Source organism: Micromonospora sp. NPDC047644, assembly GCF_040704315.1.
In the GTDB taxonomy this organism is placed as follows: Bacteria; Actinomycetota; Actinomycetes; order Mycobacteriales; family Micromonosporaceae; genus Micromonospora.
The window spans coordinates 217,228-274,236 of record NZ_JBEYSY010000012.1; the positions used below are offsets into that span (position 1 = coordinate 217,228).

General features: G+C 71.8%; 54 protein-coding genes and 1 tRNA gene (1 of these 55 only partly in view). 16 read left to right on the forward strand and 39 right to left on the reverse strand.

Features of this window, described 5'->3' with window-relative positions:
• The 3 genes from AB0877_RS21330 to AB0877_RS21340 all read right to left on the reverse strand — a co-directional run.
• A partial coding sequence (locus AB0877_RS21330; RefSeq protein ID WP_366610876.1) for a serine/threonine-protein kinase occupies window positions 1–909 on the reverse strand: 909 nt, incomplete at its 3' end.
• Window positions 910–987: 78 nt separating this feature from the next.
• Complete coding sequence (locus AB0877_RS21335; protein ID WP_366610878.1) at window positions 988–1,503, reverse strand: hypothetical protein; 516 nt, start codon at window positions 1,501–1,503, stop codon at window positions 988–990.
• A gap of 129 nt (window positions 1,504–1,632) precedes the next feature.
• Window positions 1,633–2,406 carry an enoyl-CoA hydratase/isomerase family protein gene (locus AB0877_RS21340; protein ID WP_366610987.1) on the reverse strand — a complete coding sequence of 258 codons (774 nt, stop codon included), beginning with the start codon at window positions 2,404–2,406 and terminating at the stop codon, window positions 1,633–1,635.
• Between the two features lie 144 nt (window positions 2,407–2,550).
• On the opposite strand from AB0877_RS21340, the gene AB0877_RS21345 reads away from it, so the two are divergent.
• Window positions 2,551–3,102, forward strand: coding sequence for a hypothetical protein (locus AB0877_RS21345; RefSeq protein ID WP_366610879.1), 552 nt, complete (start codon window positions 2,551–2,553; stop codon window positions 3,100–3,102).
• Here AB0877_RS21345 and AB0877_RS21350 read toward each other — a convergent pair.
• From AB0877_RS21350 to AB0877_RS21365, 4 genes are all read right to left on the reverse strand, one after another.
• Window positions 3,090–3,734 (reverse strand): histidine phosphatase family protein, encoded by a 645-nt coding sequence (locus tag AB0877_RS21350; protein WP_366610881.1) that lies wholly within the window; start codon window positions 3,732–3,734, stop codon window positions 3,090–3,092. The genes AB0877_RS21345 and AB0877_RS21350 overlap by 13 nt on opposite strands.
• Window positions 3,735–3,820: 86 nt before the next feature.
• Window positions 3,821–4,240 (reverse strand): VOC family protein, encoded by a 420-nt coding sequence (locus AB0877_RS21355; protein WP_088952055.1) that lies wholly within the window; start codon window positions 4,238–4,240, stop codon window positions 3,821–3,823.
• 35 nt (window positions 4,241–4,275) lie between these two features.
• Window positions 4,276–4,677 (reverse strand): AraC family transcriptional regulator, encoded by a 402-nt coding sequence (locus AB0877_RS21360; protein ID WP_366610882.1) that lies wholly within the window; start codon window positions 4,675–4,677, stop codon window positions 4,276–4,278.
• A gap of 123 nt (window positions 4,678–4,800) precedes the next feature.
• Window positions 4,801–4,877: transfer RNA gene (locus AB0877_RS21365), tRNA-Thr, on the reverse strand.
• Between the two features lie 337 nt (window positions 4,878–5,214).
• On the opposite strand from AB0877_RS21365, the gene ugpC reads away from it, so the two are divergent.
• Window positions 5,215–6,306, forward strand: coding sequence for a sn-glycerol-3-phosphate ABC transporter ATP-binding protein UgpC (ugpC, locus tag AB0877_RS21370; protein WP_366610883.1), 1,092 nt, complete (start codon window positions 5,215–5,217; stop codon window positions 6,304–6,306).
• A 143-nt stretch (window positions 6,307–6,449) separates the two neighbouring features.
• Here the strand turns inward: ugpC and rlmB are convergent, their stop codons facing one another.
• Window positions 6,450–7,583: a 23S rRNA (guanosine(2251)-2'-O)-methyltransferase RlmB gene (rlmB, locus tag AB0877_RS21375; RefSeq protein WP_366610884.1), complete on the reverse strand. Its 1,134-nt coding sequence runs from the start codon at window positions 7,581–7,583 to the stop codon at window positions 6,450–6,452.
• The gene (cysS, locus tag AB0877_RS21380) at window positions 7,583–8,998 is read right to left on the reverse strand and encodes a cysteine--tRNA ligase (RefSeq protein WP_366610886.1); all 1,416 of its coding nucleotides are present in this window, start codon (window positions 8,996–8,998) and stop codon (window positions 7,583–7,585) included. The genes rlmB and cysS overlap by 1 nt, the downstream gene beginning before the upstream one ends.
• Window positions 8,999–9,229: 231 nt before the next feature.
• On the opposite strand from cysS, the gene AB0877_RS21385 reads away from it, so the two are divergent.
• Complete coding sequence (locus tag AB0877_RS21385) at window positions 9,230–9,889, forward strand: helix-turn-helix domain-containing protein (RefSeq protein ID WP_366610988.1); 660 nt, start codon at window positions 9,230–9,232, stop codon at window positions 9,887–9,889.
• Window positions 9,890–11,211: 1,322 nt separating this feature from the next.
• Window positions 11,212–11,622, forward strand: coding sequence for a DUF559 domain-containing protein (locus tag AB0877_RS21390; protein WP_366610888.1), 411 nt, complete (start codon window positions 11,212–11,214; stop codon window positions 11,620–11,622).
• 199 nt (window positions 11,623–11,821) lie between these two features.
• On the opposite strand, the gene AB0877_RS21395 is transcribed toward AB0877_RS21390, so the two are convergent.
• From AB0877_RS21395 to AB0877_RS21405, 3 genes are all read right to left on the reverse strand, one after another.
• Entirely contained in the window at window positions 11,822–13,516 is a 1,695-nt protein-coding gene (locus AB0877_RS21395; RefSeq protein WP_366610890.1) for a S8 family serine peptidase, read from the reverse strand.
• A gap of 198 nt (window positions 13,517–13,714) precedes the next feature.
• Entirely contained in the window at window positions 13,715–14,410 is a 696-nt protein-coding gene (locus tag AB0877_RS21400; RefSeq protein ID WP_366610891.1) for an HAD family hydrolase, read from the reverse strand.
• A 180-nt stretch (window positions 14,411–14,590) separates the two neighbouring features.
• On the reverse strand, window positions 14,591–15,556 hold the full coding sequence (locus AB0877_RS21405) for a DMT family transporter (RefSeq protein WP_366610893.1): 966 nt from the start codon (window positions 15,554–15,556) through the stop codon (window positions 14,591–14,593).
• Between the two features lie 86 nt (window positions 15,557–15,642).
• Between AB0877_RS21405 and AB0877_RS21410 the strand changes: the two genes are divergently transcribed.
• Window positions 15,643–16,188: a CGNR zinc finger domain-containing protein gene (locus AB0877_RS21410; protein WP_112732758.1), complete on the forward strand. Its 546-nt coding sequence runs from the start codon at window positions 15,643–15,645 to the stop codon at window positions 16,186–16,188.
• On the opposite strand, the gene AB0877_RS21415 is transcribed toward AB0877_RS21410, so the two are convergent.
• The 4 genes from AB0877_RS21415 to AB0877_RS21430 form a co-directional block, all read right to left on the reverse strand.
• Window positions 16,155–16,754 (reverse strand): GNAT family N-acetyltransferase, encoded by a 600-nt coding sequence (locus tag AB0877_RS21415; protein WP_366610895.1) that lies wholly within the window; start codon window positions 16,752–16,754, stop codon window positions 16,155–16,157. The genes AB0877_RS21410 and AB0877_RS21415 overlap by 34 nt on opposite strands.
• Window positions 16,755–16,877: 123 nt before the next feature.
• Window positions 16,878–17,060, reverse strand: a complete 183-nt coding sequence (locus AB0877_RS21420; RefSeq protein ID WP_366610897.1) for a DUF397 domain-containing protein — start codon at window positions 17,058–17,060, stop codon at window positions 16,878–16,880.
• Window positions 17,051–17,863: a helix-turn-helix transcriptional regulator gene (locus tag AB0877_RS21425; RefSeq protein WP_366610899.1), complete on the reverse strand. Its 813-nt coding sequence runs from the start codon at window positions 17,861–17,863 to the stop codon at window positions 17,051–17,053. The genes AB0877_RS21420 and AB0877_RS21425 overlap by 10 nt, the downstream gene beginning before the upstream one ends.
• Before the next feature lie 347 nt (window positions 17,864–18,210).
• Entirely contained in the window at window positions 18,211–18,381 is a 171-nt protein-coding gene (locus AB0877_RS21430; protein WP_366610900.1) for a hypothetical protein, read from the reverse strand.
• 31 nt (window positions 18,382–18,412) lie between these two features.
• Between AB0877_RS21430 and AB0877_RS21435 the strand changes: the two genes are divergently transcribed.
• The gene (locus tag AB0877_RS21435; RefSeq protein ID WP_366610901.1) at window positions 18,413–18,703 is read left to right on the forward strand and encodes a hypothetical protein; all 291 of its coding nucleotides are present in this window, start codon (window positions 18,413–18,415) and stop codon (window positions 18,701–18,703) included.
• Between the two features lie 35 nt (window positions 18,704–18,738).
• On the opposite strand, the gene AB0877_RS21440 is transcribed toward AB0877_RS21435, so the two are convergent.
• From AB0877_RS21440 to AB0877_RS21465, 6 genes are all read right to left on the reverse strand, one after another.
• Window positions 18,739–20,148 carry a class II fumarate hydratase gene (locus tag AB0877_RS21440; RefSeq protein WP_366610903.1) on the reverse strand — a complete coding sequence of 470 codons (1,410 nt, stop codon included), beginning with the start codon at window positions 20,146–20,148 and terminating at the stop codon, window positions 18,739–18,741.
• A gap of 35 nt (window positions 20,149–20,183) precedes the next feature.
• On the reverse strand, window positions 20,184–23,165 hold the full coding sequence (locus tag AB0877_RS21445) for a BTAD domain-containing putative transcriptional regulator (protein ID WP_366610904.1): 2,982 nt from the start codon (window positions 23,163–23,165) through the stop codon (window positions 20,184–20,186).
• Between the two features lie 267 nt (window positions 23,166–23,432).
• A complete protein-coding gene (locus AB0877_RS21450; RefSeq protein WP_366610906.1) occupies window positions 23,433–26,414 on the reverse strand; it encodes a BTAD domain-containing putative transcriptional regulator in 2,982 nt (993 codons plus the stop codon).
• 257 nt (window positions 26,415–26,671) lie between these two features.
• Window positions 26,672–28,339 carry a fumarate hydratase gene (locus tag AB0877_RS21455; RefSeq protein WP_366610908.1) on the reverse strand — a complete coding sequence of 556 codons (1,668 nt, stop codon included), beginning with the start codon at window positions 28,337–28,339 and terminating at the stop codon, window positions 26,672–26,674.
• Window positions 28,340–28,464: 125 nt separating this feature from the next.
• Entirely contained in the window at window positions 28,465–29,874 is a 1,410-nt protein-coding gene (locus tag AB0877_RS21460; protein ID WP_366610990.1) for a PQQ-binding-like beta-propeller repeat protein, read from the reverse strand.
• A gap of 105 nt (window positions 29,875–29,979) precedes the next feature.
• Window positions 29,980–30,483, reverse strand: a complete 504-nt coding sequence (locus AB0877_RS21465; protein WP_366610909.1) for an Lrp/AsnC family transcriptional regulator — start codon at window positions 30,481–30,483, stop codon at window positions 29,980–29,982.
• Window positions 30,484–30,622: 139 nt separating this feature from the next.
• Here AB0877_RS21465 and hppD point away from each other — a divergent pair, with 139 nt between their 5' ends.
• The 4 genes from hppD to hisC all read left to right on the forward strand — a co-directional run bounded on the left by hppD (window position 30,623) and on the right by hisC (window position 34,276).
• Window positions 30,623–31,828 carry a 4-hydroxyphenylpyruvate dioxygenase gene (gene hppD / locus AB0877_RS21470; RefSeq protein ID WP_366610910.1) on the forward strand — a complete coding sequence of 402 codons (1,206 nt, stop codon included), beginning with the start codon at window positions 30,623–30,625 and terminating at the stop codon, window positions 31,826–31,828.
• An 11-nt stretch (window positions 31,829–31,839) separates the two neighbouring features.
• Window positions 31,840–31,998, forward strand: a complete 159-nt coding sequence (locus AB0877_RS21475; protein WP_366610912.1) for a hypothetical protein — start codon at window positions 31,840–31,842, stop codon at window positions 31,996–31,998.
• 185 nt (window positions 31,999–32,183) lie between these two features.
• A complete protein-coding gene (locus AB0877_RS21480) occupies window positions 32,184–33,176 on the forward strand; it encodes an RDD family protein (RefSeq protein WP_366610914.1) in 993 nt (330 codons plus the stop codon).
• Complete coding sequence (gene hisC, locus AB0877_RS21485; protein WP_366610915.1) at window positions 33,173–34,276, forward strand: histidinol-phosphate transaminase; 1,104 nt, start codon at window positions 33,173–33,175, stop codon at window positions 34,274–34,276. The genes AB0877_RS21480 and hisC overlap by 4 nt, the downstream gene beginning before the upstream one ends.
• Before the next feature lie 72 nt (window positions 34,277–34,348).
• Here hisC and AB0877_RS21490 read toward each other — a convergent pair whose 3' ends face one another.
• The 9 genes from AB0877_RS21490 to AB0877_RS21530 all read right to left on the reverse strand — a co-directional run bounded on the left by AB0877_RS21490 (window position 34,349) and on the right by AB0877_RS21530 (window position 43,558).
• Window positions 34,349–35,341, reverse strand: coding sequence for a hypothetical protein (locus AB0877_RS21490; RefSeq protein WP_366610917.1), 993 nt, complete (start codon window positions 35,339–35,341; stop codon window positions 34,349–34,351).
• Window positions 35,342–35,363: 22 nt separating this feature from the next.
• Window positions 35,364–35,918 carry a hypothetical protein gene (locus AB0877_RS21495; RefSeq protein WP_366610918.1) on the reverse strand — a complete coding sequence of 185 codons (555 nt, stop codon included), beginning with the start codon at window positions 35,916–35,918 and terminating at the stop codon, window positions 35,364–35,366.
• 112 nt (window positions 35,919–36,030) lie between these two features.
• A complete protein-coding gene (locus AB0877_RS21500; RefSeq protein ID WP_366610920.1) occupies window positions 36,031–38,523 on the reverse strand; it encodes an Ig-like domain-containing protein in 2,493 nt (830 codons plus the stop codon).
• Between the two features lie 76 nt (window positions 38,524–38,599).
• Window positions 38,600–38,986, reverse strand: a complete 387-nt coding sequence (locus tag AB0877_RS21505) for an LPXTG cell wall anchor domain-containing protein (protein WP_366610921.1) — start codon at window positions 38,984–38,986, stop codon at window positions 38,600–38,602.
• Window positions 38,987–39,073: 87 nt separating this feature from the next.
• A complete protein-coding gene (locus tag AB0877_RS21510; protein ID WP_366610922.1) occupies window positions 39,074–40,330 on the reverse strand; it encodes a PQQ-binding-like beta-propeller repeat protein in 1,257 nt (418 codons plus the stop codon).
• 81 nt (window positions 40,331–40,411) lie between these two features.
• The gene (locus tag AB0877_RS21515; protein ID WP_366610923.1) at window positions 40,412–40,894 is read right to left on the reverse strand and encodes an SRPBCC family protein; all 483 of its coding nucleotides are present in this window, start codon (window positions 40,892–40,894) and stop codon (window positions 40,412–40,414) included.
• A gap of 144 nt (window positions 40,895–41,038) precedes the next feature.
• A complete protein-coding gene (locus AB0877_RS21520) occupies window positions 41,039–41,248 on the reverse strand; it encodes a DUF397 domain-containing protein (protein ID WP_354940223.1) in 210 nt (69 codons plus the stop codon).
• A gap of 247 nt (window positions 41,249–41,495) precedes the next feature.
• A complete protein-coding gene (gene fahA / locus AB0877_RS21525; RefSeq protein WP_366610924.1) occupies window positions 41,496–42,692 on the reverse strand; it encodes a fumarylacetoacetase in 1,197 nt (398 codons plus the stop codon).
• Window positions 42,689–43,558 (reverse strand): hypothetical protein, encoded by an 870-nt coding sequence (locus tag AB0877_RS21530; protein ID WP_366610926.1) that lies wholly within the window; start codon window positions 43,556–43,558, stop codon window positions 42,689–42,691. Before AB0877_RS21530 ends, fahA begins: the two co-directional genes overlap by 4 nt.
• A 95-nt stretch (window positions 43,559–43,653) precedes the next feature.
• On the opposite strand from AB0877_RS21530, the gene AB0877_RS21535 reads away from it, so the two are divergent.
• Window positions 43,654–44,820 (forward strand): cupin domain-containing protein, encoded by a 1,167-nt coding sequence (locus tag AB0877_RS21535; RefSeq protein WP_366610928.1) that lies wholly within the window; start codon window positions 43,654–43,656, stop codon window positions 44,818–44,820.
• 145 nt (window positions 44,821–44,965) lie between these two features.
• On the opposite strand, the gene AB0877_RS21540 is transcribed toward AB0877_RS21535, so the two are convergent.
• Genes AB0877_RS21540 through AB0877_RS21555 form a run of 4 tightly spaced genes read right to left on the reverse strand, consistent with a single transcriptional unit; the run spans window position 44,966 to window position 47,741 of the window.
• The gene (locus AB0877_RS21540) at window positions 44,966–45,994 is read right to left on the reverse strand and encodes a tetratricopeptide repeat protein (protein WP_366610929.1); all 1,029 of its coding nucleotides are present in this window, start codon (window positions 45,992–45,994) and stop codon (window positions 44,966–44,968) included.
• A 10-nt stretch (window positions 45,995–46,004) separates the two neighbouring features.
• Window positions 46,005–46,490, reverse strand: coding sequence for a 2-C-methyl-D-erythritol 2,4-cyclodiphosphate synthase (gene ispF / locus AB0877_RS21545; RefSeq protein ID WP_196924679.1), 486 nt, complete (start codon window positions 46,488–46,490; stop codon window positions 46,005–46,007).
• Window positions 46,491–46,503: 13 nt separating this feature from the next.
• Window positions 46,504–47,199, reverse strand: coding sequence for a 2-C-methyl-D-erythritol 4-phosphate cytidylyltransferase (gene ispD / locus AB0877_RS21550; RefSeq protein WP_366610931.1), 696 nt, complete (start codon window positions 47,197–47,199; stop codon window positions 46,504–46,506).
• Between the two features lie 56 nt (window positions 47,200–47,255).
• A complete protein-coding gene (locus AB0877_RS21555) occupies window positions 47,256–47,741 on the reverse strand; it encodes a CarD family transcriptional regulator (protein ID WP_007073334.1) in 486 nt (161 codons plus the stop codon).
• A gap of 328 nt (window positions 47,742–48,069) precedes the next feature.
• Here AB0877_RS21555 and AB0877_RS21560 point away from each other — a divergent pair, with 328 nt between their 5' ends.
• Complete coding sequence (locus tag AB0877_RS21560) at window positions 48,070–48,762, forward strand: hypothetical protein (RefSeq protein ID WP_366610932.1); 693 nt, start codon at window positions 48,070–48,072, stop codon at window positions 48,760–48,762.
• Between the two features lie 11 nt (window positions 48,763–48,773).
• On the opposite strand, the gene AB0877_RS21565 is transcribed toward AB0877_RS21560, so the two are convergent.
• The 4 genes from AB0877_RS21565 to AB0877_RS21580 form a co-directional block, all read right to left on the reverse strand.
• A complete protein-coding gene (locus AB0877_RS21565) occupies window positions 48,774–49,406 on the reverse strand; it encodes a hypothetical protein (protein ID WP_366610934.1) in 633 nt (210 codons plus the stop codon).
• Between the two features lie 31 nt (window positions 49,407–49,437).
• Entirely contained in the window at window positions 49,438–50,487 is a 1,050-nt protein-coding gene (locus tag AB0877_RS21570; protein WP_366610935.1) for a type III polyketide synthase, read from the reverse strand.
• A gap of 94 nt (window positions 50,488–50,581) precedes the next feature.
• A complete protein-coding gene (locus AB0877_RS21575) occupies window positions 50,582–51,748 on the reverse strand; it encodes an acyl-CoA dehydrogenase family protein (RefSeq protein ID WP_366610937.1) in 1,167 nt (388 codons plus the stop codon).
• A gap of 40 nt (window positions 51,749–51,788) precedes the next feature.
• On the reverse strand, window positions 51,789–52,562 hold the full coding sequence (locus AB0877_RS21580) for a methyltransferase domain-containing protein (RefSeq protein ID WP_366610939.1): 774 nt from the start codon (window positions 52,560–52,562) through the stop codon (window positions 51,789–51,791).
• A 46-nt stretch (window positions 52,563–52,608) separates the two neighbouring features.
• On the opposite strand from AB0877_RS21580, the gene AB0877_RS21585 reads away from it, so the two are divergent.
• The 4 genes from AB0877_RS21585 to disA all read left to right on the forward strand — a co-directional run.
• Window positions 52,609–53,448 (forward strand): UbiA family prenyltransferase, encoded by an 840-nt coding sequence (locus AB0877_RS21585; protein WP_366610940.1) that lies wholly within the window; start codon window positions 52,609–52,611, stop codon window positions 53,446–53,448.
• Window positions 53,449–53,588: 140 nt separating this feature from the next.
• The gene (locus AB0877_RS21590; RefSeq protein ID WP_366610941.1) at window positions 53,589–54,368 is read left to right on the forward strand and encodes a hypothetical protein; all 780 of its coding nucleotides are present in this window, start codon (window positions 53,589–53,591) and stop codon (window positions 54,366–54,368) included.
• Window positions 54,369–54,452: 84 nt separating this feature from the next.
• A complete protein-coding gene (gene radA / locus AB0877_RS21595) occupies window positions 54,453–55,910 on the forward strand; it encodes a DNA repair protein RadA (RefSeq protein ID WP_366610943.1) in 1,458 nt (485 codons plus the stop codon).
• A 131-nt stretch (window positions 55,911–56,041) separates the two neighbouring features.
• Window positions 56,042–57,009, forward strand: partial view of a DNA integrity scanning diadenylate cyclase DisA gene (gene disA, locus AB0877_RS21600; protein WP_030327921.1) — the 5' portion only. It continues 217 nt past the right edge of the window; the window shows 968 of its 1,185 coding nt (coding positions 1–968); it begins with the start codon at window positions 56,042–56,044; its stop codon lies beyond the right edge, outside the window.

Here is a 57,009-nt window from a genome sequence, read left to right on the forward strand (position 1 = left end):
GGTGCCGGCCTGCTCGGTGTCGGCCTGCTCGGCGGCGGCCGCCGGCTGGGCTGCGGCAGCCGCCGGTCGGGCGGCGACGGCAGCGGCCTCGGGGGCGGCACCGCTGGCGGCGGCAAGCAGAATGCGGGCCGCGTCGGCGGCCGGTGGCCGATCGCCGGGGTGGGCGGCCAGGCACCAGCGGTAGAGCCGATGCACCTCGGGCGGCACACCGTCGATCGCGGGCAGCGGGTCCGGTTCGACGGGCGTGTGCGCGCGGACCATCCGGGTCTGCGCCTCGGCGGGCCACGGCAACCGGCCGGTGAGCACCCGGTGAAGCAGCAGACCGAGGGCGTACACGTCGCTGGCCGGCCGCACCTCGCCAGCCAGCAACCGCTCCGGCGCCAGGTACGCCGGCGTACCCATCAGCCGCCCCTCGAAGTCGATCTCCGGCGCTCCGACGGCTGCCGCGATGCCGAAGTCGAGCACCTTCGCGCCCGTCGGCGTGAGCATCACGTTGGCCGGCTTGATGTCGCGGTGCACCAACCCCTGGTCGTGCGCCGCGGCGAGCGCCGAAGCCACCTCGGCACACACCCGCAGACCCGCGCGCGGGGGCAACGGCCCGACCACCAACCGGCGCTCCAGGGTGTGACCGCCGAGCAACTCCATCACCACGAACGGGACCTCGGCACCGTCCACCACCGACTCGCCGTAGTCGTAGACGCCGGTGACGTGCGGGTGCGACAGCCGGGCCGCGGCCTTGGCCTCGCCCCGGATCCGCTGCCGGGCGTTGGTGTCCGAGGCGACCAGCACCTTCACCGCCACGTCCCGTTCGAGCACCTCGTCGTACGCCCGATGAACCGCCGACATGCCGCCACTGCCGAGGCGTTCGAGGAGCCGGTAGCGGCCCGCAAGCAACTGATCACGCTGCACGACGGACAGCCTGCCGTACCGCCCTGAGTCCCGGATACCCGGGATCGAGGTGTTGCGATGGGTGGGAGCGCGGTGCGGCTACCGTCCGCGCAGATCCGGATGGGCGCGCAGGAACGCCTCGCCACGGCGGGCGTTGCGGAAGACCGACACGATCAGCATCGCCCAGATCACCAGCAGCAGCCCACCGATCACCGCGAAGAACGGCGCGAACGCCAGGAATGCCTGACCGACGCTCGTCATCGCCAACCCGACGACGAGCAGGACAGACCAGCGCTGGCCGGCGAACTCACGGGCGGTCTCCACGAGAAGGGCCGGGTCTTCGTCCGCCTCGGGTGTGCCGCGTCGGACCTGGCGCGCCAGCCGTCGCCGATGCGACCAATTCAGCGCCAACAGTGGCGACCGCCGCGCAGCCCGGTGGCGGCCGGTCCGTACGGCCCAGACGATCGCGGCGACCTCGACGATGATTCCGAGAATCACCAGCACGAGCCCCAGGCTTCTGGCCCAGCCCGGCGGATCACCGTCGAAGATGCCGGTGTTCTGGCCGCCCCTCGCGACACCGACCGCGAGCGCGCCGACCACGGCGGACAGCAACACGAAGCCAAGTATCAGGCGAAGTAGCCGGCCGCTCCGGTCCGGATTCGTCGCTGTCGCGTCCATAGTGGCCCCCCGATCACCGCGTGGAGGACATCTACCCATCGACGGGGGCGGCCGAACCCTGCCGACTCAGGCGTCGGTCGGTGGCCGCCAGGCGAAGCGGGGCGTACGCCGCTCGGTCACCGCCGCGACCCCCTCGCGGGCCTCACCGGTCGTCGTCACCTTCCGGTGCCACCAGGCGATCCGCGCAGGTTCGGCGCGATCGTCGATGATCTCCTTCGCTGCGGCGATGCTCAGCGGGGACCGCTGGGCGATCGTCGCCGTCAGTTCGTCCACCCGGGCGGCGAGCTGGTCTACCGGCAGCACCTCGTCGACCAGGCCGATCCGCAGGGCGCGCTCGGCGTCGATCAGCTCTGCGGTGAACAGCAGATGTTTGGCGGCGGACGGGCCGACCAGCCGGGCCAGCCGGCGCGTCGTCGGTGCCGGATAGACCAACCCGAGCCGGGCCGGCGGTACGCCGAAACGGGCGTCGGCGGCGGCGATCCGCAGATCGCAGGCGACGGCGAGTTGGGCCCCGCCGCCGACGCAGGCACCCCGGATGGCCGCGATCGTCGGCTTGCCGAACCGGGCCAGCCGTTCCTCGGCCGCCACCGCGATGCTGGCGTCACCGGCGTCCAGCAACTCGGCCAGGTCACCGAGGTCCGCACCCGCGCAGAACGCGTCGCCGGCACCGGTGAGCACCAACGCCCGTACGTCGGGGCCGGGCTCCAGCCGGTCGAGCACTTCGGGGAGCTGACGCCACATGGCCGCGGTCATCGCGTTGCGCCGGGCCGGGTTGCTGATGACGACGGTGGCGACCGGCCCGGTCACCTCGACTGTCAACTCCGCGTCCGACACGTCCACCCCTTCCCGCGTCACCGTGAGCGACGCCGCCGATCTGGTCGCCGGCACCGCGCGCCGGTGCGGCGACCATAGCGAAGGCGACCGGCCAGTCCCGGCGCAGGCACGAACGGGGAACCGACGGTTGGGGTGACGCGTCCGACGGGGATGAGACCCGCATCGACGATCGCCGTCACCGCCGCGCTCCTGACCGCGCTCCTGACCGGTTGCACCAGCGTCGACCGAGCCCCCACCACCACCCCGACCCAGCCGTCGGCCACCACCGCTTCCGGTCCGGCCACCCCGGCCACGGGCACCTCGCTGCCGACTGCGGCTCCCACGGCCAGCGCCGGGGCCAGCGCGGTGGCCCCCCGAGTGACGTTGCGGATCTCCGGGGGCTTCGCCGGTCGCGGGGACGCCATCGTCGTCGAGCCGGACGGCCAGTGGACCGTGACGGACCGGGCCGGGGGCCGGCGCATCGGCCGGCTCGAACCCGCCGATCAGGGCATCCTGGCGGGGCTGGCCGTGGACCCGCGGCTCGCCAGCGAGGCGCGACGGCCGACCACCGCGACCACCTGCTCGGACGTGATGCACTACCGCCTCACCGTGGCCGGCAACGACACCGGCTACACCACCTGCCCGGAGGACGGGACCCCGCCGCCGGCCACCCAGGCGGTGGTCAAACTGCTCCTGCGAACCACCGGGACCTACGTCAGATAGTCCGGGGGCAGGCCGGTGCCCCGCAGCTCCGGCGGTAGGTGGGCCACATCGTTGAGGGCGATCAGATTCGGCGGGCCGGCCGCGCTGTAGCGGATGACGGTCAGCCCGGCGTTGTGCGTGTTCAAGCCCAGCCAGCGCCACTCCGGCGCGTCGAGGGCGTGCCGCACCAGCCAGGCGATCAGGAAACTGTGCGTCACGACCAGCTCGCGGACCGGTTCGCCGCCGGCGGGGCTCTCGGCGACCGGGCTGGCGAACCGTCGCACCGCGTCCGCCGTCACTCGCGGCCCGTCGGCCCGCTCGGCCGTCGAGAACTGCGTCAGGAACTGGGCGTACGCGGGCGGCAGGCCAGTTGGGTCCGTGTCGTGTGGGAGGTGGTCGCCGGCCAGCTCCGTCTCGTACACCGGAACGTCGGGCAGCGACCTGGCGACCAGCTCGGCGGTCTGTGCGGCCCGGCGCAGCGGCCCATGGTGGACGGCGGCGAACCGCCGGGCCCCCAGGCGTTCGCCCAGCAGGGTGGCCTGCCGTCGGCCGCGCTCCGACAGGCCGGTATCCGGTTCGCCGGCGTCCGGCCCGCTCGGCTCGGGGAGATCCTGCTCGGCGTGTCGGGTGAGGTACAGCAGTCGGGTCACCATGATCGCCACCTCAACACACCGGGAGGTACGAGTTCGACCCCGTACCTCCCGGTCCTGACGCGGCGGCCCGACTGATCGCCCGCCCGCTACGCCCGGGGGAACATCTGACCGATGCGGATCCGGTTGCCGAACGGGTCCCGGATGCCGAAGTCGATCCCGTACGGGCGCTCGGTCGGCTCGTCCGTGATCTCGACGCCCTTCGCCACCAGATCCTCGTGCGTCTTGCGGGCGTCGTCGGTGGTCATGAAGAGGTACCCGCCGAGGGCACCCTTGGTGAGCAGCTCCCGGACCTGCTCGGCGGTGGCCGGGTCCAGCGCGGGCGGACCGGGCTTCTCCAACAGGATCTCGCGCTCCGGGTCGCCGGGCAGGTTGACAGTCAGCCACCGCATGAAGCCGAGGTCCTGGTCGGTGTTGACCTCCATGCCGAGCTTGTTGACGTAGAAGTCAAGCGCGGCGTCCTGGTCGAGGACGTAGATCTGGGAGCGGCTGATCGCGTTCATCGTCATGCCCATGACGCTAGAGGTAGCCCCTGACCTGCTGCTTATCCAAAACTGCTTGGACGGGTCCAGGCTTTGGTGAAGCACGACGGCACGTTGGCCGGCGCGACGCGCTGGCGCCGGAAATCCGAGGGCGACTCCCCGACGATCTGCCGGAACGTCCGACTGAACGTGCCCAGGCTGCTGAAGCCGACGGCGTAACAAATGTCCGTTACGTCCCGGTCGGTCTCCAGCAGCAACGACATCGCCCGCTCCACCCGGCGGCGTTGCAGATAGCGGTGCGGTGTCTCACCGAAGGTGGCCCGGAAGGTACGGATGAAATGCGCCTGCGAGACGTGCGCGATCCGGGCCAACGCGGGGATGTCCAAAGGCTCGGCGTACGCCCGGTCCATCGCGTCCCGGGCGCGCAACATCGCCCGGTTCGACTCCTCCACCGCCCGGCTCATCCGCCCCCGTCCCGCTCCGCACTGAACCGTCTGTCGGTGCGCGTGGGCTGAGCCGAGATCCGATTACCCCTCGGGGTAACCGGCAAAGGCACAGCAGCGCCGATCGGAAACATCTGATGTAATTGGAGCCCCCGGCCGGGATCGAACCGGCGACATCTCGCTTACAAGGCGAGTGCTCTGGCCAGCTGAGCTACAGGGGCGCGCGCGTCGAGGTCAGCATAGCGACTGATCTCCGGTAATCCCGATCGCGAGGCCTCCCGAGCACGGGAATCGTCAACAACCCGACGCAGACTCGTTTGCCACCGCGTCGATTGATGGCTGACCGTGCCCGAGTGACCGGAATGCGTAGCCCGACTGGTGGGCTGGACGACCCCCCGCCTTGGCAGCACGGGGAAACGCGTTTACGGTTCACACACGGATGACGACCGGGCGCCCCCGCGCCCGAGCGCCGTCCGATGACCGGCACGGGCACGTGCCGGTTGCTCCTTCACTCGGATCGTCCGGCACGTTCCTGCCGGTGAAAGGAAGCGCTTCACCATGGCTACGGTCACCTATTCCAAGGCGTCCCGGGTCTACCCGGGCCAAGAGCGTCCCGCCGTCAACGAGCTGGACCTCGAAATCGGCGACGGGGAGTTCCTCGTCCTGGTCGGCCCCTCCGGTTGCGGTAAGTCCACCAGCCTGCGGATGCTCGCCGGCCTGGAGGACGTGGACGCCGGTTCGATCTACATCGACCAGCGTGACGTCACTCACCTTCCCCCGAAGGCCCGCGACATCGCGATGGTCTTCCAGAACTACGCCCTCTACCCGCACATGACGGTGTACGAGAACATGGCGTTCGCCCTCAAGCTGCGCAAGACCTCCAAGTCGGAGATCGACCGGCGGGTCAAGGAGGCGGCCGGGCTGCTCCAGCTGGAGGAGTACCTCAGCCGTAAGCCGAAGGCGCTCTCCGGTGGTCAGCGTCAGCGCGTCGCGATGGGCCGGGCGATCGTCCGCGAGCCGCAGGTCTTCCTCATGGACGAGCCGCTGTCGAACCTCGACGCCAAGCTCCGCGTGCAGACCCGTACCCAGATCGCGTCCCTGCAGGCCAAGCTGGGCGTCACCACCGTCTACGTCACGCACGACCAGGTCGAGGCCATGACCATGGGTCACCGGGTCGCGGTCCTGCTCGACGGTGTTCTTCAGCAGGTGGACACCCCGCGGGCGCTCTACGACACCCCGGCCAACGTGTTCGTCGCCGGCTTCATGGGCTCGCCCGCCATGAACATCAAGACCGTTCCGCTGAACGAGAAGGGCGCCGAGTTCGCCGAGATGTACATCCCGCTGACGCGGGAGCAGGTCGAGGCGGCCCGCGCCGAGGGCGGCGACGGCAAGGTCACCGTGGGCTTCCGTCCGGAGGACTGCGAGCTGGTCAGCCCGACCGAGGGTGGTATGCCGGTCGTGGTCGAGCTGGTCGAGGACCTCGGCTCGGACGCCAACGTCTACGGTCACGCCGCGCTGGGTGGCAACTCGGAGCGCTTCGTCGTCCGCACCGACCGGCGCAACATGCCGAACATGGGTGACACCGTGTTCGTCAAGCCGGTCGCCGGTCGCAGCCACGTCTTCCACGCCACCACCGGTGGCCGGATCTGACGTAACGCCGTACCGACAGGGGCGGTCCGCTTCGGCGGGCCGCCCCTTCGTCGTACCTCACTCGGTTCTTCAGTCTGCCTTGGCGCCCAACGACGAAGGCCCCCTCCCGCGCTCGGCGGGAGGGGGCCTTCGTTCGATGTGCGCTACAGCTCGACGGAGCGTCGGCGGGCGACCTCGGCCAGGGCGACCGCCGCGGCCACGCTGGCGTTGAGCGACTCGACCTCGGAGATCATCGGGATGCTGACGGTCAGGTCGCAGGTCTCCCCGACCAGGCGGGACAGACCGCGCCCCTCGGAGCCGACCACCACCACCAGCGGACCGACCGCGGCCTCCAGGTTGTAGAGGTCGGTGTCGCCGTCGGCGTCCAGGCCGACGACCATGAAGCCGGCGTCGCGGCACGCCTTCAGCGACCGGGTCAGGTTGGTCACCTGCGCGACCGGCACCCGCGCGGCCGCGCCGGCGCTGGTCCGCCAGGCGGTCGCGGTGATCCCGGCGGCACGACGCTCGGGTACGAAGACACCCTGCGCGCCGAACGCGGCAGCCGAACGGATCACGGCGCCCAGGTTGCGCGGGTCGGTCACGCCGTCCAGCGCGACCAGCAGCGGGGCCTGCTGCTCCAGGGCAGCGGCGACCATGTCCTCGAACGGCTGGTACGCGAAGGGCGGCACCTGCAGGCCGACGCCCTGGTGCAGCACCCCGCCGGTCATCCGGTCCAACTCGGCGCGGCTGATCTCCAGGTTGGCGATGCCCCGGTCGGCGGCGGTCCGGATGATCTCCTTGGTCCGCTCGTCCACATCGATGCCCTGGGCCGTGTAGAGCGCCGTCGCCGGCACCTGGGCGCGCAGCGCCTCCAGCACCGGGTTACGCCCGACCAACAGCTCCGGGGCGTCCTTGGCCGGGTTGGACTTGCGCCCCGGCGAAACCCGGGGGCCGGACCGGCCGGTGGGCTTACCGCCCCGTCCGCCGGTGGCAGCGCCACGACCGACCGGCACGCCCCGACCGCCGCCCTTGCCCCAGGTGGTGTCCTTGGTGCCCGGCTGACCGATCTTGGGGGCGCGCCCCTCCTCGGCCGCCACGCGGCGCTCCTTGTCCTGCTTCCAGGCGGTGCGCTGGGGCAGCTTCTCGGTGCCCGAGTAGCCCTTGTGCCACGGCCGCTCGTCCGCGGGCAACGTGCGACCCCGCCCGGCCAACGAGTCCTTGTTCTTGCCGCCGGTGCCCTTGGGGGCGCCTGCCTTCGACGTCAGTCGCCGGCCACGGCGCTGCGAGTTGCCGGCCATCAGTCCTGCTCTCCAATAGTCCAACGGGGGCCCTGGGGGGTGTCCTCGACCGCCACGCCGGCCAGCTTGAGCTGGTCACGCACGGCGTCCGCGGCAGCCCAGTCCTTACGGCCCCGCGCCTGCGCGCGCTGCTCCAGGGCCAGCGCGATCAGGGAGTCCACCACGGCGCGAAGATCGTCCGATCGGCCGCCACCGGTCCAGGCCGGGTCGAGGGGGTCGATCCCGAGGATATCCAGCATTGCCCGCACCACGGCCAGCGTGGTGCGGACGGTCACATCGTCGCCGACGCCCAGCGCGGTGTTGCCGTCCCGAATGTGCTGCTGCAGCACGGCCAGCGCGGCGGACGTGTTGAGGTCGTCGTCCATCGCCGCGACGAAGCCGGCGGGCAGCTCACCGATCTGCCCGGCACCGACCCGCTCGGCGGCCCGCAGCACGAAACCCTCGATCCGCCGGTACGCGGTGGCCGCGTCGCGCAGCGAATCCTCCGAGTAGTCGATCACCGAACGGTAGTGTGCGGCGGCGTAGTAGTAGCGCAGCTCCACCGGCCGCACCCCGAGCGAGTCCACGTACGCCAGGCCCAGCGCGTTACCGGCGGACTTGCCCATCTTGGCCCCGCCGATGCTCAGCAGCCCGTGATGAACCCAGTAGCGGGCGAACGGCAACCCGGCCGCCTGGGACTGGGCGATCTCGTTCTCGTGGTGCGGGAACGTCAGATCCAGGCCACCGCCGTGGATGTCGAACTCCGGGCCGAGATAGCGCCAGCACATCGCCGAGCACTCGATGTGCCAGCCCGGACGACCCAGACCCCACGGCGAAGGCCAGTAGGCGTCCGCCGGCTCGTCCGGTTTGGCGCCCTTCCACAGCGCGAAGTCGCGCGGATCCCGCTTGCCCCGATCCGGGGCGTCCCCGGCGGACTGCATGGCGTCCGGAGACTGACCCGACAGCGACCCGTACGCCGGCCAGGACGCCACGTCGAAGTAGACGTCGCCGGAGCCGTCACTCGCCGGGTACGCGTGCCCGTCGGCGATCAACTTCGTGATCAGCTCGTGCATCTCGGGGATGTGCCCGGTGGCGCGCGGCTCGTAGGTCGGCGCCAGCACGTTCAACGACCGGTACGACTCGGCCAGCAGCAGCTCGTTGGCGTACGCGATCGACCAGAACGGACGACCCTGCTCGCCGGCCTTGACCAGGATCTTGTCGTCGATGTCGGTCAGATTGCGAATGAAGGTGACCTCGTAGCCGGCGGCCGACAGCCATCGGCGCAGGACGTCATAGTTGACGCCGGAGCGAAGGTGACCGATGTGCGGCGGAGCCTGAAGGGTGAGACCACACAGGTAGACCCCCACCTTGCCGGCTTCCCGCGGGACGAAGTCCCGCACCGATCGGGTGGCGGTGTCATACAGGCGTAGCGTCACCGTACAAGGGTAGCTGTCCGTGCCTGTCCGGGTCCGCCGGTGCCGGGTCGTACGCTGCCAGGCGTGGATGCGACCGCACGCTCCGGTGGCTCCGGCGACCCGCCAGCCAACCCCACCGCCCCCGCCGACCCGGCCCGCGAACGGGCTTCCGGGCAGACCGACGCGACCGTCGCATCGACCGGCACAGGTGGAGGGCGGTCCAACGCGGCCCACGGGCGGGCCGAGGCTGGCGTGGGGCCGGCCGACGCGGTTGCAGGGCGGGGCGGGGAGACGTCGCAGACGCTGGACCGGGGGTTGCGGCTGCTGCATCTGGTCGCCGACGTCTCCGGCGGTCTGACCGTCACCGAGGCCGCGAATCGGCTCGGCATCGGCCGGGCCGCCGTCTACCGACTGGTCACTGCGCTGACCGGGCACGGCATGCTGCGTCGCGACGGGGACGGTCGGCTGCGCCTCGGTGCCGGGTTGCTGCATCTGGCCCGACGGGCCCAGCCGCTGCTCGCCGAGGGTGCGCTGCCCGCGCTACGCCGCCTCGCCGAACAGGCCGGCGCCACCGCACACCTGACCGTCGTCGAGGGTGGCGAGGGCGTCGCCCTGGCCGTGGTCGAGCCGAGCTGGACGTCGTTCCACGTCGCGTACCGGGCCGGGGCACGACATCCACTGGAGCGGGGGGCGGCCGGCCGGGCCATCCTCGCCGGTCGCGCCGGGGTGGCCGAGCCGCTGAGTAGCAGCGGAGAGTTACAGGCCGGCGCGTACGGGGTGGCCGCGCCGGTGCTCGGCGTACCCGGCCTGGAGGCCAGCGTCGGCGTGGTCGCGCTCGCCCCGCTGGACGTCGACTCCATCGGCCCCGAGGTGCTCGCCGCCGCCCGCGCGATCGCCATCGCCCTCAGCTGACCCTGACCCCCGCACCCCTGCACGCCCGCACCCCCGCACCCCGCCGCACGCCCTCACCGCCGCGCGCCCTTACCGCCCCGCCGCGCGCCCTCACCGCTCCGCCGGGCGCCCTCACCGCCCCGCCGCGCGCCCTCCGCACCGTCGCCCGTCCCGTCTCGTCTTGATCAACTCGGGTACACGGAAGTCGCGGTGTCCCCGAGCCAGTGACCGCCCGACTTTCAGGAACGCGAGTGGATCAACGCCGTGGGCGGCCCGAATGCCTGATTGGTCGGCCGCCCAGGCCGGTGCCATAGCACGATCGCCAGGCGGATTCGTCGTTGTCCACAGGGCCTGCGGCTAACGAGGTCCCGGTTGTCCACAGGGGTACCGGCGGTCCGTCGGTGGCCGGCAGGCTGCTCGGCATGCCCCCACGTCCGCATCGCCCCGATGCCCTGGCCTGGCAGGTCTTCCGCGGTTCCGACGCTGTCCGGGACGGCCTGCTCACCGAACATCAGCTGCGCAACTCCGCCTGGGTGCGGTTGCGCCACGACATCTACGCCGATGCGCGATTGGATCGGGACCACGCCCTCGCGTGTCACGCCGCCCTTCTCCGACTTCCGCCCGGCGTGGTGGTCGGCGGCCCGTCGGCCGCCTACCTGCATGGCGTCGAACACGCCGCGGGCTTCACCGACGACGTTCACGTCCTCGTGCCCCGATCGTTGCGGGTCGGCTCACAGCGCGGCCTCCGCGTGCACGTCAACGGCATCACCCCACTGACGGCGAACGAGACCGGTGAGCCGACGGCGTCAACCACGCGACGACCGGCGGGCACAAGACGACCACCAGACGCAGGAGGACCGCGAGAAGCGAGCTGCCCGTCGACCCCAGGGAACCGGCCCGACGCAGGACGAGTGCCGGTCGCAGGACGGATGCCGGTCACAGGACGACCGCCGGACGCAGGACGACCGCCAGACGCAGGGCGAATGCCGGTCACAGGACGACCGCCGGACGCAGGACGACCACCGAGCGCGGGAAGTCCACGTGATGCAGCGCGACCTATGGGAGTGGGCCGCCCACCTGTCGGCGGCAGGTCACCACGCCCGGCACGGCAGCTGCCTCGCCCGGCCGCCGTGTCCGCCGGAGCAGGGGGCTTGGTGGTGGCTGGCCGGGGCGATGGGTGGGCCAGCCAGCCGTTGCCCAGGGGGCAGAACCTCCCGATCCCCCGGTCCGATCCCGGACGGGCGGCCTGGGAGACGGCTGTCTGGCTCGACCCGATCCGGGCAGTGGCCATAGTCGACTCACTGCTCGGTCAGGGGCTCGCCGACCGCGACACACTCAGCGCCATGGCTGCCCGCAACGCTGACCGCCCCGGTGGCCGACGGGCGCGCTGGGTGTTTGATCTGGCCGACGGTGCAGCCGAGTCTCCGCCGGAATCCCAGCTGCGCGTCCAATTGGTGTTGGGCGGATTGCCGCGCCCGGCAGTTCAACATCCGGTGCGCCTGCCCACCGGGCTCGTTCTGCATCCCGATCTGGCCTGGCCGCAATATCGGGTGGCGGTGGAGTACGACGGAAAGTGGCACTCCAGCGTGCAGCAACTGCACCGCGACCGCCGTCGGCTGAATCAACTGGTCGGTGCCGGTTGGCTGGTTCTGCACGTGACCAGCCAACGGCTGCACGGCGAGTTTCCGGCGGTGCTTCGAGAGGTACGCGACGCACTGGTCAGCCGAGGCTGGCGACAGGGATCGCCCAGATGACCGGGATCACCTCGGGTTCCTGGAAACCGCGCCATCCTCAAGGCACCAACACCGCACCTTGCAGGGAACCGAGTCGATCATGAACGGTGCCGGGCGAAGGTCGCTGACGACGGGCCTTGATGACCCGAGGCCCGGTCGACGACAGGTCGACCGGGCCCCGGCAGACGGTGGCGGTTGGGCCACCGCAGTGCGATGTGCGTTACGGGCGGGCGTTCGGCTTGAGCGGAGTCTTCACCGCCGCGTAGGCGTCAACGATCCCGTAGCCGTAGAAGCCGTTGAAGTTGACCCCACCGGCGCAGTACGCGTCGTAGGTCTCGTCCCGGCCCTCGTTGCGGTACTGCTGGAGGCGCGGCTCCGGGCACGCGTGCTCGGCAGCCGTGCGGTAGAGGTGCTGCTCAACCTGGTCCGGCGACATCCCGAAGCCATTCCGACCCTGCGCCTTGCCGTACCGGCTGACAATCAGCGCGGCGACACCGGCGGCGTGCGGGGACGCCATCGAGGTGCCCTGGAGGTACGTGTAGTAGCCGCACTCACCGTTGGCCTTGCACTGCTTGAAGACCGAATTTTCGAAGCCGGGAACGATGTTGCCGTCGGCGTCGACCGACTCTTCCTCCTGAAGCACGTGCTTCGGGTACGAGGAGAGAATCATGTTGGCGTCGGTACGGAAGGTGTCGGTGCCGAAGCCGTCCCGGAACCAGCCTCCCGGCGCGGCGACCGAGATCTGCTCGGTGCCGTAGTTGGAGAAGTCCGACTTCTTGCCGGACGGGCCGACCGACGACACGCCGATCACGTGCGGACCCTCGGTGGGAAGGTCCCAGCAGCTCTCGTTGTCGATCGGTCGGGGGTACGGGTCGGCGCCGTAGTCGGGGCTCGTGACATCGGTGCGCGGCGCACCCAGGTCCTCGTTGTTGTTGCCGAGCGCACCGACGAGGGTCACGCCCTTGTTGTGCGCGAAGACCAGCGCCCGCTTCATCGCCTTGATGATCGCCCGCTGCTCGGCCTGGTCCTCGGGGGAGTCGGCCGGGTTGGCGGTGCAGTTGTAGAGCCACGGGTCGACATAGAACGACATGTTGACCACGTCGATCCCGGAGCGGCCGGCGTAGACCAGAGCGTTGACGACCGGGTCGAGGAAGAAGTAGCCGGAGTCCTGGCCACCCTTGAGCTCGACCAGCGAGACGTTCGGGGCGACGCCGGAGAGTCCGAAGCCGTTGGCCGCGGCGCCGATGGTGCCGGCCACGTGGGTGCCGTGCCCGCCGTCGTCGGTGCCGACCGGGTCGAGGCAGCTCGGCACCTCGCAGGGGCCGTCCACATCGATGAGGTCGGGCGCGAAGTTGCGCGACAGCGACCAGTTGAAGTTCGGCGCGATGTCCGGGTTGCTGGCGTCGACGCCGGTGTCGAGTACGCCGACGGTCACCCGCCGGTCGCCCGGCTCGATCTTGCGGGCCTTGTCGGCCCGGATCATCTCCAGGCCCCAGAGCTTGTCATCGAGCGGATCGAGCTTGGCGCCCTTCTTGGCGGCACCGGCAGCACCGGCACGGGCACCGGCAGCGGCCAACAGGTGCTCCTGCTCGACCCGGTCCAGCTTCGGCTTGCGGCCGATGGCCTTCTGCTCGGCAGCACCGATCAGCGTCGGCGCGGCGGTCGCCCTGGCCGCGAAGTCGGCCCGGTCGCTACTGACCTGGAACATGCCGACCTCGTCGGACCGGGACACCACAGTGCCGCCGGCCGCCCGGATCGCGGCGATGGCCGTGTCGGTGGCGACGCCATCCTCGGCGACGACGGTGAAGGTCCGGGAGTCGCTCGGCGCGGCGTTGGCCGGCACACCCAACCCCGTAGCCGTAAGTGCCAGCACAGCCGCAGTCGCGACCGTACGGGCGGTGAAGCGCTTGCTCACCACATCGGATCCTCTCGTTGAGGGACGTGCCAGCCATCACACAACACCGATTCGCATCGCGCCAGCTGAACGCCCGTTATGGCCGTGAATCCCGCCAGTTCGGGCCACACCCGGCCGCCGGAAAGGCCAGACACACGCCGCACGGGCACAGGCCGCGCGGACACAGGCCGCACGGGCACACACGCGGGCGGCGGCGAGCTACACGCCTACCGCGTCGACACCCATCTTCGCGAGCGCGGCCGGCAGCTCGGCCATGCCGAAAACTTCGGCGTCGGGTGAGCAGCCGCGCGGGCGAGGCAGGCCGAGCCGGTTCAGCCACACCGATCGCAGGCCGGCCCGCCGAGGCGCCACCACGTCGTGCTCCCACGAGTCGCCGACGTACACGATCTGGCTGGCTGGCACCCCGGCCGCCGCGACCACCGCGGCGTAGAACTCCGGGGCCGGTTTCTTGGGCAGGCCGTTCTCGTGCGCGTACAGCTCGAAGGCGAACTCGCCGCTGAGTCCACATCGCTCGGCCCGGCTGTTGCCATTGGTGGCGAAGCCCAGCGCGTACCGGCCGCGCAGCGTGGCCAGCGCCGGTGGTACGTCCGGAAACGGTCGGGTGAGGGCGAAGCGCTGGGCGAAGAAGAGGTCAGTGATCTCGTCCAGGTGGTGGACCAGCGCGGCGCGGGCCAGCGACCGGGCCAGTGCGGCGCGCCGGATCTCCGCCACCGGGGCGGCCTTCAGCTCGCCGAAGACCGCGCTCCAGTCCGACTCCAGTTCGGCGAGCGTCACCCCGGCCGCCGCCGATGTCCGTCGCCGCATCTCGTCGAGGACCGCCACCAGCCCGCCCGTGACCGCCGGACGCAGGTCCAGAAGCGTCTCGTCAGCGTCGAACACCACAGTGGTCAGCACGACACCCACTCTCTCACCGCCGACAAGGGCCAGCGTCAGAGGAAGCCACCGGCAGCGGAACCACCACGCGCCGAGACCACCCGACCGTCGCAAGCGCCGAGAGCCGGGAGCACTCCACTCACGGCACGCGCCGCCCAGCGGCAAAGCACCGGCCATCGGGCGCGCATCGACCGCGAACCCTCACCGACCGTCAAGCGCCAGCTCGGGCTCGGGTGTGACCGGCGTGGGCGTCGAGGGCGACCCCCGCAGTTCGTCGAGGCGTACCAGGGCGACGCCGGCGACGATCAGCGCACCGCCGAAGAGCTGCCAGCCGGTGGGCAGCTCGTTCAGGAACAGCCAGGCGATCAGCACCGCGAAGAGCACCTCGGTCAGCCCGACGAACGACGACAGGCGGGGCCCGAGAATCCGGGTACCGGCGATGCCGGCGAGGTACGCGATGACGGCGGCCACCAGCGACAGCCCGGCGATGGGCACCAACCAACTGGTGGGCTGCCCGGCGAAGGTGACCTCACCGAAGGTGGCGTGCAGCGGCAGCAGACCGGTCAGTCCGACGAGCAACAGCACGGCGGCACCGACGGCCATGCCACCGCTGGCCATGGCGACCGAGGGCAGCCGGGGGTCGACCCGGCCGGCGAGCACGAAGTATCCGGCCAGGCCGAATGCCGCACCCAGCCCCCAGAGCACCCCCACCGGGTGGAAGTCGGAGGTGCCGGCGAGGTCGAGCACGAACGCCAGCCCGGCCAGCGCGGCCACCGACCCGGCGATGGTGAGGCGGCGGGGCGGCTGCCCGTGCCGCAGCCACATCCAGACCACGACGAGGATGATGCCCAGGTATTCCAGCAGCAGCGCGACACCGACCGGCAGATAGCGCACGGCGTTGAAGAAGCACACCTGGGCCAACGCCACCCCGAGGAGCCCGAACAGCCCGATGGCCCCGGCATTGCTCCGCAGCACGTCCCATTTGCTCCGCAGCGCCAGCAGAGCGGGGATTGCCAGCACCAGGGCGGCCACGCCGACGCGGGCGATCACAGCGGACTCGGCTGACCAGCCGGCATCGATGAGTGATCGCGCGAAGGTGCCGGAGGTGGCGAAGGTGACTGCGGAGAGCAGCGCCAGTCCGACGCCGGCAGCGGGTCGAGAGTGCATGTCGCGCTCCTCGCAATGGGCACCGTGTCATGAGCAAACTATCCTTGTGCTGATGACGCTAGGCGCAAGCCGTGACAGGAGTCAAGTTGCTATTCGCTCATGACACCGAATGTTCGCTGATCGCTGCGGCGGCGCTGGTCAACACCGCGGGTCGCGACGGTGAGTTGCTGCCCGACATCGCGGCGCTGGACGCGTTCTTCGTCCGCCACTCCTACAGTGGCCGGCACGAGCACACCGAGGCCGAGCTGCGCGCCGTACGGGAACTACGGCCCCAACTACGCCGCATCTGGCACGCCGAACCACCCGAGATCGTCGCTGTGGTCAACGGCCTGCTGCTGGAACACAAGGCGCTGCCCCAGCTGATCGAACACGACGACGAGCCGTACCACCTGCACGCCGTTCCTCGCGACGCGCCGCTGGCCACCCGGATCGCGGTCGAGGCCGCCATGGCGATGGCCGACCTGGTCCGTACCGGCGAACTGAGCCGCTTGCGGATCTGCGAATACCCGGACTGCGACAACGTCGTCGTCGACCTGTCCCGCAACCGCTCCCGGCGGTTCTGCGAGGCCGGCTGCGGCAACCGCGCCGCGGTGACCGCCTACCGCGCCCGCCGGGCCGCCGGCCGCTCCTGACCGATGGTCGCCCACTCCTCGGCCCGCACCTCGTACTCCACCTCGCCCCGCTCGGTTCCCGGGATCGGGTGATCCCACTGGAGGTGGAAGGTCCGCACGTAGTGCAACCCGGCCTTCACCATCACCCGCCGGGAACGCTCGTTCACCGTCATCGTCTCGGCCCAGACCCGGCGCACCCCGACGGTGTCGAAGGCGTACCGGACCAGCGCCCGCGCCCCCTCGGTGGCCAGCCCTCGCCCCCACGTCGGGCGGCGCAGCCGATAGCCCAACTCGGCCTCGGCGCCGTCCGCCGACGGATCCAACGCGAACCAACCCAGGAACTCGCCGGACGCCCGATCGTGCGCTGCCCACCGGCCCAGCCCGGGGTGTCTGTCGTACTGGGCCAGCAGCCTCGGCAACTGCTCGTCCCGCACGGTGGCCGGCGGGGTCGCGACGCCACCGGTGAGGAAACGCATCACCTCGGGATCGCTGTCCAACTCGACCAGCGCGTCCACGTCGGCGATGGTCAGCCGCCGCAACCGCAGCCGCTCGGTCCCCGCCGGCACACCCACGCCATCGTCACCCACATCCCGGATCATCCGTCCCGCTCAGCACCCCCGTCGAGCCCTTTTCCCCGGGGCCGTCCAAGATTCGCGCAGCTTCGCCGAAGTTGCGGGGAAACCCGAGCCGTCGCGGGCCAGGCGGTCGCGTCAGCGCCGCAGCGCGCCCACCAAGAGCCGCCAGGAGTACGCGTCGACAACGAGCACGGGCCCGTCCGAGTCCTTGCTGTCTCGCACCCCGACCACCTCCCCAAGATTCGTAGCCACCTCGACACACATGTTGTCCTGGTTGCTGCGGCTGCTCTTGCGCCATCGAGCGCCGGTCAACTCCACGACTCGGCCACCTCGTTCATCAACTCGATCGACGCCTGCGGGGGCAGGGCTTCGCCCAAGGTAGCTTCCCAGACCCGCTGCAACCGCAACAGATCCTTCGGCTGGTCCAGCTCCTGGCCGCGAACCTGACACTCCAGGTAGGCCACCTCTGTCCCGTCGGGCAGTGCGGCGAGTGCGAACTGCCCGCCGAGCCCCGGATATTCCTCGGCGGATCGCGGCACCACGTGCAACCGAACGCGGGGGTGCCCGGTGGCGATGCCCGCAAGATGCAGCGTCTGGTCGCGCATCACTTTCCGCCCACCCACCCGTCGTCGCAGGACGGCCTCGTCCAGCACCGCCACTATTTGCGGCGCACGCTCGCTGTGCAGCACGTCCTGACGCTCCATCCGGGCGGTCAGTCGCCTGTCGACCTCCTCGGGAGCGAGCAGGCCACCTGCCTCGAAGACCGCCCGCGCGTAGTCCTCGGTCTGGAACAGTCCGGGCACATAGCGGGGTTCGTACCATCGGAGTGTGCGAGCCTGCTCAAGGATCGCCTGCCAGCCGCGCAGCCAGGGCTGTGTCCGGTCCAGGCTGACCAGCTCGGTGGACATCCGGCTGAAGAGGCCGCCGGTGTCGAGGGCCCGGTCGACGAGTTCCAGGTACTTGGCGGTGGGCACCTGCTGGCCCAGCTCGACAGCGCTGACCATCGACGCCGAGTAGTTGACCGCCTTGGCCAGCTCATCCTGACTCCAGCCACGCCGAGTCCGCGCCCGCCGCAGCTCCGCGATCAGGAACGCCGCCGCCGTCATCTGTCCATCGGCCATGCCGTGCCCGCCCTCCACCCCGCCGACGACCGTTTCCAGCCGGCCGCCAGCGGCGGTGCCACCCAGAACAGGGCGACTACGACGACGCGGCCGAACCCTTCCGACCGTAGTCGCCTGATCACCAGACTGTGAAGGGCGGCACCGCTCCCCGTCCCCCGGGATCTGCCGGTGCCGCACGGGACCGCCCGCTCCCCCGTGCCGGGCGGTCCCAACCCCACCGAAGCCGACCGATCCACCAAGATCGCGCTCGATCCTGGAAACAGTGGTCTCCAAGCGCGCGAAGGCCACTACATCCAGGATCGAGCGCGATCTTGACACAGCAACACAGCGCAGAGCGGTCAGCGCGGTCAGAACAGCGCAGCTCCGTCGGCGCGGTCAGCGCAGCGCAGCACCATCGGCGCGGTCAGCGCAGCGCAGCTCCGTCGGCGCAGCGCAGCACCATCGGCGCGGTCAGCGCAGCGCAGCACCGTCACCGCGGTCAGCGCGACGCGGACGGCGCGAGCGGGGGGTGATGCCACGAACGATTCAGCTCCAAAGGAGGACCCCACCATGCCCCGGAGCACCCTGGGCGGGCTCACCACACGCTCTTGCCGGCCGCACCTACCGCTGCGCCCACTCTGGCTCTGTCGGGTCTGCGCCGCGCCCTGGCCCTGCCCCATGGCCCGACTTGCTCTGCGGCAGGAGTACGCGCACGACCGGATCGGGCTGAGCATCTACCTGTGCACGGCGCTGCACGAGGCTGCTCACGACCTGTACCTACTCAACCCGCACGACGGCCCCGACCCCGCCGCGCTCTTCACCCGCTTCCTCGGCTGGGCGAGACCACGGCACCTACCCTGAGCAGGGCAGGGCAGGGCAGGCCAGGGCAGGACGGGTCAGGGGTGGGTCATCCGGAGCAGGTCCAACGTCTCGTCCAGTTGCGTCTCGGTGAGCTTGCCGGAGTCGACGTGACCGCGGGAGATGACCACCTCGCGGATCGACGCCTGCTTGGCCAGCGCCTCCTTCGCGATCGACGCGGCCTCGTCGTACCCCAGGTAGCGGTTGAGTGGGGTGACGATCGACGGTGAGCCCTCGGCGTACGCCAGGCAGACCTCGGCGTCCGCGACCAGGCCGACCACCAGTCGGTCGGCGAAGAGCCGGCTCACCGCGGAGAGCAGCCGGATCGACTCCAGCAGGTTGCGGCCCATGACCGGGAGCATCACGTTCAGTTCGAAGTCGCCCTGCGAGCCGGCGAAGCCGACCGTCGCGTCGTTGCCGACGACCTGGGCGCATACCTGCCGCATCGCCTCGGCGACCACCGGGTTGACCTTGCCCGGCATGATCGACGAGCCGGGCTGGAGGTCCGGAATGCGCAGCTCGCGCAGACCGGCGCGGGGACCGGAGCCCATCCAGCGGATGTCGTTGGCGATCTTGTAGAGGCCGATCGCCACGGTCCGCAGCTGCCCCGAAGTTTCCACGAGCGCGTCCCGCGCGCCCTGCGCCTCGAAGTGGTTACGCGCCTCGCTCAGCGGCAACCCGGTCGACTCGCGCAGCTTGTCGATCACGGCGGCGGCGAAGCCGAGCGGCGTGTTGATGCCGGTCCCCACGGCGGTGCCGCCCAACGGCAGCTCGGCCAGCCGGGGCAGCGCGCCCCCCAGCCGTTCGATCCCGTAGCGGACCTGGGCGGCGTACCCACCGAACTCCTGGCCGAGGGTGACCGGGGTGGCGTCCATCAGGTGGGTACGCCCGGCCTTGACCACCGTCTCGAACTCGGTGGCCTTCGCCTCCAACGCCGAGGCGAGGTGGGCCAGCGACGGCAGCAGATCCTCGACGATGAACTGGGTGGCCGCCAGGTGGATCGAGGACGGGAAGACGTCGTTGCTCGACTGGGAGGCGTTGACGTGGTCGTTGGGGTGCACCGGTGAGCCCAGCTCCCGGGTGGCCAGGGTGGCGATCACCTCGTTGGTGTTCATGTTCGACGAGGTCCCCGAGCCGGTCTGGAACACGTCCACCGGGAACTGGTCGTCGTAACCACCGTCGGCCACGTGCGCGGCGGCGGCGGCGATCGCGGCGGCCACGTTGGCGTCGATCACGCCCAGCTCGCCGTTCACCTCGGCCGCCGCGCCCTTGATCTGGGCGAGGGCCTTGATCTGGGCCGGTTCGAGGCCCCGGCCGGAGATGGGGAAGTTCTGCACCGCGCGCTGGGTCTGCGCCCGCCACAGCGCCTCGGCGGGCACCTCCACCTCGCCCATCGAGTCGCGTTCGATGCGGTAACCGGTCGCCTCTGGAGTCGTCACACTCACCATCCTGCCGCGCCCGTGGCCGACTCGCAGATGATCCGTCAGCCCAACTCGGCCAGCAGCCGTTCCACCTCGTGCCGGTCCGGCGACTCGACCTGCCGGAACAGCGTCAGCGCCTGCTCCAGGTGCGCGCGGGCCGCCGTCGGATCCGTGGCCCGTATGCAGCGAGCGACGCCCTCCAACGCTCGGGCCTTCTCGTAGCGGGCGCCGAGTCGGTCGGCGTCGGCGAGCACCCGGCGGTGCAGGTCGAGCGCGCTGGCGGCGTCCCCCTGCTCCAGGATCGCCCGGGCCAACAGGTTGCGCGAGGCACACTCACCCATTCGGTCGCCGGACTCCATCATCGCCACCAGCGCGTCCCGGTGCAGGGCCGCGGCACGTTCCGGGTCGCCGGCGGCGCATTCCATCACGCCGATCTCGTTGAGCACCTCCCCCTCGCCGAACCGGTCGCCCAGCTGGCGCTTGAGGGACAGCGCGACCCGCAGCAGGCGGCGGGAAGGAACCAGGTCGCCCATCCGGTGACGAATTATGCCGAGTTGCCCCAGCGCATTGTGGGTCTGCCGAAGGTCCTTCGCCTGGCGAGCCAGCAGGAGGTGCAGCCGGGCGTGGCGCAGCGCCTCGTCGTACCGCCCCCACCGGATCAACGCGTAGCACAGGTTGTGCAACAGGTTGGTCAGCTCGTGCGCGTCGTCCAGGCTGCGGATCATGCCGAGTGCCTCGTCGAACTTCGCCTTGCCCTGCCGGAAGTCACCGTTCGTGGCATACGAGACGCCAAGATTCCACAGTGTGCTGAGCACGTCGCCGCGCAGCCCGAGCTGACGGCGCAACCTGAGCGCCACCTCCATCAACCGGATTGCCTCCGGGAAGCGGGCCAGCCGGAAGTACGCCGAGGCGAGGTAGTTCAGCATCACGGCGATGGCCGCCTCGTCGCCCAATCGCTCGGCGACTCGAAGCCCGATCGTATGGGTCTCGATCAGCTCGTCGAGGTGCCCGCCTTCGAAGTTGAGCCGCCAGCAGGCCCTGGCCAACTGCCAGCAATGGATCGGGAAGCCCTCCTCCTCGGCGACCCGAACGAGGGCGGTGAGCCCGGCGTGATTCTCCTCGAACCACCCCCATGCCTCGGCCACCGGCACAGCCATCAGATCCGGACGGCGGGGCGTGTCCGCGGGAATGTTGCGGCGACTGCCCGCCGCCTCGATCCTTCGGGCGATCGCCAACGTGATGGACAGATGGTGATCCAGCAACCGCTCCAGGGCGGCCCGGCGCTCCGTCTGCCGTTCCGGGCCGGCGAGCAGCAGCCGGGCGTACTCGCGGAGCAGGTCGTGTAAGCGGTACCGGCCCGGCTGCACCTCGTCCACCAGGTGCGCGTCGACCAACTCGTCCAGCACGTCCTGTGTGTCGGTCAGCGGCAGCTCGGCGAGGGCGGCGGCCACGGGGCCGTCGAGGCGTCCCCCCGGAAACAGGCTGAGCAGCGGGAACAGCCGCTGCGCCGTCGGTGAAACCTGCTGGTACGACAGGGCGAACGCCTGCCCCACCGAGCGCTGCCCGGCGGTCAGCTCGGCCAACGGCCCCGCTCCCGTCACCAGCCGCTCGGCGAGGTCGGCGACCCGCCAACGCGGCCGGTGCGCCAGCCGTGCGCCGGCCAGCCGGATGGCCAGGGGCAGGTGACCACACCGGCGTGCCACCTCGGCCGCCGCCTCCGGTTCGGCGGCGACCCGCTCCACGCCGGCCACCCGACCGAGCAGCTCGACCGCTTCGTCGGCGTCCAGCACCGGCAGCGAGGACGGCCGACCCTCGTCGAGCCCGACCAACCGACGGCGGCTGGTGACGAGCACGAGGCAGTGCGGACCGTTGGGCAGCAGGGGTGCCACCTGATCGGCGGTGGCGGCGTTGTCGAGCACCACCAACGCCCGGCGTCCGGCCAGCTCGATCCGCCAGAGCGCCAGCCGGTCGTCCGGGTTCTCCGGCACCCGCTCGGCGGGCACACCGAGCTGACGGAGCAGGGCCGCCACGGCCGCGGCCGGCGTCAACGGTCGGCGTTCGCTGTGCCCGTGCAGGTCGATGAAGAGCTGGGCGTCGGGGTAGCGGTCGGCGAGCGCGGTGGCGACGTGCACGGCGAGCGTGGTCTTGCCACTTCCCGGCATCCCGTCGATCACCTGGATCCGGTTGCCGTCCTCCTCGATCTCCTTGACCAGGCGGGCAAGTGTCTGCTGCCGACCGATGAAGTCCCCGATCGCCCGGGGCAGTGAACGGACCGGGCCGACGGGTTGGACCGGTAGACCGGCCAGGGCGAGGTCGCCGGCGAGTACCCGCTGGTGCAGCTCCTGCAACTCGGCGCCCGGCTCGATGCCCAACTCGTCGGCGTACGTCTGCCGGCCCTCCCGATAGACGGCGAGGGCGTCCGCCTGCCTCCCGACCGACGACAGGGCCAACATCAGTTGACCCCGCAGGCGCTCCCGCAACGGATGCCGATCGACGCTCTCCGCCAGTTCCTCGATCAGCTCCGCGGCCCGGCCGAGCCTCAGCTCCACGTCGACGCACTCCTCCAGCGCGGAGAGGCGTTGCTCGTCGAGCGTCTGTGCGCGACGACGGACGCTGACGCTCGGGATACCGGCGAGTGCCGGCCCTCGCCACAGTGCCAGGGCGGCGCGGAAATCCGTAGCCGCCTCGGCCAGCCGTCCGGCCACCATCGCGCCCCGGGCCGTCTCCACCCCCCGGACGAAGACCTCGGCGTCCAGGTCGTTCGGGTTGGTCCGGACGCCGTACCCGATCGGGTCGGTGACGATGAGTTCGGGTGCGAGGTCGAGTTCGGCGAACCGGCGGCGCAACCGGGACACGCAGGTCTGCAACTGGGCTCGGGCGGTGGCTGGCGGGCTGTCCGCCCACACGGCGTCCACCAACTCGTCGACCGGCACGAGCCGACCGGCCCGCAGCAGCAGCATGGCGAGCACGACTCGATCCCGACCCGCTGTGACAGTGGACTCGCCACCACCAACCCGCAGAGGCCCCAGGATCCCGAACCGCATCTGCTCCTCCACCCCCGTGGCACACCAACCAGCAGCGTAGTCCCGTTGTCACCGCCTGACACAGCGCGGTGATAGCGATGTGAGAGCGGATCGAGGGCGGCACGCCGGAAACTTGTTCCAGGTTGGCGGTGACGACATCCGACGGGGGCGGTGCGCCCGTCCCACCCCAGAGGGGTGGGCGTACCGATGTCGGTGCAGAACTACCGACGGTGGAGGCGCCAGGCGAAAGCCTGGCGCCTCCACGCGTAACGGACCGCAGATGGTCCCTCAGCCCAATTCGGTGAGCAGTCGGCTCACCTCGTGCTGGTCCGGCGACTCGATCTGCTCGAACAGGGCCAGCGCGCGGATCCAGTGTGACCGGGCCGCGGCCGGGTCGGTGTCCCGCAGGCAGCGGGCGATACCGTCCAGCGCCCGGGCCTGCTCGTGCCGGGCACCCATCCGGACGGCATCGGCGAGGACCCGCCGGTGCAGGTCCACGGCACTGGCGACGTCCCCCTGGTCGAGGAGAGCGCGGGCCAGCAGGTTACGTGACAGGCACCCGGCAACGCGGTCGCCGGACTTGGTCACCGCGGCGAGTGCCTCCCGATGCAGCATCGCGGCCTCCTCCGGCCGGCCGAGGACCCGCTCGATGCTGCCCAGCTCGTTGAGGACCTCACCCTCGCCGAAGCGGTTGCCCTCCCGGCGCTTGAACTGCAAGGCCAGCCGTAGGAAGCGGCGCGCACCCGGGTAGTCGCCGAGTCGGGCCCGCACGGCGCCCAGGTGACCGAGGGCGTTGAACAGGGTGTTCATGTCCCCGATTTCGCGGGACAGGCGCAACTGCCGCCGCGAGACCTCGCGCGACTCCGGGTAGCGACCCCAGGCCAACAGCAACAGCGCCTGGTTGTTGAGTATCGCGATGACCTCCACCGGCTGGTCGCCGGCGGGGATGAGCGCCAGGGCCGCGGCGGAGTGGGCCATCGCCGGAGCCAGTTGCCAGCTCGCTCCGTACGCGATGGTCAGGTTCCGACGGACCGTCACCTCACCGCGCCGGTCGCCGAGCCGCTGACGCAACCGGAGCGCTCGTTCCATCAGGTCGATGGCTTCCGGATAGCGTCCGAGCCGGAAGTAGCCGGAGGAGAGATAGTTCTGCACCGTCGCGATGGCCGCCGCGTCGCCGAGTTGCTCGGCGGCGTGCAGTGCCAGGGTGTGCGTGTCCACCAGCTCGTCCAGGTGCCCGTGCGAGAACAGGTAGAACCAGGATGTGCGGGCCAGCTGCCAGCAACGTTCCAGTTGCCCCTCGGCGGCGGCCAACCGCACCAGCGCCGGAAGCGCGGCCCGGTTGGCGTCGAACCAGCCGGTGCCGTCCGCGACAGACGCTCGCACCAGGTCGGCTCGGGGAGGCTCCGGCAGCACCAGGGCGGATCGGCTGGCCACCGGCTCCAGTCGACCGGAGATGGCGTGAGCCACGTGCAGGTGGTGATCAAGGAGTCGAAGGGTGGCGGCCGTCCGGCTCGCTGCGCTCTCGCCCGTCCCCAGCAACTGCCGGGCGTACTCGCGCATCAGGTCGTGGAAGCGGAAACGGCCGGCCTCGGGCTCGTCGACGAGGTGCGCGTCGACGAGACTGTCCAGCAGGTCCTGGGCGTCCGGTAGCGGCAGGTCGGCGAGCGCCGCCGCCACCCGACCGTCGAAGAAGCCCCCGGGATGCAGCGCCAACAGCCGGAACATCCGCTGCTGGTCGAGGTCCAGTTGCGCGTACGACAGAGCGAAGGCCTGCCCGACGGAGCGTTCGCCGGCCGACAGCTCGGTCAGGGTGTCCCGTCCGGTGGCGAGCCGGTCCGCGAGGTCGCGGACCCGCCAGCGGGGCCGGTGGGCGAGGCGGGCCCCCGCCAGCCGGATGGCCAGCGGCAGGTGCCCGCAGCGGGTGATCACCTCGATGGCCGCCGCCGGCTCGGCATCGACCCGGTCGCCGCCAACCACCCGTCCGAGGAGTTCCACCGCCTCCTCGGGGTCGAGCACTGCCAACGACGACGGCTTGCCCCCGTCCAGACCGGCGAGCCGGCGGCGGCTCGTGATCAGGGTGAGGCAGTCCCGGCCGCTGGGCAGCAGCGGTGCGACCTGAGCGGCGCTCGCGGCGTTGTCGAGCACCACGATCGCCCGGCGTCCGGACATTCTGCTCCGCCACAGGGCGGCACGTTCGTCGGTGTCGGCGGGGATCCGGTCACCCGGGACACCGAGCTGACGAAGCAGCGTGGCAAGGGCAACGGCGGGCGGAAGCGGCTCCCGTTCGCTGTGCCCGTGCAGGTCGATGAAGAGGTGCGCGTCGGGGTAACGGTCCGCGAGCGCGGTGGCGACGTGCACGGCCAGCGTGGTCTTCCCGCTGCCCGCCATGCCGTCGACGAGCTGGATCCGGGCGTCGTCCTCCTCGATCTCCTTCACCAGCCGGGCGAGCGTCTCCTGCCGTCCGATGAAATCGTTGATCGCCCGGGGCAGCGCCCGGACCGGGGTGAGGGTCCGCTCCTCCGCGCCGCCGAGTGCCAGGTCACCGGCGAGTACGCGTTGGTGCAGTTCCTGCAGCTCGGCACCGGGTTCGATGCCCAACTCGTCGGCGTAGAACCGCCGGCCCTCACGGTAGGCGGCGAGCGCGTCGGCCTGCCGACCGACCGACGACAGGGCGAGCATCAGTTGGCCACGCAGACGCTCCCGCAGGGGATGCTGGTCGACGTTCTCGGCGAGCTCCTCGATCAGCTCGGTGGCCCGCCCGAGGCGCAGTTCGACGTCGACGCATTCCTCCAGGGCGGTGAGGCGCTGCTCGTCGAGCGCCTGTGCGCGGCGGCGGACGCTGCGGCTGGGGATGCCGCCGAGCGCCGGCCCACGCCAGAGCGCCAGGGCCGACCGGAACAGCTCACTCGCCTCGACCTCCCGTCCGGCCGCGACGGCGGTGCGGGCCGCCTCGACCGTACGCCCGAAAACGTCGGCGTCCAGGCCACCCGGGGCGACCCGGACGCCGTACCCGACGGGATCGGTGATGATGGTTTCCGGTGGCAGCCCCAGCTCGGTGAACCGGCGGCGCAGCCGCGACACGCAGCTCTGCAACTGGGCCCGGGCGGTGGCCGGGGGATGGTCCTCCCACACGGCGTCCACCAACTCGTCGACCGGCACGAGGCGGCCGGCCCGCAACAGCAGCGTGGCGAGCACGATCCGGTCGCGTCCCGCGGTGACAGTGGACTCGCCACCGCCCACCCGCAGGGGCCCCAGGATCCCGAACCGCATCTGTTCCCCCGCTTGACTGTGCAACTTCCAGCAGCGTAGTCCGGGGGTGACAGGTCGCCTGGGTCAGGCGATAGCGATCCGATAGCGGATCAACAGCGGTGCTGAGCACACTCACTGTGGGTTGTCGGTGACGGCATCCGACGGGGGCGGTGCGCCCGTCCCTCCCCAGGGGGCGGGCGTACCGATGTCGGCAGAGCACGGATGACCGAACGGGCGCCGGGCGAATTCGCCCGGCGCCCGTTCGCGTACCTGTCGGGTCAGCGGCGGCCGACGGTGAGCACCGGCTTGGTGACCTCGGCGAAGAAGTCGTTGCCCTTGTCGTCGACCACGATGAAGGCGGGGAAGTCCTCCACCTCGATCTTCCAGACCGCCTCCATGCCCAGCTCGGCGTATTCGAGGACCTCGACGTGCTTGATGCAGTCCTGAGCGAGGCGGGCTGCGGGGCCGCCGATCGAGCCGAGGTAGAAGCCGCCGTGCTGCTGGCAGGAGCGGGTCACCTGACCCGACCGGTTGCCCTTGGCCAGCATCACCTGGGAGCCCCCGGCGGCCTGGAACTTCTCCACGTAGGCGTCCATCCGGCCAGCGGTGGTCGGGCCGAACGAGCCCGACGCGTACCCTTCGGGGGTCTTCGCCGGGCCGGCGTAGTAGACCGCGTGGTCACGCAGGTACTGCGGCATCGGCTCACCGGCGTCCAGCCGCTCGGCGATCTTCGCGTGGGCGATGTCCCGGGCGACCACGAGCGGCCCGGAGAGCGAGAGGCGCGTCTTCACCGGGTACTTCGACAGCTCCGCGCGGATCTCGTCCATCGGCCGGTTCAGGTCGACCCGGACCACCATTTCGGCGTCGAGCGAGTCGTCGGTGACGTCGGGCAGGAACCGCGCCGGGTCGGTTTCGAGCCGCTCCAGCCACACGCCCGACGGGGTGATCTTGGCGACCGCCTGGCGGTCCGCCGAACAGGAGACGGCGATCGCCACCGGGCAGGACGCACCGTGCCGGGGCAACCGGACCACCCGTACGTCGTGGCAGAAGTACCGCCCACCGAACTGCGCGCCGATGCCGAAGTTGCGGGTCAGCTCCAGCACCTCCGCCTCCAGCTCCAGGTCACGGAAGCCGTGCGCGCTCATCGAGCCGGCGGTCGGCAGCGCGTCGAGATACTTGGCGCTGGCGTACTTCGCGGTCTTCAGCGCGTACTCGGCGGAGGTGCCGCCGATGACGATGGCCAGGTGGTACGGCGGGCAGGCCGCGGTGCCGATCAGCCGCAGCTTCTCCTCCAGGAACTGCATCATCCGCACCGGATTGAGCAGCGCCTTCGTCTCCTGGTAGAGGTACGACTTGTTGGCCGAGCCACCGCCCTTGGCCATGAACAGGAACTTGTACGCGTCGGGGTGCCCGTCCGGGTCCTCGGCGTACAGGTCCACCTGGGCGGGCAGGTTGCTGCCGGTGTTCCGCTCGTCCCACATGGTCAGCGGGGCGAGCTGGGAGTAGCGCAGATTGAGCCTGGTGTACGCCTGGTAAACGCCCCGGGAGATGGCCTCCGCGTCGGCACCGTCGGTCAGCACGTGCCGACCGCGTTTGCCCATCACGATGGCGGTGCCGGTGTCCTGACACATGGGCAGGACACCGCCGGCGGCGATGTTGGCGTTGCGCAGCAGGTCCAGCGCGACGAACCTGTCGTTCGGCGAGGCGGCCGGGTCGTCGATGATCGCCCGGAGCTGCGCCAGGTGCGCGGGGCGCAGGAAGTGCGCGATGTCGTGCATCGCCTCGGCGGTCAGCGCGGTGAGCGCTGCCGGTTCCACAGTGAGGAACCGACGGCCTCCCGGGCCGTGTACGACGTCCACGCCCTCGTCGGTGACCAGGCGATAGTCCGTCTGGTCGGGACCGGTCGGCAGCAGAGGGGCGTACGAGAATGCGGCGGCACTGCTCATGAGCGGCAAGCCTAGGGCAGACCGGTCGATCACTCCCACCCGCCGGGCGGGTCCTGGGACGTCGCTCTCATCCACCGGGCGCGCCGGGCCCGACCGCCATCCGGATCATGAGACGAACGGCCCGCTCAGCCGTCCTTGCCGCCACCCGGGTCGGGGCAGAGTTCCCGCTTCGGCCCGCAGTCGCCGGTGTCCGGCCCGCCGGGGCCGGGGCCGCCCGGCCCGGGATTCCCACCGTCGTCGGGGGGTCGGGCGGGCGAGTTTCCGGACGCGCCGAAGCGGACGTACCCGATCTCCCGCCCCTCGCCGATGATCATGCCCTGTGATCCGACGGCGAGGGCGTTCGCCGAGGTGCGCAGAACGGCCAACTCCCGGCCGGTGCGCGGGTCCAGTGCCGCCAGCCGGGACGGCTTCTCGTCGGCCACCACCGCCGCGTACGGGGTGAGCGCGGCCCCGGCCTTGCCGCTGGCCTGCCGCGTCCAGAGCACCTTGTCGGTGCCCAGCTCACGGGCGATGACCGAGCGTTTGTCGGCGGCCCGGAACACCGCCGAACGGTCGTCCACCGCGATCAACTTGGTGCCCGGCTCACCCACCCAGAGCAGCCGGCCGTCGTACCCGTCGATGACGGTCTCGCGGCCGTCCGGGGCGACGCCGATCAGCACGTTGCGCGCGCCCTGCGGGTCCTCGCGTTGCACGCAGCCGGCGGAGTCGGCGGTGCGCAGGTTGATGCCGGCCCGCTGCCAGGCCTCCTGCCCGGTCGCCGAGTCCCGGGCGGAGATGGCGAAGTAGCAGGTGCCGTCCTGGGAGCGGGCGGAGATGCGCAACAGCCGGCCGCCCACCACGGAGAGCCGCTCCTCCCGGCCGGGCTCGACGTTCTGCAGCACCCGGCCGGTGGCGGTGTCGACCACGTGGACCCGGCCGTCGACCGGGAAGCCCAGCAGCGGAGGCGCGGCCTCCGCCCCGGCCACGCCGTCGTCGATCCGGGTGGCGGTGAGTCGGCGGGTGCCGCGCAGACCCGGATTGTCGGCGAGCAGGCCGCTGTGCACGCCGGGCAGGAAGGCCGTCCAGAGCGGTGTCGTGCCACGCGGGTCCCAGGCGCTCAGGGTGCAGTCGGTGGCATCCGTGCAGCTGGCGTCGAGGAGCAGGTTGCGGTACGTCCAGACGGCCACCGCGTCGTCGTCACGCCGCCGGGTCACCCCAGTCGTCGGATCGAGCAGCTCGTACCCCTTGACCAGGAGCTTGCCCACGGCCACGACCGGATCCCGGTCGCCGCCGGCGACCGCCGCCCAGTCCGCCTTGCGCTCCCAGAGCTGGGCGCCGGTGGCCAGGCTGCGAGCCTCGACCCGGGTGCGCTGCTCGACCACGACGGCGTCGCCGGCGATGGTCACGCTGCGCGGAGTGCCGCCGACCCGTTGCTGCCAGACCACGTCGGGCTCGGAGATGGGTTCGCTGCGGTCCACCCAGTCCCAGAGGCCGGGGAACGGATTCCACACGCCGGTGGCGGCGAGCGCGACGACCACGGCGAGGCCGAGCAGCAGCCCACCGCGCACGCTCCCCTTCGCCACCCGCACACCGTAGCCACGATCACGGATCTTCCGTACGCCCACGCCGCCGTGTCGCCGCGCTTTCTGCGCTCGGAGGTGTTACAGCGCCCTTCCGTCCAGCCGAACAGCGCTGCGCACCAGCGGAAGCGTGCGATAGGGGATCTGCTCGGCCAGCGCGATGATCGTCGAGGCGCGGGTGATGCCGGCGGACGAGACGATCTGGTCGATGACCCGTTGCAGGTCGGTGTTGGACCGGGCCACGATCCGGCAGAGCAGGTCGCTGGACCCGGTGATGGTGTGCGCCTCCAGGACCTCGGGGATGGCGGCGAGGTGAGCGGTGACCGGGTCGTGACCGTGCCGCTGAGTGATCTCCAGGGTGACGAAGCTGGTCACCCCGAACCCGATCGCCGCCGGCGCGATCTCGGGGCCGAAGCCCTTGATGACCTGCCGCTCGACGAGCTTGTCCAGCCTCGCCTGCACGGTGCCCCGGGCCACCCCGAGCCGCCGGGAGCACTCCAGCACCCCGATCCGCGGCTCCTCGGCGAGCAGTTCGATCAAGCGCACGTCGAGCGCGTCGAGCTTTACATTCTGCTCACCATTCATGAGTGACGACCATACCGAATGCACAACCTGACCAGCGTTTCTGCCAACAGTTGCCCACTCGATGCCGGGCCAGCGATCCTCGCCTCAAGAACCGACCACGGCGGCCCACAAGGCCGGCCGGTACGCGAGGGAGCCCACCATGACCCAGGCGATCGACCGACCCAAGTCGACCGAGGACGTCGACGTCGACCGGCTCGTCGGCGCTGTCGACCACGACATCAGCCACGACCCGTTCCCGGTCCGGGGCCTCGACCACGTGCACTTCCTGGTCGGCAACGCCAAGCAGGCCGCCCACTACTACTCCACCGCCTTCGGCATGACCTGCGTGGCGTACCGCGGCCCCGAGCAGGGCTACCGGGACCACGCCCAGTACGTGCTGACCAGCGGCTCGGCCCGGTTCGTGCTGACCGGCGCGGTGCGCCCGGACGCCGAGGGCGCCGAGCACGTGGCCCGGCACAGCGACGGGATCAGCGACATCGCGTTGGAGGTCACGAACGTGGACGCCGCGTACGCGCACGCCATCGCACAGGGCGCCGCCAGCGTCGTCGAGCCGCACGACGTGACCGACGAGCACGGCACCGTCCGGATGGCCGCCATCGCCGCGTACGGCGACACCCGGCACACGCTGGTCGACCGGTCCCGCTACACCGGCCCGTTCCTGCCCGGCTTCGTGGCCCGGGGCCCGATCGTGGACCGGCAACCGATGATCGACGCCGGCATCCAGCCGAAGCGGTTCTTCCAGGCCGTCGACCACGTGGTCGGCAACGTGGAACTGGGCCGGATGGACGAGTGGGTCGAGTTCTACAAGCGGGTGATGGGCTTCTCCAACATGGCGGAGTTCGTCGGCGACGACATCGCCACCGACTACTCGGCGCTGATGAGCAAGGTCGTGGCGAACGGCACCCGCAAGGTGAAGTTCCCGCTCAACGAGCCGGCGATCGCCCGCAAGAAGTCGCAGATCGACGAGTACCTGGAGTTCTACCAGGGCCCGGGCGCACAGCACATCGCCGTCGCCACCAACGACATCCTGGCCAGCGTCGACGCGATGCGCGCCGCCGGCCTGGAGTTCCTGGACACCCCGGACTCGTACTACGACGACCCGGAGCTGCGCGAGCGCATCGGCAAGGTGCGGGTGCCGATCGAGGAGCTGAAGGCCCGCAAGATCCTGGTCGACCGGGACGAGGACGGCTACCTGCTGCAGATCTTCACCAAGCCGGTGCAGGACCGCCCCACCGTCTTCTTCGAGCTGATCGAGCGGCACGGCTCGCTGGGCTTCGGCAAGGGCAACTTCAAGGCGCTCTTCCAGGCGATCGAGCGGGAGCAGGAAGCCCGCGGCAACCTGTAACACTTGCGGGCGTGACGCAACCTTCGTCGTACCCGACGCCGCCGGCCGGTGGGCCCCGACCCACCGCCGGCGGCTTCGCGCCGCCGCCCGGACCAAACCGCGAGGGGTACGCCCCGCAGTACCGCCATGCCGAGTTCGAGGGAACAGCCGTCGTTAAGGTGTCCCAGTGAGCGAGCGAAGCGGAGCGGTGACGGCGTGAGCGAGCGCAGCGAGCGAACCAGCAGGTTCAGTAGCGTGGCGCCTCGCGCCGTCGCGAAGCGAAGCGGAGCGACGGCGTGAGCGAGCGCAGCGAGCGAACCAGCAGGTTCAGTAGCGTGGCGCCTCGCGCCGTCGCGAAGCGAAGCGGAGCGACGGCGTGAGCGTGCAGCCTGGTTGGTACGTCGACCCCGCCGACACCGAGACCCGGCGTTACTGGGACGGCGAGGGTTGGCTCGGTGCGCCCATTCCCGTCGACGCGACCCCGCCGGACGGTCCGCCGCCGGCCGAGCCGCCGCCCGCGCCGGTCACCCCGGCCGCGCCGGCGGCTGCGACGACCCCCGAGTCGGCGACCGGCGCGCCGGGCTGGTCGCCCCCGCAGGGCCCACCCCCTGGGTACGGCCCGCAACCGGGACACGGCCCGGGTTGGGGACCACAGGCCGGGCCTCCCGGCTGGGGCCCGCAGGGCGGTCCGTCTGGCTGGGGCCCGCAGGGTGCCCCTCCCGGCTGGGCGCCGCCGGCCGGTCAGCCCGGCTGGCCCGGACGTCCGCCGGAGCCGCGACCGCACGGCTTCAGGTTGGCCGGCTACGGCCGCAGGTTGGTCGCCCGACTGATCGACTTCGGTCTCGTCCTCGCACTGAACGTCGTTGTCAACGGCTGGTTCGTCTGGCGCTGGGCGCAGGAGTGGGCACCGTACTGGCAGGAGGTCTTCCGGCGCGCGTCGCGCGGCGACACCTCCGCCGACGGCCTGCCGCTCCCCAGTGAGCAGGCGAATTCGCTGCTGGTGGCGATCCTGCTGATCGCCACAGCGCTCTGGCTGGCGTACGAGGTGCCGACGATGGCCTCCGGCGGGCAGACGGTCGGCAAGCGGGTGATGCGGATCCGGGCGGTGCCGATGACCGCCGACCAGCCGCTGGGCGTCCGCCGGGCGCTGAGCCGCTGGAGCACGATGGGCCTGCCGACCCTGCTCTGGTACTGCGCCGGGCTCGGCCTGGTGCTGCAACTGGTCGACGCGCTCTCCCCCCTCTTCGACCACCCCCTGCGCCAGGCGTTGCACGACAAGCGCGCACAGACGGTGGTCGTCGAAGTGCCTCACCACACTGATACCGCCCCCTCGAACGACCGTAACCAGCCCCCGGGAGACACCCCATGACCGACTCCGGACGTCACCAGCCGGCGCTGCGGCTGACCCGCGTCGACCTGGACGCGCTGCCCAGCTACGTGCCGGGGCGCAGCCCCGCCGACCTGGCCCGCGAGTTGGGCCTGCCGGAGGCCATCAAGTTGGCCAGCAACGAGGTGCCGTACGGCCCGCTGCCCGGCGTGGTGGAGGCGGTCACCGAGGCCGTCACCACCTCGCACCGCTACCCGGACATGGGCGTGGTCGCGCTGCGCGACGCGCTGGCCCAGCGGTACGGAGTGGACGCCGACCGGATCGCCACCGGCTGCGGTTCGGTGGCGCTGGCCGAGCACCTGGTGCGGGCCACCTGCCTGCCCGGCGACGAGGTGCTCTACTCGTGGCGGTCCTTCGAGGCGTACCCGATCATCGTGGCGACCAGCGGCGCGACCAGCGTGCGGGTGCCCAACGACGCCGGGCACGGGCACGACCTGGCGGCGATGGCCGCGGCGGTGACCGACCGGACCCGGGTGATCTTCGTCTGCAACCCGAACAACCCCACCGGTACGGCGGTGCGGCGCGCCGAACTGGACCGGTTCCTCGACGCGGTGCCGGACGACGTGCTGGTGGTCATCGACGAGGCGTACCGGGAGTTCGTCACCGACGACGAGGTGCCGGACGGTCTCGACTACCTGGACCGGCCGAACGTGGCGGTGCTGCGCACGCTGTCGAAGGCGTGGGGGCTCGCCGGGCTACGCATGGGGTGGCTGGTCGCCCAGCCGGTGGTGGCCGCCGCCATCCGCAAGGTGGCGACCCCGTTCTCCAGCAGCACGGCGGCTCAGGCCGGCGCGCTCGCCGCGCTGACCCAGGTGGCGGAGATGGAGCGCCGCTGCGCCCTGGTGGTCGCCGAGCGGGACCGGGTCACCGAGGCGCTGCGCAAGTTCGTGCCCGAGGTGCCGACGAGCCAGGCCAACTTCGTCTGGCTGCCGCTGGGCGAGCGGGCGGTGGCGTTCGGCAAGGCCTGCGAGGCGCGCGGGGTGATCGTGCGGCCGTTCGCCGGGGACGGGGTCCGGGTCACCATCGGCACCCCGACCGAGAACGACGCCTTCCTGGCTGCGGCCGAGGCCGCTCTGGCCTGACCGCCCGGCCCGGTCCGCCCGGTGGGGCGGACCGGGTGGGACGGCAGGTGGGCCGTCCGGCTTCCGCCCGGCTCAGCTCAGCCGGGGTGCCCGCAGCGGCGTCTGCCGCCGGCGGCGCACCACGAGCAGCAGGCCGGCCAGGAGCACCAGACCGACGACGAGTGAAACGCCGACGATCATCGACAGGTCGTCGAGCCCGAAGGTGCTGGCCGGCTCGCCCGGGTCCGGGAAGGTGATGGTGGCGCTCGCGGTCTCCTTGACCAGCCCGCTGGTCAGCGTCAGGTCCGCCCGCCACGGGCCGTTGGGCAGGTTCGGGGGCAGCGCGACGGTGACCGACCCGGACTGCGCCGGGCCCAGGGTGGTCCCGTCGACGACGTCGAACGGGCCGGCCCGTACGCCCGCCGGACCCTCGGCGAGCGCGAGCGTGCCGGTCAGGTCCAGCGCCCGGCCGCCGGTGTTGCGGACCGCGACGGCCAGGGTGGCCTGCCCCTCGGCGGTCCGTCCGGCGGTGAACGCGCCGATGGCGAAGCTGGACGGTGGCTCTCCGCCCGCCCCGACGTCGAGGTAGACCCGGATGCCCACCCGGTGCACCTGGGTGACGTTGCCGCCGTCCTTGGGCTCGGAGGTGACGGCGGCCCAGATCACCGCGTACCGCTCGCCGGCCGTCGCCTTCTTCGGCACGCTGATCGTCGCGGTCAACTCTGACTCGTCGCCGGCACCGAGGGTGACGGTGGAGCGGTCCAGCGATGTCCAGGAGGACAGCTCGTTGGCGGTGCGGCCCTCGCCGAACCGGAACTGTCCCCCGTCGACGGTCGCGGAGGCCGGGTACAGCTCCAGGCGGTACCGGCTGTCGGAGCGGTTCACCACCTTGATCTGGCGGCTGATCGTGCTGCCGGGGGCGAGGTGGTCGATGATGTACGTGTGGGCGCGCGGGTCCGCCCGCCGATCAACAGGTGCTTCCAGCAGTTGGATGCCGATCCTGTCCCGCTCCGGATCGGGCGCGGCCGCCCCGGCGGATGCCGGGGCAGCCGGGGTGGCGGCGAGCAGCGCGGCCAGCGCCGCCACCGCCAGACGAGGCCCGAACCGGTCAGGCCACCGAATGTGTCACCGTCCCGGTGTAGGTGCCGACGATCGCCGACGCGGGAACGTTGACGTTGAGCGTCGGCGACCAGGCCACGCTGTTGGTGCCGGTACCGCCGGTGTGGGTGAAGGCGACGAGCGGGTTGACGGTGTCCAACGGCTGGGCGTTGGCCGAGGTCAGCTGGCCGGGGGTGAACGTGCCGTTGCCCTGCTCCTCCGCGCCGGGGCCGGACCAGTAGTCGATCTGGCTGGCGAGGATCCGCTCGCTGGGGCTGCCGCCACCGGTCTCGAAGTGGGTCGAGGTGACGGTGGCGGTCCACGATGCGTCGGGAGCACCGCGCTGGTCGGTCACCCGCACGGTGCCGATGGAGCCGCTGAGGACGGCGCCGGGCAGGCCACTGCCGAGGCTGGCCGTCTCGGGAGCGGTGATGTCGAGGCCGGCACCGACCACGTTGAACGTGACGACGGTGCTGTCGGTCGGCGCGGCGACCGCGGGGGTGGCCAGCGCGAGGCCCGCCCCAGCGGCTACGGCGGCGCAGGCCGCCATACGAAGAGAGCGCACAGACTTCCTCACTTCCAGTTCGGGTAACGCCAGTTGGCGGCGGCCACATCAGCCACACGTCTACTTTATGACTGTCTGTCCGTATTGTGTAAGTTTGCGCTTCAAGTACCTCTTACGCGACCGAATGCACGATCGTCGCCTGGTACGCGCCCACCACGAGCGACGGATCCAGCGTCACGGTGAGGCTCGGATTCCACGTCACCTCGTTCGGGCCGGTGCCTCCGGTCCACCGTGCGGCGATCTGTGCGGCGCCCAGGGCCGCACCCGGCTGCGGCAGGAACGTCCCGGTGCCGATGGTCTGCACCGCGGGACCCGAGGAGTACGTCACCGAAGCGCCCGGCACCACCCCACCACCGCCATTCGTGAAGCTGGTGATCGAGACCGTCGCCGTCCAACTGCCGGACTGCGCACCGCGATCGTCGGTGACCACGACGGCCCCGAGCTCCCCGTTCGCTGTCGGAACGCCCACCCGTACCGTGGGCAGCGCCGCCGTCTCCGGGGCACTGATCGAGAGGCCGGAACCCGCCGCCGGACTGACCACCACCGTGACCCGACCCGTGGCCCGGCCGTCACCCGGGTCGCGGACCGTGTACTCGAAGCTGTCCTCGCCGGCGAAGCCCGCTCCCGCCGTGTACGTGCAGCGCACGGTGCCGCACACGAAGCTGCCGTTGCCCGTGCCGCCGGTCGCCGGCACGACGGAGAGCGGGTCGCCGTCCACATCGGTGTCGTTGGCGAGCACCTCCACCGTCACCGGCGTCGCGCCCGCCGTCGTCGCCCGGTCGGCCACCGCCACCGGCGGATCGTTGACGGCGCTGACGGTGATGGTGCCGGCCGCCGAGGCGGACCGCCCGGAGGGGTCGGAGACGGTGTAGCTGAAGCCCACCGGTCCGTTGACGTTCGGTGCCGGGACGTAGGTGCACGCGCCGGAGGCCGTGCAGGTCAGCGTTCCCTGCACGGTCGGCGTCGGCGTGACGGTGAAGGTCACCTCGTCCCCGTCCGGCTCCACCACGTAGTCACGCAGGGCGAAGGTGAGAACGGTGTCCTCGGCCGTATCGACCTGGACCGCCTGCGCCTGAGGGCTGTCGTTGATGTCGGTCCGGGTGGGGTCCCCCACCCCGGCCGCCGACGGATCGTCGGTGAGATCCGTGTAGATGGTGCTCGACGTCGGTGATCCATAGCTGATGCTCGCCTGGTTGGCCACCGTGACGCCCGGTGCCGGCGAGTTCGCCACCCGCGCACGGAAGCGGATGGTGCTCACCGCGCCCGTGACCAGCGTGCCGCCCGCCGAGGCCGTCGCGCCAGTGCCCAGGTTGGCCACCACCCGGTTGCTGGCCGCGACGTAGCCAGCCTGGTCGTCACCGGCCGCGTCGGTACGGCTGACGCCGTTGACGCTCAGAGACCCTGGCACGTACGTGGTGACCGCCGGAATGGCGTCGGTGAGTTGCACCGTGGTGGCGTTCTCGTTGCCGCTGGAGGTGGCCGAAACCGTGTACTCGAGTTGGTCGCCGGGTTCGACGCGGCTCCCGCCGCCCACCCGGCCGACCGTCTTGGTGGCGATGACATCCGGCTCCAGGATGTCGATCGCGGTGAAGAGCGCCATCGGCTCGTACGACTCGCCGCCGGTGCTGAAAGCGACGGTGGCCGAGGTCTGCGCGTTGCCGATCGAGCCGGCCGGCGCGGCCAGGTAGTCGATGTCGAAACCGAGCTGGTTGACGTAGTTCGGGTTCTTCGCCGTCACCCGGGAGCCGAGCCGGGTGATCGAGCTGTTGAAGAAGTTGGTCGCCGGGTTCAGGGCGTCGGTCAACGCGACACCGTTGAACGAGATCCCGTCCCCGGTCAGCCCGGCGTCCCCCTCCGAGGCGACCGCCCCGATGCGCGCCGTCACCGCACCCGAGCTGGGGGTACGGAAGCCGGAGATGGTGGTTGTCACCCGGGAGTCGGCCGCGGCGGAACTGATCTCGGCGTACCCGTCGAAGACCGCCAGGTTGCGAAGCGGCTGGGCGGGGTCGCGGATCGCGGCGACCAGGGCCCACCCGCCGCGAGCGTTCGCGCCCAACGTGGTGGTGAGGCCGCCAACCGTGTAGCTGCCGCCGCCGGTGACGAGCGAGGTCACCTCGGCGAACGCCGAGTACGCGACCCCACCGTTGGTGGCCACCTTGCCGGTGCTGACCTGCCCCTGGAGGGTGGCGTAGGACTGACCGGGAGGAGCCAGCCGGATGCTCGGGCGTCCGGGGTCACCGCTCGCGGCGCTGCCCATCCACCAGAGTCCGGCCCAGAGCACCGTGGCTCCGGTCGGCACGGTCAGCGTGGCGCTGCTCGAGTTGGTCGTCGCGGCGACGCTGTCCACGTCCACGTAACGGGCGGTGAAGTCGTTGTTGTTGGCGCTGGTGCCGGCCTGCCCGGTGGCACACGGACCGGACGGCGTCGAGCAGGTCACCAGGGTGTTGCCGGCGAAGATGACGTCCCCGCGCTCACTTTCCTGAAAACGCGGGGTGAACGTGCGGACCAGCGCCGCCGAGGCGGGCTGCGCGGGCAGGACCACCAGACCACCGAGCAGCACGAGCAGGGCGGCGGCAGTGGCCGCCGTTCGTCGGAGAAACCGCATTGAGGCTCAGCCCTTCAGTCCGCTGTCCGCCGTCTAGCAGTCTGAAGGATGTATGGTGCTTTTTGTCCGTTTTAGCCTAACGGGCCGATCGACGCCGCCGCAGCAGGACTCCGCCGACCACCAGCGCCGCCCCCAGCAGGACCAGGATGAGAACCGAGGACCCCACTCCGGTGACCGGCAACTCGCCGCCGTGCTGCGGTGAGCGGGTCGGCGGCTGCGGTCGGTCGGTCTCGGTGGGTCGCGCCGTCGGCGTGGGCGGCTGGGTGGGCGGGGCCGTGGTCGGCGCCGGACGCACCTCGAACGTCACCCCGGTGCCGGCGCTCGGTGCCACCGCCACCCTGCCGGACGGCTGACCGGCTGCGTTCGGGGCACCCGGCGCGAGGAGCGCAGCCGCGACGACAATGAGCGCGACCAGGCCCAGCCGGCCGGCGACCGGGATCGCGAGAAGTCGTCGGTACAGCATGTCGGTTACCCCCGAATCACCCACAGTGATGTTGAGGGGACCTTATCGCCGAACGTGAACCAGAACCGTGATTGCCGGTTCCCCGGCTCAGCTCGCCACCAGGATCACCGGTTCGGACGACAGGAAGTACCGCTGGTCATCGGCGTCCGGGTCGACCGGTCGCCGGAGTCGTTCCATCGCCACGTATCCATCTTCGGCGGCCACCGCCCCGGGCGCCCAGCCGGTGCCGTCCGAGCCGACGTTCAGCCGGAAGCGGGACAGCTGCGCACCGGTCAACGGGTTCAGTGTCACCAGGTCGTTCTCCTCGGTGAGCAGGTGCAGCCGGCCGGGCTGAACGGCGAGCAGCCTCGTCGCCGGTCCGAGGCCACCGACGCGCCACCGCTCAGCGCCGGTGCGTGCGGAACGGCCCACCGCCGTCCCGTCGAGCACCGTCACCGCCTGCTCATCGACCAGAGTCGCGCCGGCCGGGTCCAGCGCGGTGGCGGGGGCGGGCTCGCCCACACCCACCAGCCAGCCCCGACCACCCGCGTCGCCCGGCCCGGCGGTCCGCAGGCCGGCGCAGTCCGAGCGGCCGGTACGACAACCGAGCGCGGTCACCACCAACCCGTCCGGGGCGTCCGCCGGCCGCCAGCGCGACCGCACCGCGCCGGTGGCCGCGTCCCGGAACTCGACTGCGGCCGGCCCGGCGCAGGTGTCCAGGCCGATCAGCTGGCCGGTCGGTGTCGTCCCGACATCACTGCGGCAGGCGCCGGGCAACTCGACCCGCCACAGTTCCCGGCCGCCGGTCAGATCGATTCCACGCGCCTCGCGGTCGCCGGTCACCACCAGCAGCATCCGGCCGTCCGGCAGGGCGGCGCGGTAGAGGCCACGCGGATCCCAGACGGTGGCTGCCCCGGTCCGTCGCACCGCCGCGCCCTTGGCCGGCGCCGGGCCGTCAGCCCGCCACAGCACGCGACCGGTGGACGCGTCGAGCGCTACCACCCGACCGTCGGACCAACGGCTGACCACGGTACGACCGCTGGCGAGCACCCCGGTCAGCTCCGCCGGCCACCGCCGGTACGACCAGTACGGGCTGGTCCGGTAGCGGCCTTCGACCGGTCGGTCGGCGTAGACCTGGCGGTGTGCGGCGTACACCCGCAGTCTCCCGTCGACGATCAACGGGGCGACCGGCAACCGACCGATCACTCCGGCGGCCGGTCGGGCCGGGGCCGGATAGTCGGCCCTCGCCACAGTGCTCACCTCTGCCGGTGCGAGGACCCGGTGGACGATGACCGCGACGGCTGCCGTCGCCAGCAGCGCCGCGACCGCGATCGCGAGCCGTCGCCGGCCTCTCGGGAACCTCATGCCGCACCTCCGCCCGGCACCCTACCCAGCGGAGAGGGCCGAGCCCCGAACAGGTCACGGCGAGGGCCGACCGCCGGGCGCTCAGGCGGCTTCGACGGCGCCGGTGGCACCGGCCGCGACGGCGAGGTCGGCGAGATCACGCCGGAGCGCCGCCTCGACCGCCCGCGCGGCCAGCCCGCCGAGCAGCAGCGCCACCACCCGACCGTACGGAGCGGTCGGCACCGCCTCGTGGGTCACCGTGACAGCGGTGCAACCCCGACGGCGGCGGCGCACCGGCCGCAGGCTCCAGGTGATGCGGTAGTCGGCGCCGGTGCCGGAGGAGCAGAGCACCAGTCGCTGCGGCGCGAGCGCCTCGACCACCAAGAACTCCTCGGTCAGCGTGCCGCCGCCCGGCTGGACCCGCTCCTCGCGCCAGGAGGTGCCCGGCCCGAACGAACCCGGGGTGAGCACCTCGATCGGGCCGGCTGCGGTCAACCGGGCCGCGCGGCCGGGCAGGTCGGTCAGCAGACGCCAGACGTCGACAGCGTGCGCCTCGATGATCCCGGTAATCGCCACCGTCGACATGCCACCCTCCCGTGTCCCCGACGGTACGCGGAGTGAGGGCCGCACGGGGCCCCCGGGACGGAATTCCCACCACTCGGGGGCCACGTTGTCCGATTGGGCGGTCGCTTCGGCACCGGTCGTCGTGGACCGGTGCCGAAGCGCCGGTCAGCGTTCGAAGCGACCGGCCCGAATCGCGCCGATGAACGCTGTCCACCCCGGCGGGCTGACCGCGAGTGTGGGACCGGACTGGTCCTTGGAGTCGCGGACCCCGACCAGACCATGGACGTCGACCAAGTTGTCCGCCACTTCCACGCAGAGCCCCTGGTCGTTCGAGCGGCTACTGGTACGCCAGACCGCGCCCGCAAGATCGTGCATCGTCGTTACCTCCGTGTGCGTCGGGATTGCCCCACCGCTGCGGACGGGCATTGGCCCGGCCCGGGTGGAACCACTTGATCCGCGTGACCAACGGCGCAACGAGGGCTCTTGATCGCACCCGCTGTGCGATCAAGAGTCCCGTGAACGAGACGACCCGAAAACCAGATGGTCAGAGCGCTCCGGAGGGGTCGCAGTAATCCGACTCAGCAGAGGAGAGCCGCTGCTGGGCCGTGCCGCGGTGCCGGCTTCAGCGAGCCGGACGAATCGTGCCGGACACCTCGCCGAGGGCGATGGTGGTGCCGTCCGGGCCGGGCGCGGTGGCGGTGATGGTCACCGTGTCGCCGTCGTCGAGGAAGGTGCGGCTCTCGCCGCCCACGGTGACCGGCTCGGCCCCGCCCCAGGTCAGTTCCAGGAAGGACCCGACCTGTCCTCGTTGCGGGCCGGAGACGGTCCCGGAGGCGTACAGGTCACCGGTGCGCAGCGAAGCCCCGTTGACGGTGAGGTGCGCCAACTGCTGGGCGGGGGTCCAGTACATGGTGGCGAACGGAGGCTCGCTGACCTGGTCGCCGTTCCACTCGACCGCCAGCCGAAGGTCCAGTCCCACGTGCGGTACGGCGCGCAGGTAGTCGACCACCGGCGGATCCTGATCGGGGGCCGCCACGAACGCGTTCCCGAGCGCGTCGAGCGGCGTCACCCAGGCGGAGACCGAGGTGGCGAACGACTTGCCGAGGAACGGGCCGAGCGGCTGATACTCCCATGCCTGGATGTCCCGGGCCGACCAGTCGTTGACCAGCACCACCCCGAAGACGTGCTCGGCGAAGTCGTCGACGGAGACCCGATCGCCCAACGCGCTCGGTACGCCCACCACGAATCCCACCTCGGCCTCGATGTCGAGGCGTACCGATGGGCCGGTGACCGGGCCCTCGGCGGAGGCCCGCTGTCCGGTCGGCCGGGTCACCGGCGTGCCGGAGACGACCACCGTGCCGGCCCGCCCGTGGTAGCCGATCGGCAGGTGCTTCCAGTTGGGCAGCAGCGGCGGCTGGCCGGGGCGGAAGATCTGCCCGACATTCGACGCGTGGTGTTCCGAAGAGTAGAAGTCGACGTAGTCGGCCACCTCGATGGGGAGCAGCAGCTCCACCTCATCGAGGGGCACCAGCAGCGGCTCCACGGCGTCCCGGTGCGCCGGGTCGGTCAGCAGCTCGGTGATCCGCTGCCGCACCGCCGTCCACTGCGGACGCCCCAGGGCCATGAAGTCGTTGAGCACGGGCCGGCACAGCGTGCCGGCGGCCAGCACCAGCTCGGCGGCCTCTGCCGCCGCGAGGTCGAAGACCCAGGACCCGATCCGTACGCCGATCCGCGAAGGACCTCCGTCGCGCCGGAACACCCCGTACGGCAGGTTCGTCACCCCGTACGGCGAACCGTCGGCGCCGGTCACCCAGGTCATGCGTCGTAGCCCCCGTTCACCAGCCCAAGCCGGATCAGATCGGTCAGTGGTTCCAGGATGCTGCACGAGCCGAAGCCCACCCAGAGGGGGCGAGGCCCGTCCAGCCGTGTCGTCGTACGCTCCACCAGGGGGCGCGGGTCGGCCACGGTGAGCAGCTCGGCGACCGAGCGCACACCGTCACCGTCGGCGGCGGCCAGGGTCGCGGCCAGCACGTTGGCGTAGCCGTGGTGGGTGAACCCGGTCTCCGGATCGAGGTGTCGGATCGCCTGGTGCAGCCCGGCGGTGAGTTTGAACGGCAGGCCCCGGTCCCGGCAGGCACAGATCACGGTGGCCAGCTCGGTCGGGGTGGGGAAGAGTTCGGCGGCCAGGCCGCCGGTGCGGAACTTGGCCGCGATCGGCACCCCGCCGGCCCGCGCGGCGACGAGCGCGTCCAGCGCGCCCATCAGCCCGAAGGTCAGCGGCAGCTCGGCGTAGACGGTTTCCACGCCCGGCAGCGCGTCGGTCAGCCGCAGCAACTCGGCGATGCCGGGCAGCGGGTCCTCGCCGCGCTTGGCGACCGCCACCTCGACCTGGCGCGCGGTGACGCCGTCGGGGGCGAGAAACGACAGCGCGAACGGCAGGTTCCCGATGCCGGTGTCGCCGATCACGCCGACCACCAGGCCCTCGCCCGGGTCGACGAGACCGGTCAGCTCACCGGCGGCCATGTCCGAGGCGCGGATCAGCAGTGGGCCGACCAGGTCGGCGTACCAGGCGGCGCGGTGTTGCCGGTGGGCGACCAGGGCGTCGGGCAGCGCGGCGCTGCCCGGTGGAAAGACGGCGGCGTCGTCCACCAGGCCGGTCACGAGTGCTGGCACCTGCGTTGACACGGAACAAGAATGTACGGGACGCTACGAGGAACGGACAACAGCGTCCGATTATCGGACGCCTTCGGCCGGTGAACGGGAAATATCGGGAGGCGAAGATGCCGTATTACCGCAGCGTCGGCGACGTGCCGCGCAAGCGCCACACCCAGTTCCGGCAGCCCGACGGCAGCCTCTACGCCGAGGAGCTGATGGGCCAGGAGGGCTTCTCCTCCGACTCGTCCCTGCTCTATCACCGGCACGCGCCCACCGCGATCCTGGCCGCCGACGAGTTCACCCCGGCCGCCTTCACCCGGGCGCCGAACCTGCCGCTCAAGCCCCGCCACCTGCGCACCCACAAACTGGACACCGGCGGTTCCGACCCCATCCTCGGCCGGCAGTACCTGCTGGCCAACGACGACGTACGGATCGGTTACGTCCTCGCCGACCGACCCTCACCGCTGTTCCGCGACGCCACCGGCGACCACTGCCTCTACGTCGAGTCGGGCACCCTGCGGGTCGAGTCCCCGTTCGGCGTGCTGGACGCGGTCGCCGGCGACTACGTCGTCATCCCCACCTCGACCATCCACCGGCTGGTGCCCACCGGCGACCAACCCGTCCGGCTGCTGGCCGTCGAGGCGTCCGGGCACATCGGCCCGCCCAAGCGCTACCTCTCCGTACGCGGCCAGTTCCTGGAGCACTCGCCGTACTGCGAGCGGGACGTCCGCGGCCCCGACGCCCCGCTGCTCGTCGATGGCGAGGAGGTCGAGGTGCTGGTCCGGCACCGGCGCGGCTGGACCCGTTACGTCTACGCCAACCACCCGTTCGACGTGGTCGGCTGGGACGGGCACCTCTACCCGTGGGCGTTCTCCATCCACGACTTCGAGCCGATCACCGGCCGCATCCACCAGCCCCCGCCGGTGCACCAGACGTTCCAGGGGCCCAACTTCGTCATCTGCTCGTTCGTGCCCCGCAAGGTCGACTATCACCCGCAGTCGATCCCGGTGCCGTACAACCACCACAACGTCGACTCCGACGAGATGCTCTTCTACACCGGGGGCAACTACGAGGCACGGCGCGGCTCCGGCATCGAGCAGGGTTCGATCTCCCTGCACCCGTCCGGCTTCACCCACGGCCCCCAGCCGGGTGCCGCCGAGCGCTCCATCGGCGCGGACTACTTCGACGAGCTGGCCGTCATGGTCGACACCTTCCGCCCGCTGGACCTCTGCGACGCCGCCAGCTCCTGCGAGGACGAGGGGTACGCCTGGACGTGGGCGCGTTCTGTGTAGTCGCCGTTGGGGGTTTCGCCGGAGCCGGCCCGCTCTGGGCGGTCAGGCTTGATCCCGACGCGGTCGGGCTCCGGCGAAACCCTGACCTGGTCGAGCTACGCGACGCTAGGGATCTTGTTGGCGGGCACGGCCCGACGCCTCATGGTCAGCGGATCGCGGTTCGGGTGAAGACGGCGAACTCGGCTACCGCTGTGGTGGCGATGGCGAGCACCAGGGGCCACGGGGAGCCGACCACGGCGTACACCAGCAGCAGCAGCGGCGCGGCGGCCACGGCGTAGACGGCCAGGGCCATCGCCCGGTCCGAGTGCAGCAGGGCGGGCAGGACGGTCCGGGTCAGCCCCGGCAGCCGGGCCGCGAGCTGCCACACGATGATCCCGCCGGTGAGCGCGGCGAGCACCGCCAGGACGCGGGAGAAGCCGTCGCTCGCCGACGCCGCGAACGCGACCAGCACCGCCGCCACCAACGACCAGCCCGCGCCGTAGAGGACCAGGCGGTGCAGCCCGTACGCGAGGGTTCGGGGCGAGTCGATCCGCCTCGGGCTGACCGTCACCGCCTCGGCGACGTGCTCCAACGCCTCCGACCAGCGGCGCTGCTCCAGCCGCATGACACCCACGTCGTGACCGGCCTCGCCGATCCGCGGGTCGAGCCGCAGCGCCTCCCGGTAGGCCCGCTCGGCCAGGTCGAACAGGTCCAGGCGGGCGGCGACCAGGCTGAGCACCAGGTGGGCCTGCGGCTCCTGCGGAGCCAACTCGACACCGCGCCAGGCCGCGTTCAGCGCCGGCTGGCCGTTGCGGGCGCCGGCCAGGATCGCCGCCGCGCTCCGCTGGGCGTACGCGTCGGCCGGGCCGAGGGCAAGGATCCGATCGGCGCTGCCCGCCGACTCGCTGTAGCGCTCCAGATCGGCCAGGGCCATGCCCCTGGCGACCAGCGGGGGCAGCGCCTCCGGTGCGGCTGCCACGGCCGTGTCGGCGGCGGTGAGCGCCTCGGTCGGGCGGCCGGCGGCCAGGTGCACCCGGGCCAGCATGGTGAGCGCCTCGACGTCACCCGGCTGGAGGGCCAACCCGTAGGCCAGCTCCCCAGCCGCCTCGTCGTAGCGGCCGAGTTCGGCGAGGAGTTGGGCCCGCTGGACGTAACCGTCGGCGGCGGACTGGTCGGGGGCGGGGTCGCTGGACATCGCGGCGAGCCTAGGCGGCCGGCGCGTCGTACACCAGGGCCACCGCGACCCCGGCCAACCCTTCCTCACGGCCGGCGAAGCCGAGCCCGTCGGTGGTCGCCGCCGAGACGGTGACCGGGGCGCCGACCGCGGCGGAAAGGACCTCCTGCGCCTCCGCGCGGCGCCGGCCGATCTTGGGACGGTTGCCGATGACCTGCACGGACACGTTGCCGATCTCCAGACCGGCGGCGCGCACCCGACGGGCCGTCTCGGTCAGCAGAGCCACCCCGGACGCGCCGGCCCACTCCGGCTGGCCCACCCCGAAGGCGGAACCGAGATCACCGAGACCGGCGGCGGAGAGCAGGGCGTTGCAGGCGGCGTGCGCGGCCACGTCGGCGTCGGAGTGCCCGGCGAGGCCGTCCTGATCGGGCCAGAGCAGCCCGGCCACCCAGCACGGCCGGCCCGGCTCGAACGCGTGCACGTCGGTGCCGATGGCCACCCGGGGAACGATCATGATCAGAGGGTACGCGTCAACCGGCCGCGGCAAGCAGATGCTCGGCCAGAGCCAGGTCGAACGGTCGGGTGATTTTCAGCGCGTACTCCGAGCCGGGCACGCAGCTCACCGGGACGCCCTGCTTCTCGACCAGCCCGGCGTCGTCGGTGAGGGAGTCACCGACGGCGGCGTGAGCGGCGCTGAGCACGACCCGACGGAAGCCCTGCGGGGTCTGCACCGCGCGCAGCGCGGAACGGTCGACGGTGCCGAGCACCACCTCGTCGGCACCGACTTCCTTGATCGTGTCGACGACCGGCAGGACCGGGATCACCGCGTCGCGCCCGCCACGGACCGCCGCCGCGACGGATTCGACCAGCTCAGATGGGGTGAGCGCCCGGGCGGCATCGTGCACCAGGACGATCGTCGGGCCGGGGGGCACAGCGGCCAGCGCGGCGGCCACCGACGCCTGCCGTTCGGCACCACCGGGCACCACAGTCACCGGGGCGACCGGGGCCAGCAGCTCCCGGACGGCCTGCACCTCGGCGACCGGCGCGGCCACCACGATGGTGTGCACCGACGGGGCGGCGGCCAGTCGACGCACGGCGTGCACCAGCAGCGGTTCACCGGCGAGCAGGCGCAGCGCCTTGGGCCGGCCGGGGCCGAGCCGTACGCCGGCACCCGCCGCAGGCACGAGGACCGCGACGTCACCGCGCGGGTTGAGCTGCGCGGTCACGTCGCGGTCCTCGGTGGTTTCTTCACTACGAACTGGGTACGACGATGCTGTGCGGACTAGGCCTCGGTGAGGACCTTGTCGAGCAGCGTCTCCGCCTCGTCCTTGGTGCTCTTCTCCGCCAGCGCGACCTCGCCGACGAGAATGTCGCGGGCCTTGGCGAGCATCCGCTTCTCGCCCGCAGAGAGGCCCCGCTCCCGCTCCCGACGCCACAGGTCACGCACGACCTCGGCGACCTTCAGCGGGTTGCCGGAAGCCAGCTTTTCCAGATTGGCCTTGTAACGCCGCGACCAGTTGGTCGGCTCCTCGGTGTGCGGAGCCCGCAGAACGTCGAAGACCTTCCCGAGGCCCTCTTCGCCGACCACCTCGCGGACGCCCACGATCTCGGCGTTCTCGGCCGGCACCCGGACCGTCAGGTCACCCTGCGCGACCCTCAGGACGAGGTATTGCTTAGGCTCGCCCTTGATGACCCGAGTCTCGATTGCCTCGATGAGTGCGGCCCCGTGGTGGGGGTAAACAACGGTCTCGCCGACACTGAAAACCATAGGTTCGAAACCCCTTTCGCTGTGTCTAGGGTAACACGCTCAGGCACCGATGTCTCACCGATGTCCTGACCGTTGGCGCAGCTCAGGGGCCCTGTGAGAGGTCTTGCTTCAGCTTGACAGGCGGTCAAACCGATGGTTCGAACACGCTCCGTAACGCGGAAATGACTGCCCGGTACGGGTGAACAGAACGTCGAGATCAAGGGCTATGCGCTCCTCCCATGGTAGCCCGGCCGGCAGGACCGCGCCCAGATGTAGCGCGAGGTGCCCCTGGTGCGCGACCCTGGAGACCGAGCCGCACTCAGCTCTCGAGACGCTTCCAGGGGGTCCGATGGGCAAGCCGGACGCAGAGGGTCACGGGCCAGCCGACGGCCTGCCCGGCCTACCGCCCGAATGGGGCCGCGTGGTGGTTCCCGACGACGCCTCCGCGCTGGCCGCCGAGGCCGCTCAGATCCGCCGTGAGCTGCGCCGGGCCGCCAGCCTTCCGAGCGGTTACCGGGTCCTGGGCCTGCCACTGGCGGTGCTGCTGGTGGCGATCCTCACCACGCTGGCCGGCCTGCTGGCGGTCACCTGGCCACGCGCCAACCGTGGCGTCGACCGGCCGACCCCGGCCCCCAGCTCGCCGCCCGCGACCCTCGTCGGTCGGGCGCTGCCCGCACTGGACCTGGTCGATGCGGACGACGCCCCCGTGCCACTGCGCGGCCTGCTACCCGCCATGATCATCCTGCTGGACGGCTGCCCCTGCCCGGACCGGGTCAGCGACGCCCTGGCAGCCGCGCCCGCCGGCGTCTCCGTGGTCACCGTCACCGGCGGACGGACGGTGCCAGCCGGGCCCACCATCGAGCGACAAGCTCGCGCCCTGGCCGACCCCGCCGGAGGGCTGCGGTCGTTCCTGGGCCAGCCGGCCCGCTCCGGCGTCGCGACCGCCCTGCTTGTCGACCGGGCCGGCATCGTGACCCGGGTGCTGCCCGAGGTGGGCAGCAGCGACTCCTACCGGAACGACCTGAACGCCCTCTCCGCCTGAGCCGGTCGCGCCTACCGGGGCAGCGCGACGAGTTGCGCCTGGATGTCGATAGGCCGGTCGACGGCCGTCAGCGACAACCGGAACGGCCCACCAAGGGGCAGCACCTCGGCGTTGGCGATCGTGCCGTCACAGTCGATCCGCAGCTGACCATTGATCTTGGCCTGGTCGCTCGTGACCGCCATCGCGCCGGGGCGGGTGCACCGGTACTGGAGCAGGTAGCGGACACCGTCGTCGCCAGCCTGCCGAGTCACCGCCTCCCCCGGGGCGAGCCCTCGTTGCTCCCGCCAGACGGTCTCGTTGAACGGGGGCAGGTCACCCGAGGGGAAGAGCACCTCGGGATCGCCCTCGATGTCGCTGATCGAACCCGTCTCCGGGTCGACCACCGCCCAGGGGCTGCTCTCCACCCGGATCACCGCGCCGGTGTCCGGGTCCATCCGAGCCGTGATCCGCTCTTCGGGCTCCTCAGCCGCGATGAGACGTTCCAGTGGGGTGCTGACGCTCCGCTCGACGCTCGGCGCCCCGACCGTGCCGGGCGTCGACGAGGGCGCGGCCGAGTGCCACCACCAGCCGCCCACGACCAGCGCGGCCGCCGCGGCACCGAACAGCACCACCGAACGCAGCCGGTCGTTCGCCGTCGCATCCACCTCCCGAGCGTACCGGCCGACCCGGCGAGGTTCAGCCCTGTCGATCGAGCAGAGCGGCGTACAGGGTGAGGCCGGGGCCGAAGGCCAACATGACGATGCGCCGAGCCGCCGGGGTGGCCCGGCCCAACCGGTCCAGGATCAGCAGGACGGTCGGCGACGAGCAGTTGCCGTGCTCGTCGAGCGTCGCCCGGGACGCCGCCAACCCCAGCGGCGGCAACGCCAACTCCCGTTCCACGACGTTGAGGATCCGCGGCCCACCCGGGTGCACGGCCCAACCGTCCACCTCGGAGCTGGTGACGCCGTGCCGGGCCAGCAGATCGTCGACCAGCCCCCGGACGTGCCTCGACAGCACCTGCGGCACCTTCGGCGACAGCCCCATCCGAAAGCCGGCGTCGGTGACGTCCCAGGTCATGTGGTCGGCGGTCGAGGTGTCGGTGACGGCGGTGACCTCGCGCACCGCGTACCCCGAGCCTCCGGGCACGACCACGGCGGCGACCGCGGCGTCCGAGAACAGCGCGTGGGAGACGATCTGCTGGGTGTCCACCCGGGCGCTGGACGGCTGGATGTGCAGGCTCGTCAACTCCGCGCAGAGCAACAACGCCGGACGCCCCCGGGAGGTGACGAAGTCACTCGCCGCGCCGAGCCCCGGCAACGCCGCGTAACAGCCCATGTGGCCGATGAACATCCGCTGGGTGTCCGCGGCCATGCCCAGGTCCCGGGCGAGCAGGATGTCCAGCCCCGGGGTGGCGTACCCCGTGCAGGAGCAGACGATGAACATCCCGATGTCGCCGGCGCTCAGCCCGGCGGCGGTCAACGCCCGACCCACCGCCTCCTTGCCCAACGGCAGCGCCTCCACCTGGTAGCGGCGCATCCGGCGCTCGGTCGGCCAGTCCGAGACGTCCTCCAGCAGCGGATTGACCGCGGCCTGCCGCCGGGTCGCCCCCGAGTTGGCGAAGATTCGCTGGGCCAACGACCGGGTGGTGCCGGAGAAGTGCCGGGAGAAGAAGCCCTCCCACAACTCGTCCTGCGAAGCGGACGGCGGCTGCGCTGTCCCGAGCCCCGCGATCACTGGTACGGACACGATCCCCACCTCTCGTCAGATGCCGTCCTCCCCCTGGCCGTCCCACCAGCCACGTCGGCTGGTCGTTCCTTCGTACGAGCCCGGTGGCGCGGGCTCACCAACGTGGTGCCGATCCGTCACGATCCGGGTCGCCGCCCAGTGCGGCGATGCCGAGCCAGTCGGCGCAGACATCCGACGTGGCCGGGTGCAGCGAGCCGCAGCGGGCGTCTCGGTAGAGCCGTTCGAGGGGATGACCACGGCGGGTGGCCGAGGTGCCCGCCGCCTCCAGCACCGACGCCGCCACCTCGGCGGCCGTGGTGCCGGCCAGCAGCTTCGCCCGCCACACCCAACGGTTGGTCTCCTCGTCACCGGGCGCCTCGTCCACCCGGCGGGCCGCCTCGGCCACCACCAGTTGCGCGGCGGCCGTCGCCGCGTCCGCCCGACCCAGCCGGGCCCGCACCGCCGGCAGACCGGCGAGGTTGCGGGCGTTCAGGTGCTCGGCCGCCGCGTCGATCGCCGCGCGGGCGACCCCCACGTAGACGGCCGCGTAGCTGGCCACCAACCAGTGCGGCATCAGCTGGGCGACCACCAGCGCGAGCCCCTCCACGCCGCCGAGCAGCCGGTCGGCGGGGACTGTGACGTCCAGGTGCAGGTCGTGGGAGGAGGTGGCGCGCATGCCGAGCGAGTCCCAGGTCGGCTCCACGGTCAGCCCATCGCCGGCCGGCACCAGAAACTGCGAGACCACCGACTGGTCGGCTGCGCTGCGCGCCGCCACCAGGTAGCCGTCCGCGTGCCCGGCCCCGGAGCAGAAGGTCTTGCTGCCCTTGAGGTGCCAGCCCCCGTCGGTCGGCTCGTACGCCGTGGTGAGCTGGGACAGCCGGGCACCCGCGCCCCGCTCGCTCATCGCGACCGCGTACCAGGAGCCCCGCGCCGCCGCGCTGAGCAGCCGGTCGCGGGCGGCCAGCGCCTCGTCGGGTACGCCCAGCGCCTCGGCCAGCTCCTCGGTGACCGCGCCCAGCGCGCCGGTCACCGACGCGTGCATGTTGAACACGAGGGCGGTCGCACCGTTGCCCCGGGCAAGCTCGGTGGCCACCGCTGCGTACTCGGCGAAGGTGGCACCCAGACCGCCGAGCGCCCGGGGCACCATCAGCCCGAACAGGCCGGCCTCACGCAGGTCGGCGAAGTCGTCCACGGGGAAGGAACCGTCCCGGTCGTGCTCGGCCGCCCGCGCGGCGAACCGCGGCGCCAACCGGCGTGCTGCCTCAAGCGCGTGCACCGTCATCTCGTTCCTCCTCGGCGTTCCATACCCCGCCAGCGCCTGACTATCCTTTGCGGACCCCCCGGCCCTGGTACAGCACGGCGGTGGAGCGGGTCGGCACGATGCGCGGCGCGCGGCCGACGGGCGCCGCAGCGCCCGTTCGGCTCGCGCGAGCGCGGCGCAGCAGCCAGGCGAGCACCCCGCCGACCTGCGGACGGATGCCCCGCAAGCTCAGGTCGACACCGTGTCGGGCGCACTCGGCGACCAGCGCCCGCGCGTCCACGAACAACCGTGGATCATGGATGCCGCGCGGCACCGTCGGCAGGCGTTCACCGATCCGGACCGCGACGAGCCGGGCCAGCGCCGTGTCGTTGAGGGTGTCCAGCACCAGCACGCCGCCGGGGCGCAGCAGCCGACACGCCTCGGCCACCGCGCGCGGCCAGGCCGGCACGTGCTCCAGCAACTCACCGGCCGAGACCACGTCGGCGCAGCCGTCAGGCAGCGGCACCGCCGTGGCGTCACCCTGGACCACCCGTACCCCGTGCTCGGCCGCCTGGACGAGGGCCGAGCGGGTCAGGTCCACCCCGACGTGGCGGTAGCCCTTGCCCGCCAGGTGCGGCGCGAGCAGGCCGGCGCCGCAGCCCAGGTCGACGAGCAAGGCGTCCGGACGGGTGGCCGGCGGCACCAGCGCGGCACGGGCCTCAGCGAGCCAGTGCAGCATCGCGAACGCACCATCCGGCCGCCACCACTCACCGGCCAGATCGTCGTACTGACGCGGATCGTTTCGCGGCAGCACCCTCGGACCGGTGGACGCCCCGGCCGCAGCCACGTCTCGCATGGAACCGAGCGTGGCACGACTGCTCGGTAACGACCAGACTTCCCTTATGTCGTCGAGGGTGTTAGGGCTGGTCAGAGCGAGCCATCCGGAACCGGCCGCAGCGGTGACCACGGTGGCCGGTCTGCTGGCCTGGGGAGTGGGCCACCGGCCGACCGGAATCGTCTCGGTGGTGCTCGCCGTGCTGGCCAGCCAGCTCGCCGTCGGCTGGACCAACGACGCGCTGGACGCCGAGCGGGACGCCACTGTGGGGCGTACCGACAAGCCGGTCGCCAGTGGCGCCGTCGAGCGCCGCGTCACGGCCTGGGCCGCCGCGGTGGCCGCGGTGGCCTGCCCGCTGCTGGCGCTGACCACGAACCCGGTGGCGGCCTTCTGGCTGACGCTCGCCCTGGTCTCCGCCCTGCTCTACGACTGGCCGCTCAAGGCCACCGCGTTCTCGGTGCTGCCCTACGCCGTGTCGTTCGGCGCGCTGCCCGCCTTCGTGGTCCTGGCGCTGCCCGGCCAGCCGTCCCCCCCGGTCTGGCTGGTGGCGGCGGCGGCCTGCCTGGGCGCCGGCGCCCACTTCGCCAACGTGCTGCCCGACCTGGCCGACGACGCCCGCACCGGCGTGCGCGGCCTGCCCCACCGGCTCGGTGCCGTCGGCAGCCGGGTGGCCGCGGCGGGCCTCCTCCTCGCGGCGACCGCGACCCTGGTCCTCGGGCCACCCGGGCCGCCGTCGGCGATCGGCTGGGCGGCGGTCGGCACGGCCGCCGTGGTGCCACCGCTGAGCTGGTACGCCGGACGCTCGGCGACCCGGGCCGGCCGGCGGCCGGTGGCGGCCTTCCGGGCGGTGATGCTGGTGGCCCTCATCGACGTGGTTCTGCTGGTGGCGAGCGGTCGGGTGGTGTGAACGCCACCCGGGCAGGTGGCATTGCCGGGTCCGTGTGCGGGCCTCGATCACTCCCAACTACCCTGGAGCGCGGTCTGCGCGGGTATGGCCACCGTGCCCGGCGTACGGCCCGGGTGGGGATTGTGACGAGGAGGACCGACGTGACGCGCTCGATCAGGGGATCCCGGCGGGCGGCCCTGTTGCTGTCCGGGATTGCGGCGGCCAGCCTGCTGGCTTCCGGATGCGGCACCGGTCAGATCGCCGAGACCGCGTTGAAGGAGCCGTCGGTCCAGGGCGTCAACCTCACGACCAGCAACGGTTCCTTCTCCGTGCGGGGCCTGCTCGTGGACTACCCCGGCACCGAGGGTTACCAGGCAGGGCAGGACGCGGGGCTCGGCGCCGTGATCTACAACGACTCCAAGGAGACGGTGACGGTCACCGTCACCACGGAGAGCGCCCGCGAGGTGGTGATCAGCGGCGGCTCGGCGAGCCCGTCGCCGTCCGCCTCGGAGTCCTCCTCCATGAGCCCGTCGCCGTCCGGTTCGGCCAGCCCGTCGAACTCGACGTCCGGCTCGCCGAGCCCGTCGGCGACGCCTTCCGAGACCGGATCGTCCTCGGCCACCCCGTCCGCCCCGGAGTCGGCGCGGGCGTCCGGTTCGGCCAGCCCCGCCGCCCCGGGCCAGCCGGCCCGGATCGAGCTGGCGCCGTTGAGCTACATCCAGTTCAACTCCGAGGCCACCACGCAGCTGCGGCTGATCGGCCTGACCGAGGCGCTGCGCTCCGGCCAGAACGTCGTCGTGACCTTCGACTTCGGCAACGGCAACACGGTCACCGGCCAGGCGCCGATCGCGGTGCCGCTCACCCCGGCGGCCCCTCCGTCGCCGATCATCGAGCGCGAGGGTGGCTACGAGGGCAGCGAGGGCGGCACGACCCACGAGTGACCGACCCGCACATCGACGAACACCCCGGCGTGGTGACCACCACGCCGGGGTGTTTTCGTCGTACGCGAGGGCTAGCGTCCTGATGTGACCACCTCCCGATCGACAGCTCCGCGTGGCGGCACGGCCGGTGCCGCCCGTGGTCGGTCCGCCGCCCGCGAACAACGCCCGGCCTACCAGTGCGACGCCTGCGGGCACCAGCCGCCCAAGTGGGTCGGGCGCTGTCCGGAGTGCGGCGAGTGGGGGGCGGTCGTCGAGCACACGGTGACCGGCCCCACCGTCTCCGGTCGGGTGGTCAGCTCCCGGATGCCGTCCGAGCCGGCCCGGCCGATCGCCACCATCAGCGCCGCGCCGGCCCGCGCCCGCCCCACCGGGGTGAGCGAGCTCGACCGGGTGCTCGGCGGCGGCCTGGTCCCCGGTGCCGTGGTGCTGCTCGCCGGCGAGCCCGGCGTGGGCAAGTCGACACTCCTTCTCGATGTGGCGCAGCAGTGGGCGGTCGGTGCCGGCAGCCCCTCGCTGGTGGTCAGCGGCGAAGAGTCGGTCAGTCAGGTGCGCCTGCGCGCCGAGCGGATGGGCACTCTGCACGAGCAGCTCTACCTCGCCGCCGAGAGCGACCTCGCCTCGGTGCTCGGTCACCTCGACGCGGTCAAGCCGGGCCTGTTGGTGCTCGACTCGGTGCAGACCATCTCGACCACCGGCACCGAGGGGGTGCCCGGTGGGGTGACCCAGGTCCGCGCGGTCACCGCCGCGTTGGTCTCGGTCGCCAAGGAGCGGGGCATCGCCACCGTGCTGGTCGGGCACGTCACCAAGGACGGCCAGGTGGCCGGGCCTCGGGTGCTGGAGCACCTGGTCGATGTGGTGCTGCACTTCGAGGGCGACAAGCACTCGTCGCTGCGCCTGGTGCGCGGCGTGAAGAACAGGTTCGGCGCGGCCGACGAGGTCGGCTGCTTCGAGATGCACGAGGGTGGCATCAGCAGCCTGGCCGACCCGTCCGGGCTGTTCCTGACCCGCTACGCGGAGCCGGTTCCGGGCACCTGCGTGACGGTGGCCATGGAGGGGCGGCGGGCCCTGGTCACCGAGGTGCAGGCGTTGATCGGCGCGACAGTGGCGGGTTCGCCCCGGCGCACCGTCTCCGGTCTCGACTCGGCCCGACTGGCGATGGTGCTCGCCGTGCTGCAACGGCGCACCGAGCGGCTGACCCTGCACGACCGGGAGGTCTTCGCCGCCACGGTGGGCGGAATCCGGGTGGTGGAGCCGGCCGCCGACCTGGCGGTGGCTCTGGCGGTCGCCTCCGGGGGGCTCAACCTGGCGATCGCGCCGCACCTGGTGGCGATCGGCGAGGTGGGGCTGACCGGCGAGGTGCGACGGGTCGGGGCGGTGCCACGCCGGCTGGCCGAGGCCGCCCGGCTGGGGTTCAAGGTGGCCCTGGTGCCGCCCGGCTGCGGCCCGGCCAGCACCGGCGCGGGCCCCGAGCAGATGCGGGTGACCGAGGTCACCGACGTCCGTTCCGCGCTGCACCATGCGGCTCGCGCGTCCGCCGAGTGACCCACCGTGCCGACGAGGGCGGCGAAACCGGACAGCACGTCGCAAGCGGGAAACGTGGGAAAGGGCGGCATCGTGACACATCACAGTAACCACGACAGCACCCACCGCACGACAGTCCGTAGACTGTGCGCGTGCCGATCGACCGCGATACCACCAAGCCAGCCGGCGCGCCGCCCCAGGCCCGCACCGGCGCCGTGGGCTCGCCCGCCCGCCCGATCAGCGTGAGCGTGACTGCGGGAGCCGCCGGGAGCGCCGGAGATCCGCTACGGGCCAATCTCGCCCTGATGGCCCCGGGCACCGCACTACGCGACGGTTTGGAGCGCATCCTGCGGGGTCGCACGGGCGCGCTCATCGTGCTCGGCTACGACAAGGTGGTCGAGGGCCTCTGCACCGGTGGCTTCCCGCTGGACGTGGAGTTCTCCGCGACCCGCGTGCGCGAGCTGTGCAAGATGGACGGCGCCGTCGTGCTCTCCAGCGACGGCACCAGGATCGTCCGGGCGGCGGTGCACCTGATGCCCGACCCGTCCATCCCGACCGAAGAGTCCGGCACCCGGCACCGCACCGCCGAGCGAGTGGCCCGCCAGACCGGCTACCCGGTCATCTCGGTCAGCCAGTCCATGCGGATCATCAGCCTCTACGTCAACGGCCAGCGGCACGTGCTCGACGACTCGGCGGCCATCCTCTCCCGCGCCAACCAGGCGCTCGCCACCCTGGAGCGCTACAAGCTCCGGCTGGACGAGGTCTCCGGCACGCTCTCCGCCCTGGAGATCGAGGATCTGGTCACCGTGCGGGACGCGGTGGCGGTGGTGCAGCGGCTGGAGATGGTTCGCCGGATCGCCGACGAGATCGCCGGCTACGTGGTGGAACTGGGCACCGACGGCCGCCTGCTCGCCCTTCAACTCGACGAGCTGATGGCCGGCGTGGACGCCGACCGCACGCTGGTCATCCGGGACTACCTCCCCGTCGGCCGTAAGTCACGCACCCTGGACGAGGCTCTCGTCGAGCTGGACCTGCTCGGTGCCACCGAGCTGATCGACCTGGTCTCGGTGGCAAAGGCGATCGGCTACCCGGCCGCGTCCGACGCGCTCGACGCCGCGGT

Coding starts and splice junctions, on each gene's coding strand:
- AB0877_RS21345 (WP_366610879.1), top strand. CDS start 2,551: ATGAGACCCGCATCGACGATCGCCGTCACCGCCGCGCTCCTGACCGCG.
- AB0877_RS21350 (WP_366610881.1), bottom strand. CDS start 3,734: ATGGTGACCCGACTGCTGTACCTCACCCGACACGCCGAGCAGGATCTC.
- AB0877_RS21355 (WP_088952055.1), bottom strand. CDS start 4,240: ATGACGATGAACGCGATCAGCCGCTCCCAGATCTACGTCCTCGACCAG.
- AB0877_RS21360 (WP_366610882.1), bottom strand. CDS start 4,677: ATGAGCCGGGCGGTGGAGGAGTCGAACCGGGCGATGTTGCGCGCCCGG.
- ugpC (WP_366610883.1), top strand. CDS start 5,215: ATGGCTACGGTCACCTATTCCAAGGCGTCCCGGGTCTACCCGGGCCAA.
- rlmB (WP_366610884.1), bottom strand. CDS start 7,583: ATGGCCGGCAACTCGCAGCGCCGTGGCCGGCGACTGACGTCGAAGGCA.
- AB0877_RS21390 (WP_366610888.1), top strand. CDS start 11,212: ATGGCTGCCCGCAACGCTGACCGCCCCGGTGGCCGACGGGCGCGCTGG.
- AB0877_RS21405 (WP_366610893.1), bottom strand. CDS start 15,556: ATGCACTCTCGACCCGCTGCCGGCGTCGGACTGGCGCTGCTCTCCGCA.
- AB0877_RS21425 (WP_366610899.1), bottom strand. CDS start 17,863: ATGGCCGATGGACAGATGACGGCGGCGGCGTTCCTGATCGCGGAGCTG.
- AB0877_RS21435 (WP_366610901.1), top strand. CDS start 18,413: ATGCCCCGGAGCACCCTGGGCGGGCTCACCACACGCTCTTGCCGGCCG.
- AB0877_RS21440 (WP_366610903.1), bottom strand. CDS start 20,148: ATGGTGAGTGTGACGACTCCAGAGGCGACCGGTTACCGCATCGAACGC.
- AB0877_RS21445 (WP_366610904.1), bottom strand. CDS start 23,165: ATGCGGTTCGGGATCCTGGGGCCTCTGCGGGTTGGTGGTGGCGAGTCC.
- AB0877_RS21450 (WP_366610906.1), bottom strand. CDS start 26,414: ATGCGGTTCGGGATCCTGGGGCCCCTGCGGGTGGGCGGTGGCGAGTCC.
- AB0877_RS21455 (WP_366610908.1), bottom strand. CDS start 28,339: ATGAGCAGTGCCGCCGCATTCTCGTACGCCCCTCTGCTGCCGACCGGT.
- AB0877_RS21465 (WP_366610909.1), bottom strand. CDS start 30,483: ATGAATGGTGAGCAGAATGTAAAGCTCGACGCGCTCGACGTGCGCTTG.
- hppD (WP_366610910.1), top strand. CDS start 30,623: ATGACCCAGGCGATCGACCGACCCAAGTCGACCGAGGACGTCGACGTC.
- hisC (WP_366610915.1), top strand. CDS start 33,173: ATGACCGACTCCGGACGTCACCAGCCGGCGCTGCGGCTGACCCGCGTC.
- AB0877_RS21500 (WP_366610920.1), bottom strand. CDS start 38,523: ATGCGGTTTCTCCGACGAACGGCGGCCACTGCCGCCGCCCTGCTCGTG.
- AB0877_RS21505 (WP_366610921.1), bottom strand. CDS start 38,986: ATGCTGTACCGACGACTTCTCGCGATCCCGGTCGCCGGCCGGCTGGGC.
- AB0877_RS21510 (WP_366610922.1), bottom strand. CDS start 40,330: ATGAGGTTCCCGAGAGGCCGGCGACGGCTCGCGATCGCGGTCGCGGCG.
- AB0877_RS21515 (WP_366610923.1), bottom strand. CDS start 40,894: ATGTCGACGGTGGCGATTACCGGGATCATCGAGGCGCACGCTGTCGAC.
- AB0877_RS21520 (WP_354940223.1), bottom strand. CDS start 41,248: ATGCACGATCTTGCGGGCGCGGTCTGGCGTACCAGTAGCCGCTCGAAC.
- fahA (WP_366610924.1), bottom strand. CDS start 42,692: ATGACCTGGGTGACCGGCGCCGACGGTTCGCCGTACGGGGTGACGAAC.
- AB0877_RS21535 (WP_366610928.1), top strand. CDS start 43,654: ATGCCGTATTACCGCAGCGTCGGCGACGTGCCGCGCAAGCGCCACACC.
- AB0877_RS21540 (WP_366610929.1), bottom strand. CDS start 45,994: ATGTCCAGCGACCCCGCCCCCGACCAGTCCGCCGCCGACGGTTACGTC.
- AB0877_RS21555 (WP_007073334.1), bottom strand. CDS start 47,741: ATGGTTTTCAGTGTCGGCGAGACCGTTGTTTACCCCCACCACGGGGCC.
- AB0877_RS21560 (WP_366610932.1), top strand. CDS start 48,070: ATGGGCAAGCCGGACGCAGAGGGTCACGGGCCAGCCGACGGCCTGCCC.
- AB0877_RS21575 (WP_366610937.1), bottom strand. CDS start 51,748: ATGACGGTGCACGCGCTTGAGGCAGCACGCCGGTTGGCGCCGCGGTTC.
- AB0877_RS21580 (WP_366610939.1), bottom strand. CDS start 52,562: ATGCGAGACGTGGCTGCGGCCGGGGCGTCCACCGGTCCGAGGGTGCTG.
- AB0877_RS21585 (WP_366610940.1), top strand. CDS start 52,609: ATGTCGTCGAGGGTGTTAGGGCTGGTCAGAGCGAGCCATCCGGAACCG.